The 57,671-nt window shown below is 64.1% G+C and carries 52 protein-coding genes and 1 pseudogene (2 of these 53 only partly in view); 33 read left to right on the top strand and 20 right to left on the bottom strand.

Annotated features, from left to right (window positions below; translation table 11 throughout):
• Positions 1-1,095: the 5' portion of an FAD-binding dehydrogenase gene (locus K414_RS0112055; RefSeq protein ID WP_027496180.1), read on the bottom strand. It extends 570 nt beyond the left edge of the window; 1,095 of the gene's 1,665 nt are visible here — the first part of the coding sequence; the start codon lies at positions 1,093-1,095; its stop codon lies off the left edge, out of view.
• 113 nt (positions 1,096-1,208) lie between these two features.
• Here K414_RS0112055 and K414_RS0112050 point away from each other — a divergent pair, with 113 nt between their 5' ends.
• Positions 1,209-2,426, top strand: a complete 1,218-nt coding sequence (locus K414_RS0112050; protein ID WP_027496179.1) for a PucR family transcriptional regulator — start codon at positions 1,209-1,211, stop codon at positions 2,424-2,426.
• Positions 2,427-2,539: 113 nt separating this feature from the next.
• Here the strand turns inward: K414_RS0112050 and K414_RS0112045 are convergent, their stop codons facing one another.
• Positions 2,540-3,439: a 3-hydroxyacyl-CoA dehydrogenase gene (locus K414_RS0112045; protein ID WP_080730098.1), complete on the bottom strand. Its 900-nt coding sequence runs from the start codon at positions 3,437-3,439 to the stop codon at positions 2,540-2,542.
• 159 nt (positions 3,440-3,598) lie between these two features.
• On the opposite strand from K414_RS0112045, the gene K414_RS0112040 reads away from it, so the two are divergent.
• Positions 3,599-3,964, top strand: a complete 366-nt coding sequence (locus tag K414_RS0112040) for a DUF1330 domain-containing protein (protein WP_027496177.1) — start codon at positions 3,599-3,601, stop codon at positions 3,962-3,964.
• 41 nt (positions 3,965-4,005) lie between these two features.
• Here the strand turns inward: K414_RS0112040 and K414_RS0112035 are convergent, their stop codons facing one another.
• The 4 genes from K414_RS0112035 to K414_RS26760 all read right to left on the bottom strand — a co-directional run bounded on the left by K414_RS0112035 (position 4,006) and on the right by K414_RS26760 (position 8,193).
• The gene (locus tag K414_RS0112035; RefSeq protein WP_027496176.1) at positions 4,006-4,830 is read right to left on the bottom strand and encodes a dienelactone hydrolase family protein; all 825 of its coding nucleotides are present in this window, start codon (positions 4,828-4,830) and stop codon (positions 4,006-4,008) included.
• A 30-nt stretch (positions 4,831-4,860) separates the two neighbouring features.
• Entirely contained in the window at positions 4,861-5,196 is a 336-nt protein-coding gene (locus tag K414_RS26765) for a DUF2834 domain-containing protein (protein ID WP_135046238.1), read from the bottom strand.
• Positions 5,197-5,266: 70 nt separating this feature from the next.
• Entirely contained in the window at positions 5,267-6,559 is a 1,293-nt protein-coding gene (locus K414_RS0112025) for an MFS transporter (RefSeq protein ID WP_027496175.1), read from the bottom strand.
• The gene (locus tag K414_RS26760) at positions 6,556-8,193 is read right to left on the bottom strand and encodes an AMP-binding protein (protein WP_051365352.1); all 1,638 of its coding nucleotides are present in this window, start codon (positions 8,191-8,193) and stop codon (positions 6,556-6,558) included. The genes K414_RS0112025 and K414_RS26760 overlap by 4 nt, the downstream gene beginning before the upstream one ends.
• Positions 8,194-8,346: 153 nt before the next feature.
• On the opposite strand from K414_RS26760, the gene K414_RS0112015 reads away from it, so the two are divergent.
• The 3 genes from K414_RS0112015 to K414_RS0112005 all read left to right on the top strand — a co-directional run bounded on the left by K414_RS0112015 (position 8,347) and on the right by K414_RS0112005 (position 11,283).
• Positions 8,347-8,976, top strand: a complete 630-nt coding sequence (locus K414_RS0112015; RefSeq protein WP_027496174.1) for a TetR/AcrR family transcriptional regulator — start codon at positions 8,347-8,349, stop codon at positions 8,974-8,976.
• A gap of 82 nt (positions 8,977-9,058) precedes the next feature.
• A complete protein-coding gene (locus K414_RS0112010) occupies positions 9,059-10,267 on the top strand; it encodes an acyl-CoA dehydrogenase family protein (protein ID WP_027496173.1) in 1,209 nt (402 codons plus the stop codon).
• Positions 10,264-11,283 carry a phosphotransferase family protein gene (locus tag K414_RS0112005; RefSeq protein ID WP_027496172.1) on the top strand — a complete coding sequence of 340 codons (1,020 nt, stop codon included), beginning with the start codon at positions 10,264-10,266 and terminating at the stop codon, positions 11,281-11,283. Before K414_RS0112010 ends, K414_RS0112005 begins: the two co-directional genes overlap by 4 nt.
• A 15-nt stretch (positions 11,284-11,298) precedes the next feature.
• Here the strand turns inward: K414_RS0112005 and K414_RS0112000 are convergent, their stop codons facing one another.
• Together K414_RS0112000 and K414_RS0111995 are read right to left on the bottom strand one after the other, a co-directional pair.
• Positions 11,299-12,201, bottom strand: a complete 903-nt coding sequence (locus tag K414_RS0112000) for an arabinofuranosidase (protein WP_037220078.1) — start codon at positions 12,199-12,201, stop codon at positions 11,299-11,301.
• Between the two features lie 112 nt (positions 12,202-12,313).
• Positions 12,314-13,921 (bottom strand): diguanylate cyclase, encoded by a 1,608-nt coding sequence (locus K414_RS0111995; RefSeq protein WP_027496170.1) that lies wholly within the window; start codon positions 13,919-13,921, stop codon positions 12,314-12,316.
• A 191-nt stretch (positions 13,922-14,112) separates the two neighbouring features.
• Between K414_RS0111995 and K414_RS0111990 the strand changes: the two genes are divergently transcribed.
• Positions 14,113-15,270 carry a beta-ketoacyl synthase N-terminal-like domain-containing protein gene (locus K414_RS0111990; RefSeq protein ID WP_037219168.1) on the top strand — a complete coding sequence of 386 codons (1,158 nt, stop codon included), beginning with the start codon at positions 14,113-14,115 and terminating at the stop codon, positions 15,268-15,270.
• A 56-nt stretch (positions 15,271-15,326) separates the two neighbouring features.
• On the opposite strand, the gene K414_RS0111985 is transcribed toward K414_RS0111990, so the two are convergent.
• Entirely contained in the window at positions 15,327-15,533 is a 207-nt protein-coding gene (locus K414_RS0111985; protein ID WP_032368853.1) for a zinc-ribbon domain-containing protein, read from the bottom strand.
• 105 nt (positions 15,534-15,638) lie between these two features.
• A complete protein-coding gene (gene fdhA, locus K414_RS0111980) occupies positions 15,639-16,856 on the bottom strand; it encodes a formaldehyde dehydrogenase, glutathione-independent (protein WP_027496167.1) in 1,218 nt (405 codons plus the stop codon).
• Between the two features lie 207 nt (positions 16,857-17,063).
• Here fdhA and K414_RS26755 point away from each other — a divergent pair, with 207 nt between their 5' ends.
• The 9 genes from K414_RS26755 (at position 17,064) to araA (ending at position 27,845) form a co-directional block, all read left to right on the top strand.
• Complete coding sequence (locus K414_RS26755; RefSeq protein WP_051365070.1) at positions 17,064-18,074, top strand: aldose epimerase family protein; 1,011 nt, start codon at positions 17,064-17,066, stop codon at positions 18,072-18,074.
• A 116-nt stretch (positions 18,075-18,190) separates the two neighbouring features.
• Complete coding sequence (locus tag K414_RS0111970) at positions 18,191-19,192, top strand: ABC transporter substrate-binding protein (protein ID WP_027496166.1); 1,002 nt, start codon at positions 18,191-18,193, stop codon at positions 19,190-19,192.
• A 10-nt stretch (positions 19,193-19,202) separates the two neighbouring features.
• Positions 19,203-20,834 (top strand): sugar ABC transporter ATP-binding protein, encoded by a 1,632-nt coding sequence (locus K414_RS0111965; RefSeq protein WP_051365069.1) that lies wholly within the window; start codon positions 19,203-19,205, stop codon positions 20,832-20,834.
• Positions 20,831-21,895 carry an ABC transporter permease gene (locus tag K414_RS0111960; protein WP_080729054.1) on the top strand — a complete coding sequence of 355 codons (1,065 nt, stop codon included), beginning with the start codon at positions 20,831-20,833 and terminating at the stop codon, positions 21,893-21,895. Before K414_RS0111965 ends, K414_RS0111960 begins: the two co-directional genes overlap by 4 nt.
• 8 nt (positions 21,896-21,903) lie before the next feature.
• A complete protein-coding gene (gene yjfF / locus K414_RS0111955) occupies positions 21,904-22,929 on the top strand; it encodes a galactofuranose ABC transporter, permease protein YjfF (RefSeq protein WP_080731055.1) in 1,026 nt (341 codons plus the stop codon).
• On the top strand, positions 22,926-23,987 hold the full coding sequence (locus tag K414_RS26750) for a LacI family DNA-binding transcriptional regulator (protein WP_237606170.1): 1,062 nt from the start codon (positions 22,926-22,928) through the stop codon (positions 23,985-23,987). The genes yjfF and K414_RS26750 overlap by 4 nt, the downstream gene beginning before the upstream one ends.
• Entirely contained in the window at positions 23,977-25,650 is a 1,674-nt protein-coding gene (gene araB, locus K414_RS0111945; RefSeq protein ID WP_027496162.1) for a ribulokinase, read from the top strand. The genes K414_RS26750 and araB overlap by 11 nt, the downstream gene beginning before the upstream one ends.
• On the top strand, positions 25,647-26,324 hold the full coding sequence (locus K414_RS0111940; RefSeq protein WP_027496161.1) for an L-ribulose-5-phosphate 4-epimerase: 678 nt from the start codon (positions 25,647-25,649) through the stop codon (positions 26,322-26,324). Before araB ends, K414_RS0111940 begins: the two co-directional genes overlap by 4 nt.
• A 36-nt stretch (positions 26,325-26,360) precedes the next feature.
• Entirely contained in the window at positions 26,361-27,845 is a 1,485-nt protein-coding gene (araA, locus tag K414_RS0111935; protein WP_027496160.1) for an L-arabinose isomerase, read from the top strand.
• A gap of 18 nt (positions 27,846-27,863) precedes the next feature.
• On the opposite strand, the gene K414_RS0111930 is transcribed toward araA, so the two are convergent.
• From K414_RS0111930 to K414_RS0111915, 4 genes are all read right to left on the bottom strand, one after another.
• On the bottom strand, positions 27,864-28,802 hold the full coding sequence (locus tag K414_RS0111930; RefSeq protein ID WP_027496159.1) for a TAXI family TRAP transporter solute-binding subunit: 939 nt from the start codon (positions 28,800-28,802) through the stop codon (positions 27,864-27,866).
• Positions 28,803-28,827: 25 nt separating this feature from the next.
• Positions 28,828-30,192: an MFS transporter gene (locus tag K414_RS0111925; RefSeq protein WP_027496158.1), complete on the bottom strand. Its 1,365-nt coding sequence runs from the start codon at positions 30,190-30,192 to the stop codon at positions 28,828-28,830.
• 123 nt (positions 30,193-30,315) lie between these two features.
• Positions 30,316-31,731 carry a HAMP domain-containing sensor histidine kinase gene (locus tag K414_RS0111920; RefSeq protein WP_027496157.1) on the bottom strand — a complete coding sequence of 472 codons (1,416 nt, stop codon included), beginning with the start codon at positions 31,729-31,731 and terminating at the stop codon, positions 30,316-30,318.
• Between the two features lies 1 nt (position 31,732).
• On the bottom strand, positions 31,733-32,392 hold the full coding sequence (locus tag K414_RS0111915) for a response regulator transcription factor (RefSeq protein ID WP_027496156.1): 660 nt from the start codon (positions 32,390-32,392) through the stop codon (positions 31,733-31,735).
• Between the two features lie 134 nt (positions 32,393-32,526).
• Between K414_RS0111915 and K414_RS26745 the strand changes: the two genes are divergently transcribed.
• From K414_RS26745 to K414_RS26735, 5 genes and pseudogenes are all read left to right on the top strand, one after another.
• Entirely contained in the window at positions 32,527-35,127 is a 2,601-nt protein-coding gene (locus tag K414_RS26745; RefSeq protein ID WP_081701697.1) for an AMP-binding protein, read from the top strand.
• A gap of 101 nt (positions 35,128-35,228) precedes the next feature.
• Positions 35,229-35,516, top strand: a complete 288-nt coding sequence (locus K414_RS26740) for a hypothetical protein (RefSeq protein WP_032408129.1) — start codon at positions 35,229-35,231, stop codon at positions 35,514-35,516.
• A gap of 69 nt (positions 35,517-35,585) precedes the next feature.
• Positions 35,586-36,983, top strand: a pseudogene (locus K414_RS0111900) (LLM class flavin-dependent oxidoreductase); the annotation flags it as partial.
• 407 nt (positions 36,984-37,390) lie between these two features.
• Positions 37,391-38,152, top strand: a complete 762-nt coding sequence (locus K414_RS0111895) for a hypothetical protein (RefSeq protein ID WP_237606486.1) — start codon at positions 37,391-37,393, stop codon at positions 38,150-38,152.
• Positions 38,153-38,193: 41 nt separating this feature from the next.
• Positions 38,194-38,667 (top strand): hypothetical protein, encoded by a 474-nt coding sequence (locus K414_RS26735; RefSeq protein WP_032408131.1) that lies wholly within the window; start codon positions 38,194-38,196, stop codon positions 38,665-38,667.
• A gap of 25 nt (positions 38,668-38,692) precedes the next feature.
• Here the strand turns inward: K414_RS26735 and K414_RS0111885 are convergent, their stop codons facing one another.
• A complete protein-coding gene (locus K414_RS0111885; protein ID WP_027496153.1) occupies positions 38,693-39,259 on the bottom strand; it encodes a TetR/AcrR family transcriptional regulator in 567 nt (188 codons plus the stop codon).
• 78 nt (positions 39,260-39,337) lie between these two features.
• On the opposite strand from K414_RS0111885, the gene K414_RS0111880 reads away from it, so the two are divergent.
• From K414_RS0111880 to K414_RS0111860, 5 genes are all read left to right on the top strand, one after another.
• Positions 39,338-40,132, top strand: coding sequence for an SDR family oxidoreductase (locus tag K414_RS0111880; protein ID WP_027496152.1), 795 nt, complete (start codon positions 39,338-39,340; stop codon positions 40,130-40,132).
• Between the two features lie 45 nt (positions 40,133-40,177).
• Positions 40,178-41,128: an alpha/beta fold hydrolase gene (locus K414_RS0111875; RefSeq protein ID WP_027496151.1), complete on the top strand. Its 951-nt coding sequence runs from the start codon at positions 40,178-40,180 to the stop codon at positions 41,126-41,128.
• Positions 41,129-41,170: 42 nt separating this feature from the next.
• Entirely contained in the window at positions 41,171-41,704 is a 534-nt protein-coding gene (locus tag K414_RS0111870) for a hypothetical protein (RefSeq protein WP_027496150.1), read from the top strand.
• A 49-nt stretch (positions 41,705-41,753) separates the two neighbouring features.
• The gene (locus K414_RS26730) at positions 41,754-42,812 is read left to right on the top strand and encodes a GGDEF domain-containing protein (protein ID WP_051365068.1); all 1,059 of its coding nucleotides are present in this window, start codon (positions 41,754-41,756) and stop codon (positions 42,810-42,812) included.
• A 63-nt stretch (positions 42,813-42,875) separates the two neighbouring features.
• A complete protein-coding gene (locus K414_RS0111860) occupies positions 42,876-44,363 on the top strand; it encodes an FAD-dependent oxidoreductase (protein WP_027496149.1) in 1,488 nt (495 codons plus the stop codon).
• A 30-nt stretch (positions 44,364-44,393) separates the two neighbouring features.
• On the opposite strand, the gene K414_RS0111855 is transcribed toward K414_RS0111860, so the two are convergent.
• The gene (locus K414_RS0111855) at positions 44,394-44,801 is read right to left on the bottom strand and encodes a DoxX family protein (protein ID WP_032385784.1); all 408 of its coding nucleotides are present in this window, start codon (positions 44,799-44,801) and stop codon (positions 44,394-44,396) included.
• Between the two features lie 140 nt (positions 44,802-44,941).
• Here K414_RS0111855 and K414_RS0111850 point away from each other — a divergent pair, with 140 nt between their 5' ends.
• Positions 44,942-46,228, top strand: a complete 1,287-nt coding sequence (locus K414_RS0111850) for a competence/damage-inducible protein A (protein ID WP_027496147.1) — start codon at positions 44,942-44,944, stop codon at positions 46,226-46,228.
• Between the two features lie 9 nt (positions 46,229-46,237).
• On the opposite strand, the gene K414_RS0111845 is transcribed toward K414_RS0111850, so the two are convergent.
• Positions 46,238-46,993, bottom strand: coding sequence for an alpha/beta hydrolase (locus tag K414_RS0111845; protein WP_027496146.1), 756 nt, complete (start codon positions 46,991-46,993; stop codon positions 46,238-46,240).
• Between the two features lie 172 nt (positions 46,994-47,165).
• Positions 47,166-47,861, bottom strand: a complete 696-nt coding sequence (locus K414_RS0111840) for an SDR family NAD(P)-dependent oxidoreductase (protein WP_027496145.1) — start codon at positions 47,859-47,861, stop codon at positions 47,166-47,168.
• A gap of 101 nt (positions 47,862-47,962) precedes the next feature.
• Here K414_RS0111840 and K414_RS0111835 point away from each other — a divergent pair, with 101 nt between their 5' ends.
• Positions 47,963-48,838 carry a helix-turn-helix transcriptional regulator gene (locus K414_RS0111835; protein ID WP_027496144.1) on the top strand — a complete coding sequence of 292 codons (876 nt, stop codon included), beginning with the start codon at positions 47,963-47,965 and terminating at the stop codon, positions 48,836-48,838.
• Positions 48,839-48,869: 31 nt separating this feature from the next.
• Here K414_RS0111835 and K414_RS0111830 read toward each other — a convergent pair whose 3' ends face one another.
• Both K414_RS0111830 and K414_RS0111825 read right to left on the bottom strand, forming a co-directional pair.
• Positions 48,870-50,249, bottom strand: a complete 1,380-nt coding sequence (locus tag K414_RS0111830; protein ID WP_152530407.1) for an alpha/beta hydrolase — start codon at positions 50,247-50,249, stop codon at positions 48,870-48,872.
• Positions 50,250-50,255: 6 nt separating this feature from the next.
• A complete protein-coding gene (locus tag K414_RS0111825; protein WP_027496142.1) occupies positions 50,256-50,744 on the bottom strand; it encodes a nucleoside deaminase in 489 nt (162 codons plus the stop codon).
• Positions 50,745-50,911: 167 nt separating this feature from the next.
• Here K414_RS0111825 and K414_RS0111820 point away from each other — a divergent pair, with 167 nt between their 5' ends.
• The 6 genes from K414_RS0111820 to K414_RS0111795 form a co-directional block, all read left to right on the top strand.
• Positions 50,912-51,511: a sulfite oxidase-like oxidoreductase gene (locus tag K414_RS0111820; RefSeq protein ID WP_027496141.1), complete on the top strand. Its 600-nt coding sequence runs from the start codon at positions 50,912-50,914 to the stop codon at positions 51,509-51,511.
• A gap of 1 nt (position 51,512) precedes the next feature.
• On the top strand, positions 51,513-52,265 hold the full coding sequence (locus K414_RS0111815) for a ferredoxin reductase (RefSeq protein ID WP_027496140.1): 753 nt from the start codon (positions 51,513-51,515) through the stop codon (positions 52,263-52,265).
• Positions 52,266-52,382: 117 nt separating this feature from the next.
• Positions 52,383-53,219 carry an alpha/beta hydrolase gene (locus K414_RS0111810; RefSeq protein ID WP_027496139.1) on the top strand — a complete coding sequence of 279 codons (837 nt, stop codon included), beginning with the start codon at positions 52,383-52,385 and terminating at the stop codon, positions 53,217-53,219.
• A gap of 142 nt (positions 53,220-53,361) precedes the next feature.
• Positions 53,362-56,472 carry an NAD-glutamate dehydrogenase domain-containing protein gene (locus K414_RS26725; RefSeq protein ID WP_051365067.1) on the top strand — a complete coding sequence of 1,037 codons (3,111 nt, stop codon included), beginning with the start codon at positions 53,362-53,364 and terminating at the stop codon, positions 56,470-56,472.
• Between the two features lie 46 nt (positions 56,473-56,518).
• The gene (locus K414_RS0111800; RefSeq protein ID WP_027496138.1) at positions 56,519-57,403 is read left to right on the top strand and encodes a universal stress protein; all 885 of its coding nucleotides are present in this window, start codon (positions 56,519-56,521) and stop codon (positions 57,401-57,403) included.
• A 23-nt stretch (positions 57,404-57,426) separates the two neighbouring features.
• Positions 57,427-57,671, top strand: the 5' end (the start) of a protein-coding gene (locus tag K414_RS0111795) for an APC family permease (RefSeq protein WP_027496137.1). Its footprint extends 1,309 nt past the window's final position; the window shows 245 of its 1,554 coding nt (coding positions 1-245); it begins with the start codon at positions 57,427-57,429; the stop codon falls past the right edge of the window.

The raw sequence follows: 57,671 nt of genomic DNA, 5'->3' as shown, positions 1-57,671 counted from the left end.
CGGGTTCTGTTCCGACCCGGACAACGCGAATTCCTTCTCGATGATCTTCTGGGTCAATACGAACCACGAGTACTCGAAACCGCTGTCCTGGATCGCTTTCAGCGTTCCCAGCGTATCGAATCCGGGGAAGTTCGGAACCGGAAACCGTTGCCCGCGGGCATCGAACCACATCGACGACGGGCCCGGAATGATTCTGATGCCGTGGTTCTTCCAGATCGGATTCCAGTTCTTGATGCCTTCGGTGTAGTGCCACATTCGGTCCTTGTTGACCAGGCGGCCGCCGGCCTTCTCGGTGATGCCGAGCATTCGGCCGTCGACGTGTTCGGGCACTCCGGAGATCAACGACTTCGGCGGCGTCCCGAGCCGCGCCGGCCAATTCTCGCGCACCAGATCGTGATTGGCCCCGATTCCACCTGCCGTCACCAGCACGGCACCGGCGCGGAGCTCGAACTCACCCACTTCGACGCGGGTACTTCCTGCCCCTCGCTCCGCTGCACTGGCTTCGAGCATCGCACCGCGAACTCCGACCACCGCTCCCCCGTCGACGACGAATCCGTCGACCCGATGCCGAAAACCGAAGCGCACCAGTCCTTTGTCGGCAGCCTCACGTACGCGACGCTCGAACGGCGCGACGACACCCGGCCCGGTGCCCCACGTCAGGTGGAATCGCGGAACCGAATTTCCGTGCCCCTCGGCCAGGTAGCCGCCGCGCTCGGCCCATCCGACGATGGGGACCCATCGCATTCCCTGAGCGTGGAGCCACGACCGCTTCTCACCTGCCGCGAAATCGAGGTATGCCCTGGCCCACCGATGACCCCAGTAGTCTTCCCCTGCAGGGTCGTCGATGCCGCGATCGAACGTCGCTGTGCCGAGCCAGTCCTGCCACGCCAGATCCGCCGAATCCTTGATGCCCATTCGACGCTGTTCGGGCGTGTCGACCATGAACAGTCCGCCGAGGGACCAGAAGGCCTGACCACCCAGGTTCTGCTCGGGTTCCTGGTCGAGGAGCAGCACGCGCTTTCCCGCGTCGGCCAGTTCGGCGGTTGCCACCAGTCCGGCCAAGCCGGCCCCCACCACGATCACGTCTGCGTCCATTGCCCCACTCTTCTGCTCGACCCGGGTGTCTCCCTCGACTGTGCTGTCGTCGGCGTCGGAACTCAAGGAAATCGAGTCGAATGAGTATACTCTTTATCAGGTGCTGATAAAGAGTGCGAGGTAGATCGATGTACCCGGCGCGGGTCGCCGTGGTCGCGAAGATCGAATCGGATCTGGGCCCCGTCGTCGCATCCGCAGTACACGCGATTCGCGACGCGATCCCGGTCTACCAGTCACTGCAGGGTCCACAATTGGCCGATGTCGAGGCCATCGCGTATTGGTCACTGAGGCGGCTGATGGCCCTGTGGGCGCACGGCGATCGGACGATCGACGACCGCGACCACAAGAGATTCCGAGCCATAGGTTCCGCACGCGCGGCAGACGGGCGGCCGCTGGCCGATGTGCTGCGCGCGTATCGAGTCGCGTCGAGCGTGTTCGTTCGGCACGTGACGACGGAGTATCTGGAAGTACTCGACCCGCCGGACATCGCCGAACTCGGCCTGGGCGTGCTCGACGCGATCGACGCCATATCCGAGGAGATCATCGGTGCGTATGTCATTGCGCGCGAACAGCTCACGTCCAACCGTGCGCAGGCGCACGCCGCGTTGCTCGACGACTTGCTGGCTGCCAGACACAACTCACCAGGGACGGTGTCGGACCGTACTCGCGAACTCGACCTGAAGCTGCCCACGCACCCGAACCTGCTCGTGGTGCAGTCCACCGATCCGGGCCGACCCATGTCCGACGACACCGTCGAGTCTCTGGTGCTTGCGATGGGCCTCGTCCCTCCGGACCGCACCACAACGGCGGATCAACGAACACACTTGTGCACTCGGCGCGAACAACGCGCGATCGCGCTGCTGCCGCCGTCGATCCATCGCGCCGAGGTCGACCTCGCGTGTCGGGATCTGCGGCTGCGCGGATGCCTCGTGGAGAGATCGACCGTTACCGATATCAGCAGTTCGTGGCGACTCGCCTCGGAAGCGCTCGAGACCGCACCGGATCACGCGTTCGACGGCCGGGCACTGCTCGATCAGGGCGACGGTCAGCTGTTGGCACTGTTGACAGCGCGCCCGACCGCCGACACGAGCGAGGTGGTGCGTAGCGTGCTCGGCCCGCTGACCGAGGCAGCGAACGAGCATATCCTGCTGGGTCTTTCGGCCTTCATCTCCACCGGCACAGCAACGGCTGCAGCCGCCCGACTGCAGGTGCACCCGCAGACTTTGCGCTATCGACTGCGCCGGGCTCAGGAACTGACCGGACGGGATCCGCGTTCGGCGTGGCATCGGTTGGCGCTGGACACCGCGATACAACTACGCCAACTCGGTTGACCCGGCTCGGCTGAATTCGGCGTCGCCGGTGGTCATGCGCACATGCGCCCATGACCGATTACTCGAGCCCGGGTCGTCGATCCCAGGATCACCGACAGGCGGGATCGAGTGATTCAGTTGATGTTCCACGACTCGACAGCATCGAGTCGCCGGCCGTCGGAGTCGTACGTGTAAAAGCCTTCACCGTCCCCGAGACCGGTCTTTCCCGCGTCGATACCCTTTTGCAGTATGTCGGCAAATTTGACCTGATCCTCGCCACCGTGTGCGCGCGCGATATGTGCTGCGACGTTGAAGCCGACAGTGTCGTATATCTGGAACGGACCGGCGGGTGCCCCGGTGGCTATGCGCCACACGTTGTCGATGTCCGCCGGATTGGCAACCCCGCCGACGTAGAGGTTGGCTCCCGCCTGCAGCAGCGGGATCAGAAGACTGTTCAGCACGTATCCAGGAATTTCCTTTCGGACCGGAACGGGAACGAGACCGATCTCCGAAGCAAAGCTCAGGACGACATCGAAGTAGACAGGATCTGTTGCAGCAGTTGCCATCACCTCACCGGTGTTGTATCGCCACACGAGGTTGGCGAAGTGCAATGCGAGGAACTTTTCCGGCCGCCCGGTGGCCTCGGCGAAACTGCTGGGCAGTAGCGACGACGAGTTGGTCACGAAGATAGTTTTCGGCGGGGCGGAAGCGCCGATATCCGACCAGACCTTCTTCTTCAGGTCGAGATCCTCCGGAACTGCTTCGATCACCAGGTCGGCGTCCGAAACAGCCTCCGCGACGCTGGTGGTGGTCGTGATGGATTCGATGGCCTTGTCGAAGCGCGCCTCGTCGAAAGTCTTCAGGTCACGCTTGTAGTATCCGCGCATCCATTCCCAGCGGTCCGGCAGCTTGGCCAGAAGTTCGTCGGAAATGTCGTATCCCACAACGGTTTTTCCGTGGTAGGCAGCCTGCATCATGATCTGTGAACCGAGCACTCCGGTTCCGAATACGGTCACGTTCTCAACATCGGACATGGACGACACACTTCCCTTTATCGAGTTACTGGTTTCCCGCTCCCCCAGTTCTACCGCTGAGCGCGGAGCCACCGTCTCGTGGGGGCCGACAGCGGATCGACTCGACCGACAACGGCGCTGTGCACTCCACAGGATCGACGGCTCACGCATACTCGAACTATGGCTGTCGATCCCCGCGGAAGAGACCTGAAGCGCTACCTCGAAGAAGATCCCGGCGGTCCGGTGGTGATGCTCAACCTGCTTCGGTTCGCCGAGGGTGGTCGCGACTCCTACGCAGAATATGCGAAAGCACTGGACGAGACTTTCCTCCCGCGCTACGGCGCGACGGTGCTGTACGCGGGCGACGGTTCGACCGCACTTGCCGCGGAGGACGGGCAGGCCTGGGATGCAGTACTCCTGGTCCAGTACCCGTCACGTAAGGCGTTCAGCGAGATGGTGGCCGATCCCGAATATCAGACGGTGACGGCGTTACGGACCGCCGCGTTGAAGGAGGCGGTTCTGCAGGCCACAATTCCGTGGTCGTGAATTCGACCTTCGGCTTCGCATCGTGTTCGCGCCGCGGGGCTTCACGGCGTTGCGAGTAACTTACTGCGGAACAGATCGAGTACCTGGTCCAGAGCCTGCCGTGTCGGCTGACCCGGCTCGTCGATGAGTCCTTCCGTCACGACGGAGTGCGGCGGTCCGAAGGCTTCCGGGTTGAACGAGGAGTCGGGCAATTCCACGGAGACGAATGCGTCGCCGAGTTGTTCCCTCAGAAACTCGAACCGTGCAGGGGGACACATCGTGTCGCCCTGGAACCGCATACCGAGAACAGTGAGATCTCCCGCAGCACAACGGCTTTTCACCTTCGAAAGGTCGCCGGCACTGATGTCGATGGAACGACTGCGTGACTTCGATGCCGCGAACGGAAGTGACGGTTGCGACAGCACCGGTGCGATCAATCGATCGTCGGCGGCCATTGCGAGGGCGAACCCGCCCGTGAAGCACATTCCGATGGCACCGACGCCCGGTCCGCCGCACCGCTCGTGTTCTTCGGCCGCGAGGGCCCGCAGCCACACGACGACTCGCGATGACTTGCCGGTGGCCAGGATGGTGAATTCTCGACTGATGCAGGCCGGCACCATGGCGCGCGACATGGTGGCAACGGTGCCGAGCACGCCCAGGGGCGCGGTCGAAGGATCTTTACCGTCGACGCCGAACAGGTGCGGCACGATCGCGGTGCATCCGATCCCGGCGACGGTGCGCGCGAAATCCGCCACTCTCGGCGTGATGCCCGGCATTTCGGACATCACGATGACCGCCGGCCCGGTGCCGATTCGATAGACAGGCGCCGTGCGCCCGTCTGCGGTGAACTCGGTTCGCTCGAAGTCGGCAAGGGCGTCATCTGTCATCGAAGCGGTCCTCTTTCTCGATCGGCGACATCACTGCGAATACTCACGCAGCAACAGGTACAGCGGAAGCGCGAAGCAGATTCCCACCGAGCCGGTACCGACGGGAACCAGCCACCAATGTTTGACGCCGTGATCTTTCGCATCCCCTCTGGACCAGATCCCGAAAGCGATACTGGTGATACCGAGATCGGCGGTCAAGGCTCGCGTCGGCGTGGACGCCACCCATTCGGAGAAGAACTTCGCTGCGCTGCCCGCGCTCACCCCGTGCTCGCGAAAGTAGCCGACGACGTAGGCATTGGGGACGACGAAGCCGATGACGGTCAGCAGCAGCAGGAGGCGTCGACGAGTGGCGTCTGCGGTTCTCATGACCTCAACGTAGAGCACCGCGCCACACCACCGGCGTGTCGTTCGATTCGACCGAGTCGGCCGGTCCGAGTCAGACGTCTTCGAGCCGGATGCCTTTGGTCTCCTTCATGTAGAAGCAAGCGACTCCGGTCAGGGCAGCGAGGAACATGATGTACACGCCGAAGACCCAGCCCAGATCCAACCCGAGGAACAGCTGGTTGAGATACGGTGCCGTTCCGCCGAACACCGCCACCGAGAACGAGTAGGCGAATCCGATTGCCTGCGTGCGGAGTCGGGTGGGAAAGCTCTCCGACAACGTCGACGACAGAATCGAGGCCGGGACGGCGATGACGAGCAGGGCCACCGTCGACGGCAGTAGCAATGACCACCACTGCGTCGAGATCAGCATCGTCAGCGGGATCTGCAGCACGAACATCAGCACTGCGAATGCCGCCAGCATCGGCCGCCGACCGATCGAATCCGAAAGGCGACCGAAGAACGGTAGCGACACCAGCGCTATCAACTGCGCGACGACGAGCATCCAGTACGCGGTGTCCGGGTTCATCCCTCGCTGCGTGATGGCGAACGTCGACACGTAGGAGGTCCAGGTGTAGTGCGCCGCCGTGATTCCCGACGTCATTCCGATCATCAATACGATCGCTTTGACGACGGTCTTACGCGCGATCGGTTCTTGTTCGACCTTGTTCTGCTCCGAGTCGAACACCTCGCTCTCGTCCATGTTCTTGCGCAAATAGAGAGCGAACAGCGCGAGGAGCGCGCCGAGGAGGAATGGTATGCGCCAACCCCATTGCCCGACAGCAGAATCCGACAGCGTGGAGGTGATGACGCCACCCACTGTGTATGCCAGAGCTGATCCACCGAAGATGGCGACGAACGCGACACTGCCCCACATGCCACGTCGGTTCGGTGGTGCGATCTCGCCGACGTAGGAGTACGCCGTCGCCGACTCGCCGCCGTGCGCGAAACCCTGCATGACGCGTGCGAGCAACAGCAGTACCGAGGCCCAGGCCCCGATCGCACCGTAGGTGGGCATGATGCCGATCAGCAAGCTGCCGGTTGCCATCATCAGCATCGTGGTGACAAGGACGAACTTACGGCCCTTCTTGTCCGCGATGCGTCCGAACACGATGCCGCCGAGAGGCCGCATCAGGAATCCGACGGCGAACACCGCAAGCGTGGACAGCAATGCCGAGACAGGATCGGCCTGGCTGAACATGGCCGCCGCGATGAACGGCGCGAACACTGCATAGGCACTCCACTCGTACCATTCGAGTACGTTGCCTATCGTGCTGGCGAACAACGATTTCTTCCGTGAGGAAATATCCGGTGCCGAGCGGGTGTCGTGCGATGATCCGACAGTCATGGAGTGCCACTTTCGATCGAATTATTTTTCACAGGAACAGGTTTGAGTGCTGCACGTCGAATCTTCCCGGTCTGGGTTTTGGGAAGTTCGTCGATGATGTGGATGGATTTCGGACGCTTGTACGCGGCCAGTCGTTCACGCGCGAAGGCCATCAGTTCATCCGGCGTCGTGGTGGCGTCGCGCCGGAGTGACACGTACGCCACCACCGATTCCCCTTGATAGTCATCCGGCCTGCCCACCACAGCGGCCTCGAACACCGCTGAATGTTCGTAGAGTGCATCTTCGACTTCCCTGGGCCACACTTTGTATCCCGACACGTTGATCTGGTCCTTGAGCCGGTCGACGAGATACACCCAGCCGTGTTCGTCGATGATCGCCACGTCGCCTGTGCGCAGACGTCCCTCTGGCATCGTCGACTCGGACGCGTCCGGATTGCGCCAGTAGCCCGAAACCACCTGCGGACCCGAGATCTCCAGTTCCCCTGCAAGTCCCGGGGGTGTCGGCCGGCCCGAAGGATCGAGCGTTCGTAACGTCACGCGAGGAAGAGGCAACCCGACGGACAGTGAACCGCTGGCCGCGTCCACCGGCGCGCGCACGCCGGGTGGCACGGCAATGACTCCCGCGGTGGTTTCGGTCATCCCGTATGCGTTGTGGATGTAGCAACCGAATTGGGACTCGAACGCGGCAACGGTGGCGGGCGGAATAGGTGCGCCTCCGGAATACAACGCCTTCACCGACTCGAAGTGGGCCCTCGTCGCACCCTCGGTTGCGGAGATCGCGTTGAACACCGTGATCGAACCGATGGTGTAGGTGACACGATGCTCGACGACAGCGTCGAGAGTGACTGCCGCGTCGAAACGATGCGCGAACACGAGCATGCAGTCGCGGATCAGGGCCACCGCCGCGTCGAGCATCGCGCCGGTGATGTGAAACAGCGGTGCGACGGCAAACACGACGTCGCCGTCGTCGAGACCGGCCCGTTCCCCGAAATCGAGGGCAGTCGCGAAGGCGTTCGCGTGCGAGATCTGCGCGCCTTTCGGCGGACCCGTGGTTCCTGACGTGTAGGCCAGTAGCGCGAGATCGTCCGGCTCGGGATCGATTTCGGGGAAAGATCGACCACGGTAGCGGTCGATCAGACCCATCAGATCGTCGTCGGGCCGGGGTGTCACGCGTGACGTCGACGCAAAGACTCGTGGGTCGTCGCGTGTCTGCAGGTCCAGTCCGCTGGTGCTCACGAGCAGTCGAATCGAACTGCCGCGCAACGTCGCCCCCACAGAATCGAGATCGTGTTCGTCGCAGACGAGCGCGACAGGTTCTGCATCGTCGATCAAGGTGCGAAGTTCACGGTTGCGGTACATCGGGTTGAGGATCAACGCGACCGCCCCGATCTTCCACAGCGCGAGGAACGTCAAGGCGTACTGCGGAATGTTCTGCAGATAGATGCCGACGCGATCGCCCTGTGACACTCCTCGATCGAACAGTGCGGCGGCAAGTGCATCGGACGCCTCGTCCACCTCGCGCACCGTGAGCACGGCGTCGAAGTACGCCAGCGCCGGCCGGTCCGGGGTGTCGGCGACTCGGCTACGCCAGGCGTCGAGAACAGTTGCAGGCCCGGTCGCGCTGTCGAGGGTCATGAACGGCCCTTCCGCTCGAGCAGACTTTCGGCCCACGTGGACCGACCGAACACTCGTTCGGTCTGCTGTCTCGATAGTGTTGCGGATCACAACTTTGGTGTCAACCCGGTGCGAACGCCCGGCCCAGTTCGCTGCGCCCTCTACGGTGATCGCATGACCTCGATCGGCGACTGGCGAACATACGAGGGAGCGGCACTGTCCCCAGCGCTGGCGTCGGCCTTGCGCATCTTCGTCGAGCAGGGCTACCACGGCACGTCGGTGCGGCAGATCGCCGCGGGTGCCGGCTTGTCGGTTCCCGGTCTGTATCACCACTTTCCGTCGAAGCAGGCCCTCCTGGTCGGCATCATGAATGCGTCGATGGACGAACTGTTGCACCGGACTCGATCGGCCATGGACGGGGCGGGTTCGTCGCCGAAGGACCGATTCGACGCGGTCGTGGAGTCCTTGCTGCTGTTCCATATCCATCGCCGCGGTGCCGCGTTCGTGTGCTCCACCGAGATTCGCAGTCTCGAGCCGGCCAACCGCGCCGCCTACATCGCCAAGCGCGACGAAGAGCAACGACTGCTCGACGCCATCGTCACCGACGGAGTCGAGTCCGGGGTCTTCGACACCCCGCACCCCGCGGATGCCGGCCGGGCCGTCACCACGATGTGCATCGGAGTGGCCACCTGGTACCGACCCGATGGCCCGCTGACGCCGGCCGAACTGGTCGAGGTGTACCTCGATATCGCACGCCGAACGGTCGGTGCTGCTACCGGCCGAGGCACTGCACACAGGACGTGAGTTCCTTGACCGAAACCTGCGTGTATGCCAGTCTTCAAGAGACCGAGCGAGTGTTCGGTCGGTATCGACCAGGGAGTGCAGAATGGCCATCGACCTCACCTTCGACGCAGACGTCGAGAAGCTGATCGACCGAACACGTACGTTCACTCGCGAATACGTGCTCCCGATCGAGGATCGGTTTCTGGGCAATATCGCCGACGCAGGCGGCGACGGCCTCCGGGTCGAGATGCAGTCCGCAGCCAAGGAAGCGGGCGTGTTCGCACCGCACGCACCCGTCGAATACGGCGGGCACGGTCTGTCGATGAGCGACCGCGCACCGGTGTTCGAGGAAGCGGGCTACTCCCTGTTCGGCCCCATCGCACTCAATCTCGGTGCACCCGACGAGGGCAACGTCCACATGCTGGCGCACATCGCATCGCCGGCACAGAAGGATCAATTCCTCGCCCCTCTCGCCCGCGGCGATCAACGATCTGCATTCGCGATGACCGAGCCGGCACCGGGTGCCGGCTCCGATCCCTCGGCCCTCACCACTGCGGCCGAACGGACCGACGGTGGATGGAAGATCAACGGACACAAGTGGTTCATCACCGGAGCCGACGGCGCAGGGTTCTTCATCATCATGGCCCGCACGTCCGGAAAGCCGGGTGACCGAGGCGGAGCCACGATGTTCCTGGCCCCGGCCGACACACCGGGCATCACGGTCGGCCGTCACATCGGCACCCTGGACAAAGCCATGATCGGCGGGCACTGCGAGGTGTTCTTCGAGAACGTCTTCGTGCCAGACGAGAACGTTCTCGGAGCCGTCGACGAGGGCTTCGCCTACGCCCAGGTGCGATTGGGGCCCGCCCGCATGACCCACGTGATGCGGTGGCTCGGAGCCTCGAGACGGGCGCACGACATCGCCGTCGCCCAGGTGGCCCAGCGCGAAGGGTTCGGCGGCAAGCTCGGCGACCTCGGCATGATCCAGAAGATGGTCGCCGACAACGAGATCGACATCGCCGCATCCCGTGCCCTCCTGATCAAGGCCTGCTTCGAGCTGGATCGCGGCGGCCACGCGAGCAACGAAACCTCCATCGCCAAGACGTTCGCAGCCGAGGCCATCTTTCGCATCGTGGACCGCAGCATCCAGATGTGCGGCGGGCTCGGGGTATCGGACGACCTGCCACTGGCACGGCTTTCGCGCGAAGTACGTCCGTTCCGGGTCTACGACGGACCGTCGGAAGTGCATCGCTGGGCTATCGCCAAACGAGCGGTCGGGGCAGCGAAGCGCGCCGCACAGGAGCAGTCATGAGCGACCTACCGGGCATGAACCGCGTTGCTATGGAACGTTTCCTGCGTGCCGAGGGCATCGTTGTCGACGGTGAGCTGACGGTCGAGATGATCAGCGGCGGTCGCTCCAATCTGACGTACAAGGTGTACGACGACACCTCGACGTGGGTGGTTCGTCGGCCCCCGACCAGTGGCCTGACCCCGTCGGCGCACGACATGGCCAGGGAGTGGGCAGTGACCGACGCGCTCGCGTCCACCGCGGTGCCGGTGGCCGAGACCGTGGCCTTCGACCGAGAAGGTGCCGTACTCGGTGCTCCGATGACGGTGGTCCGTTTCGTTCCCGGGCGCGTCGTGCGCACACGCGAGGATCTGCGCGATCTGACCGACGAGCAGGTCGCAGACAACGCCGCCGAATTGGTGCGAGTGCTCGCTGAGCTGCATGCCGTCGATCCTGCGGCCGTGGGTCTCGAAAAGTTCGGTCGCCCCGACGGTTTCGTAGCTCGACAGGTAGCCACGTGGGCGCGTCAGTGGCAGACGGTGAAGACACGGGAACTACCCGACGTCGACCGACTTCACCGGGCCCTCGAAGCTGCGGTGCCCACCGGATCGGCGGCGTCCATCGTGCACGGCGATTTCCGGGTCGACAACACGATTCTCGATGTCGAGGACGTAAGTTCTGTTGCAGCCGTGGTGGACTGGGAGATGTCCACACTCGGCGATCCGTTGACCGATGTCGCGCTGATGTGCGTGTACCGGCAACCCGTGTTCGATGCCGTTCTCGGTGCCGACGCAGCCTGGACGAGCGACCGCTACCCATCGGCGGCGGATCTGGTGCAGCAGTACGCCGTTCGATCGGGCCGTGAGGTGGACAACTGGGGCTTCTACGTGGCGTTGGCCAACTTCAAGCTCGGTGTGATCGGTGAGGGCATCACCCACCGCGCATTGTCGGGCTCCGATACCGGTGCCGGAGCACGCAACGCCGCCGAAGCAACTGGAGAATTCATCGCGGCCGGCCTCCGAGCATTGTCGGCGGGCTGACCGCAGAAGCTGTTGCTACGCAGCTTCTCTCATGATGCCGATGTGGCGAACGATTCCGGACAGCGCCGGAAGCTCCTGAGGTGCGGACCAGCCGTTCAGGTCGGCGCTGTCGGAGTAGAAGTACTTCTGGTTCGTGTAGTCGTCGTAGTACAACCGCCAGGTACCGTCGGGCAACTCGACGACGGCGGGCCCTTCCTTCAACGGGCCGAAATCGCGGAAGGTGAGGTCCCGAACGTAGGGACCACCCAGAGCGGGCGCGATCCAGTGTTCGATGACCTTGTTGCTCTCACCTTTGGTGAAGGCGTGGTAGGTCGACCCGGCCTTCACCACCGTGGTGTCGATGTGGTCGTTGATGATTCCCACCAACGGAACCGGCGAGCTCCACGTCGTCAGGCCGGGATCGGTCGCCGTCATGAGATACGGCACGAACCCTCCGCCGGCAGACAACGACACGATGATGCTGACGCGGTCGCCCTCGACGAACCACTCCGGTGCCCACGCCTTGGTGGTGAACGGGGACAGAGACGGGAGTTCCGAGGACCCCGCCGAGCCGGTACCCGCCCCGGTCCCGGGCAGCAGCAGGCAGCAGAACGGGATCGGGAGGTTCTGCAAGAATTCCCAATCCACCCGATTTGCGCTGCGCGCAAAGCCGATTTCCGCGCCGCCGCCCGTCGTATATGTCACGTAGTACATACCGTCGGCGGCTCGAAAGATGCTGGAGTCACGAACCACACCGGAGGGCGGCGTGTACGCGGCGGTCTCGACCGTGGTGAAGTCCGTTCCGTTGCTGGACTGGTACACGTCCATGTTGCGATCGCTGTCGTTACTGAAGGCCACCATGGTGTACGTGACCGCAGGCGCAGCGCTACCCGTCCCTGCTGCGCCGAACAGCAGTCCGACGGCGGCGACGAGCGTCATGGGAATGGCGAGGGCGTGCTTACGCAGGGTCCTGATCACCGCTGAAGTATGTACGACGCACGAGCCCCACGAGTAACAACAGTGCACAGTCGTGCCTGTTCGTTACCGAACGCTACGACTGCGCCGAGTATTGCGACACCGGCTTGGCCTGATACATCTCGTGGTCGGCATCGTCGAGAATGTCCAAGGCAGTGCGAGAATCACCACTGTCGACGGTCACGCAGCCGATACTGGCGGTCACCGTCAGCTCTCGGTCTGCCGTCGTGATCGGGGTTGCGAGTTCCGCCCGGACGTCGTCCGCCTCCGACCCCACACAGCACGGCACCACAGCCACGAATTCGTCACCGCCGATGCGTCCGACGAATGCGTCGTCGGGCAGAGCCCGCGTCAACCGCGCGGCCACGATACCGAGTACGGCATCACCGACCGTATGTCCGTGCAGGTCGTTGATGGTCTTGAAGTTGTCGAGGTCGATGAACAACACCGCCATGGCATCCTCCCGACTCGACCGGGACAGCTCCTGGTCGAGCCGCGCCAGAATCAGCGGGCGATTGGGAAGCCCGGTGAGGTCGTCGTGTGTTGCCGCGTGTTCGAGCTTCATGCTCGTCCGATAGGCATCGGTGACGTCGACGAACGTTGCCACGATCGAGGGTGACGGGCCGCCGAAGTTGAGCATGGTCGCAGTCAGAGACAGCCAGAAATGTCGTCCGTCCCGACGACGTTCGACTCCGATCACCGACTGGCTCGGCTTCCCGGTTCTGCCGGTGACGGCCACGGGGTGCTCGAGTCGCCGAATGGGTTGCTGATCGGTGCCGTACACCCGGAACGGCAGCACAGCGGACTGTCCCGTCGTCGCCGATCCCACCTGGATGTCGAGGATCGTCTTCGCCGCGAGGTTCGCCGACGTGATGCGACCGGCGTGGTCGAGTACGACGACACCTGCCTCCAGCGATTCCACCACGGCGGTGTAATGCTCCTCGGCCCGGCGGACGGCACTCTGGTCGGCGCAGACCAACACCCACCCGTCGGGCATCTGGGCCGCGGAGACCACCATCGCCAACGCCGTCCCGTCCGCGCGCAGATGCGAGTCCCACAGCCGGCCGCCGGCCGCGAGAATGGCTACCGGGTCGCAGGGCACCCCCACTGCATTCGATACGGAGAGGCCGAGCACATCTGCTGCGCGTCGTCCGTAGACCGACTCCGCGGCAGGGTTCCAACTGGACACGACCCCGTCGGAGGACACCCCCACGATGGCGTCGCTGACGTGCTCGACCAACGCGGCTTGATAGTGCAGCGCCTTCTGTGCGGCCTTGTGTTCGGTGAGGTCGCGAAGGATGACCTGAAATGCAGGTTCTCCGTTCCACACCGTACGGACCGAGACCGCCTCCATGGTCAGAGTCGATCCATCGAGGGCGAGTACCTCCGCCTCGGAGGCCGAACTGGCGGTTCCGTGCACGTCCAGGGCGGCAATGCGCTCGAGCATCGGACCGATCGACTCGGCCGCGATGAAGTCGGTGATCGGACGGCCCACCACCGCACCGAGACTGTCGGCGCGCAGATACCGGAGCCCCGCAGGGTTGACGTAGACAAGGTTGCCTCGCCGGTGGACGACGATCGCGTCGGGCGAGTGTTCGATCAGAACCCGATAACGATCTGCGAGACCGGGCGACCCGGGATCGGCTTCGGGGTCGCCGACGACGTCGCGCTCCCCTGGGGCCATCTGCGGTCCTCGCGTTCGTAGGCGGTCTGTCGACACTCGATTCAACCACTTCTGTGGGCCGAGCCGGAATCTTCTGCACGGTTCGATGCTTATGTCCGTTTTCCGACTGGACCCAGTGCTTGTTTGCGGGGCTAAATCGAGGAACCAGCCGAAAACGGCTCGTACAACTCGAGAAGGAACGGGAATCGATCATGACATCTCACGGCATCGACATCAGTGGGATCGGCGCAGTGTCCGGCTACGGCTGGGGTACGGCCGCATTGTGGACCGGTCTGGCCAGCGGTAAGGCTGCCGCCACCTTGCACCACAACCGGTCACACCCGGGCCGCAACCCGGTGTGGCTTGCCAAAGTGCCCGACGGCGGACAGACCGACGACGGCACCAGCCGCTTCGGCCGCGCACTGCGCGGCGCCGCACGCGAGGCCATCGACGACGCACTCGCTCGGGGCTGGCGGCCCGGTCGGCGGGTCGGTCTGGTGCATGCGGTCGTCCTGGGTGAAGTGGACGAGTGGCGCAACTTCTATCTGGAGGACGGCGGTGTGCGGCGGGTGCGCGACTACCTGACGCTGATGCCGTCGACCCCGGTATCACTGCTCATGCAGGAGCACGGCTTTCACGGCCCGGCGATGAACGTCTCGGCCATGTGCGCGTCGGGCAACGCCGGCTTTCTCACCGCCAAGATGTGGCTCGACACCGGCTTCGTCGACGACGTCGTCTTCGTCGCCACCGACCTGTCTCTGACGCCGGAGAACATCGACCATTTCGTCGCGCTCGGCGTCGGGGTGGTCGACGTGGAACCGCAGGAGGGCTGCCGACCGTTCCAGGAAGGTAGTCGTGGGTTCGGAATGGGCGAAGCAGCAACAGCTTTCGTACTCACCAACCGTAGCGATGCTGCGTACGCGCGGGTACTGGGCGGTTCGATGACTCACGACGCGTTCCACGCGACGTCCATCGACCCGGCCCTGACACAGGTACGGGACTGCTTCGAAGCCGCCTTGACGGACGCCGGTGCCACGGCGTGCCAGGTGCGCTACCTCAATGCGCACGGGCCAGGCACCGCTCAGTGCGATGCCGCGGAAACGGAGATGCTGGAGACGGTGCTCGGCTCACACGCGCAGGTGTATTCGGTGAAGCCGCTCACCGGGCATTGCCAAGGCGCGGCGTCGGCCGTCGAAACCATCTCTGCCGTCATGGGATTCGATCGCGGACTGGTTCCTGCGGCCCCACAGGTCTCCGACGGACACCCGCTGTTGCTCGACGGATTCACCGCGGCCGAGCCAGGTCTGACGATGAAATCCTCACTGGGAATGGGAGGACACAATTCGGTGGTGGTGCTGGCTCCTGCGTGAGCGACGGTCTGCCGGATGGTTCGCGCGCCCGCACCGTCACGGGCGCGCGAGCCCGTTCAGATCGACACCCCGGCCCCACAGATTCCGCATTCCTCGAACTCGACGCGTTTCCACCGCGCAACCGGGACGAAGAACAGCGTGAATTGCTGGTATTGCTTCATTCTCGCCCACTGGGTCGTGTTGTGGCACCGCGGGCAGTTTCGCGTTGCGCCAGGGCCGACGTGTTTGCGCTTGCTGCCGAAGCCGAAGAGTAGGAACATCATCCAAGCATAGGTGGCTCGAACGGCTGCCGGACTCGGCGCAGCAGTCGTTCGAGCCACCCTCGCGTTCCGAGGCGGTGGCTCGAACGAGTGCTGGGCCGAAAACTGTCAGCTCGCGATCATGCCGTGCGGGTCGATGACGAATTTCTGTGCGACTCCGCTGTCGAATTCACGGTAGCCGCGCGGTGCGTCGTCGAGAGTGATGACCGTTGCGTTCACCGCCTTCGCAATCGACACTCGTTCTTTGAGAATGGCATTCATCAGTTCCCGGTGATAGCTCATCACCGGGCACTGCCCGGTGGCGAACGAGAGCGACTTCGCCCAACCGGTGCCGAGGCTGAGCGAGAGAGCGCCACGCTGTGCGGCCTCGTCCACGCCGCCCGGATCGCCGGTGACGTAGAGCCCGGGAATTCCGATGCCACCGCCCGCCGTGGTGATGTCCATGAGCGAATTGAGCACCGTGGCAGGTGCCTCGTGGGACGAGTCTCCGCCGTGCCCGCGGGCCTCGAATCCCACCGCGTCCACCGCAGCGTCGACCTCCGGGACACCGAGGATCTGTTCGATCTGATCCTGCGGCGCGCCCTTGCCCACGTCGACGGTCTCGCAACCGAACGTTCGCGCCTGTGCCAGCCTGTCGGCGTTCATGTCGCCGACGATCACCACCGATGCGCCCAGCAATTGTGCGCCGACTGCGGCCGCCAGACCGACCGGGCCCGCACCCGCGATGTACACCGTCGCACCGGGTTTCACGCCCGCGGTGACCGCGCCGTGATATCCGGTCGGGAAGATGTCGGAGAGCATGGTCAGGTCCAGGATCTTCTCCATCGCCTGATCCCGGTCCGGGAACTTCAGCAGATTGAAGTCCGCATACGGTGCCATGACGTATTCGGCCTGCCCACCCACCCAACCGCCCATGTCCACGTAACCGAACGCAGAGCCAGGTCGATCCGGGTTGACGTTGAGGCAGATACCGGTCTTGCGCTCCTTGCAGTTTCGGCACCGTCCGCAGGCGATGTTGAACGGAACGGAGCAGATGTCGCCGACCTTCAGAAATTCGACGTCTCGCCCGACCTCGACGATCTCGCCGGTGATCTCGTGCCCCAACACCAGACCCTCGGGTGCCGTCGTGCGTCCACGGACCATGTGCTGGTCGCTGCCGCAGATGTTGGTCGAGACGACCTTCAGGATCACGCCGTGTTCGCATTTACGGCCGACATTGGCCGGATTCACGCCGGGGCCATCGGTCAATTCCAGGCCCGGAAATGCGATGTCCTGAACCTCGACTTTGCCTGGTCCGGCGTACGTCACTGCTCTGTTGTCTGCCACGATTTCTCCTGTTCGACGGTGTCCGGCTGCGATCGACAGACCGAGCTCCCCTGCGCACCAACTGTTTTCATCTCATCGAGCCAGTCGATACGCAGTGAAGTGGCCTGCATCACACCATAGTATGCGCACCTGCGAATACACGGTGTGTCGCCCGCCGCACGAAGCAATCCGGGGGCCGATCTCACTCCACGGAGCTATCGTCGACCGGTGCCCACCGACGACGCTCACAACGAGACCATCACCATCGGACGTTCGCCCGGGGTGGAGGTGGAGGTACTCCCCTACGGCGCGACCATGCAACGAATGTCGGTGACCGGAGGAGACGGCGAGCGCCGCGACGTTCTCGTCGGCGTGGCGGGCGAGCGCGAGCTTCGTTCGTCCACCGCCTATTTCGGCTCCACCGTCGGCCGGTACGCCAACCGGATCAAGGACGGCCGGTTCGAGATCGACGGACAAGCGGTGCAACTGACGATCAACGACGGCACCAACCACCTGCACGGCGGAACCGACGGCTTCGACTCACGACCCTGGACGGTGATCGGGCGATCACCGGATTCGGTCGAGTTCGAGTTGATCAGCCCCGACGGTGATCAGGGCTACCCGGGTGAAGTCCGTGCGCGGGCCCATTTCTCCGTCACGACCGATCGCGTGCGGTTGGAGTCGACGGCGACGACCACCGCGCCGACGGTGGTGAACTTGACCTCGCACGCTTATTTCGATCTCTACGGACACGGCATCGACGATCACACCCTGCAGGTGTTCGCCTCGACGTACACCCCGGTCGACACCGAGGGAATCCCGACCGGTGCCGTCGATTCCGTCGACGGCACCGCGCTGGATCTGCGCAGGCCCGGACGGGTCGGAGACCTGGCCCGAGCCACTCATCCGCAGCTGCGGACCGCCCGCGGTGTCGACCACAACTTCGTCGTCGACGGTACGGGGCTTCGGCGTGCGGCAATCCTGAGCTCCGAGCGCAGTCGAACGACACTGGAATTGTGGACCGATCAGCCCGGCGTGCAGGTGTACACAGGCAACTTCCTGAACGGCAGCGATGTGTCCCGACGCGGCTCGATGCTGCGCCAAGGCGACGGCATCGCACTCGAACCCCAGCTGTTCCCCGATTCACCGAATCACCCGAACTTTCCCTCTGCGGTGCTGCGACCGGGCCAGACGTACCGGTCCGTGATCGAGTGGAGATTTTCTGCAGTTCACGCTTGAGTGAACGCTCACAAATTTTTGGAATTCAAACGTTTCAAGTCTTGACGCGGCCCGATGTTAACGCTCACACTGTGTTGCACACGTCACAGTGGAGTGGCGACATTGAGGAGATCACCATGGCGTCGAAGACAATTTTTGCGGCGAGCGCGCTCATTCTGAGTGGTGCGATCGTCCTGAGTGCGTGCAGTAGCGGAGGCGGCGGCGACGCGTCCGGCGGCGGTGACGGCGCAACGGTGCTGGGCTTTTCCCAGGTCGGTGCCGAGAGCGGATGGCGCACGGCCAACACCATCTCCATCCAGGACGCGGCCAGCGCTGCCGGCATGGAGTTGAAGTTCTCCGACGCGCAGCAGAAGCAGGAAAACCAGATCAAGGCGATTCGCACCTACATCCAGCAGAAGGTCGACGTCATCGCTTTCAGCCCCGTCGTCGAGACGGGATGGGAGCCGGTCCTCCAGGAAGCCAAGCGCGCGAACATCCCGGTGATCCTCACCGACCGCTCCGTCGACACCACCGACGATTCGCTGTATGCCACGTTCCTCGGCTCCGATTTCGTCGAGGAGGGCAAGAAGGCAGGCGATTGGCTGGTGCAGAACAGCGCCACTGCGGACACCACCGGCGACGGCAAGATCAACGTGGTCGAGCTGCAGGGAACCACCGGAGCCGCTCCCGCCATCGACCGGGCCGAGGGATTCCGCGACGCCATCGGCGGCCAGTCGAACATCGCGATCACCGCGTCACAGACCGGCGATTTCACCCGTGACGGCGGCAAGCAGGTGATGGAGTCGTTCCTCAACTCCAATCGAGGCCAGATCGACGTCGTCTTCGCCCAGAACGACGACATGGGCCTGGGCGCAATCCAAGCCATCGAAGCAGCCGGGCTGGTACCCGGAAAAGACATCAAGATCATCACCGTCGACGCCGTCAAGGACGGAATGCAAGCACTGGCGGACAAGAAGATCGACTTCATCGTCGAGTGCAACCCACTTCTCGGACCGCAGCTGATGGAGCTCACGGACAAGGTAGTCAAGGGCGAGGACGTTCCCAAGAGGGTCGTCACCGAGGAGACCACCTTCACGCCCGACCAGGCGGCAGCAGTACTCGCCGACCGCCAGTACTGAAAGTCGACGCATGCATACCGACACCGTTCCCACCGCGGAGCCGATCACCAGCACAGAGCCGACTCCGCTCGTGGAGATGAAAGACATCTCGATCACCTTCGGTGCCGTCCGAGCCCTCGACGGGGTGTCGTTGCGGCTCTTCCCCGGCGAGGTGCATTCGCTGATGGGTGAGAACGGTGCCGGTAAATCGACGTTGATCAAGGCACTGACCGGGGTCTACTCGATCGACAGCGGAACGGTCACGATCGACGGAACCGAACACGAGTTCGCGACGCCGAGCGCGGCCCAGGCTGCAGGTATCAGCACCGTCTACCAGGAAGTGAACCTACTTCCGAATCTGACTGTCGCAGAGAACATGCTCCTGGGCCGCGAGCCCCGACGCCTACCCGGAAAACTGTTGGGGGCCATCGGCGGTATCGACACGCGAGCGATGAACCGCCGTGCCAGAACGACTCTCGACCGGCTGGGCCTCGACATCGAGCCGTCGTCGGTCCTCGGGGACCATCCGATCGCCGTGCAACAGCTCGTCGCCATCGCCCGCGCAGTCGATGTCGACGCCCGCGTCCTCATCCTGGACGAGCCGACCTCGAGCCTGGACAAGGACGAGGTCGAAACCCTGTACTCCGTCATCGAACGGCTGAGGGAAGACGGAACCTCGATCGTCTTCGTGTCGCACTTCCTCGACCAGATCTACCGGATCTCCGACCGAATGACGATCCTGCGCAACGGAAAGCTCGTCTCCGAGCGCCTGGTCGCCGACACTCCGCAGTTCGAGCTGGTCGAGTTGATGATCGGTCGGGAACTGGACACCTTGCGCGAACTCGACAGCCGCGAGCCGGTGATGGTTTCCGACGAACAGACGCCCGTCGTGGAAGTGTTGGGCATCGGACGCAAGGGCGCACTGGAAGCAACCGATCTGCGTCTTCATGCGGGACAGGTCGTCGGCATCGCCGGTCTGCTCGGGTCCGGCCGTACCGAGCTTGCTCGCCTGCTCGGTGGAGCCGATCGATCGGACTCGGGATCGATCGAAGTGCATGCGACCAAGCACCGCATTCGCAGTCCACGCCAGGCCGCCGATCAGCGCATCGCCCTCACCAGCGAGGATCGCAAGGCCGACGGTGTGGTGGCCGATCTGACGGTGGCCGACAACATGCTGCTCGCTCTGCAGGCCAAGCGTGGATGGCTTCGTCCCATCCCCCGTGCCACCCGCACCAGGCTCGTCAAGGAATACATCTCTGCACTCGACATCAGGCCCGCCGATCCGAACGCGTTGATGCGCAACCTGTCCGGCGGCAACCAACAGAAGGTGCTCCTCGCCCGCTGGCTCATCACCGAACCCGAACTTCTGATTCTGGACGAACCGACACGCGGAATCGACATCGGTGCCAAAGCGCAGATCCAAACCCTGGTGGCCGACCTGGCCGCGCGCGGAATGTCGGTGGTGTTCATCTCCGCCGAGCTCGAAGAGATCCTGCGCCTCAGTGACCGCATCGTGGTCATGCGAGATCACCGCAAGATCGACGAACGAATCAACGACGGTGTGTCGGTCGGCGACGTGCTCGCCACCATCGCAGCCGGGGTGCGCACCGACGAACCCGTCGCGGCCGCCACTTCGACCACCGACAGGAATGTCGCATCATGACCGAAACCCTCGAACCATCGGCCGGCGCGCCCGCTCGCGCACGTGCCGCCCTCGCCCAGCCGGTCGTCTGGCCGCTGCTGGCTCTGATAGCTCTGATCGTCGTCAATGTCGTTGTGACACCGGACTTCCTCGACATTCGAATCGAGAACGGTGGCCTGTTCGGAAACATCGTCGATATCGCACGCAACTCCGCACCGCTCATTCTGGTGGCCGTCGGCATGACGCTGGTGGTGGCGACCCGCGGCATCGACCTCTCCGTCGGCGCGGTGGCAGTCATCGCTGCCGCCGTGGCGTGTACTCGCATCGTCGCGGCCCCGGACGAGGGTGCCACCACGACGATGATCATGGCTGTTGTCTGGGCACTGGGAGCATGTCTGTTGCTGGGTCTGTGGAACGGCCTTCTGGTGTCGGTCTTCGGGATTCAACCCATCATCGCGACGCTCATTCTGATGGTCGCCGGTCGTGGCCTGGCCATGTTGATCACCGACGGAAACATCACGACCGTCAACAACCCGGCTTTCAGCACGCTCGCGTCGGGGACGCTTCTCGGACTTCCACTGGCCCTGATCATCGCTCTCGTGGTCGTGGCAGCAACCGCACTGTTGACCCGGCGGACCGCACTGGGGATGCTCGTCGAAGCCGTCGGAATCAACCCGGAGGCAAGCAGATTGGCCGGTGTCCAGTCGCGGACGATTGTTTGGACGGTCTACGTGTTCGCCGCGGTGTGCTCGGGAATGGCCGGTCTGATCATCGCTGCGAACACCAACTCGGTGAACGCGAACAGTCTGGGCCAGTGGATCGAGCTCGACGCCATCCTCGCTGTCGTCATCGGCGGTACTGCTCTGACCGGTGGTCGATTCTCCATCGCCGGCACCGTCGTCGGTGCCCTGCTCATCGGCACACTCACGCGCACCATCACCAATGTCGGTATCCCCTCCGAGGCCAACTACCTGTTCAAAGCGGTCGTCATCATCGTGGTCTGCCTGTTGCAATCACCACGAGCCCGCGCATCACTGCGGACGTGGTTCCGCACCGACTCCACCAAGGCGGTACGACCGTGAGCGACCTCATGACTGCTCCCCCCACGACTACCGCGGCAGCACCGGGCCCCGCGCCCTCGACCTGGGACCGCGTGAAGCGGTACTCCCCACCGTCTCGGTTTCTGCCGGTCATCGCCACGTTCGCGCTGTTCGTCGGTCTGTTCGGACTCGGCGAATTCCGCTACAGCGGCTTCGCCGATCCACAGGTGTTCCTGTCACTGCTGATCGACAACTCGTTCCTCATCGTCCTCGCGGTAGGGATGACCTTCGTCATCCTCACCGGCGGAATCGATCTCTCCGTCGGGTCCGTCGTCGCACTCTCGACGATGATCGCCGCGCGCACACTGCAATTGGGCTGGCCACCGCTGCTGGTCATGGCCGTGGTGTTGCTGTGCGGTGCCGTGCTCGGCACCGTCATGGGTGCCCTCATCCACTATCTGCAGATTCAGCCGTTCGTCGCCACACTCGCGGGGATGTTCCTCGCCCGGGGCCTGTGCTACATGATCGGTGTCGAGTCGATCCCGATCACCGACGACACGTTCTCCTCGATCGCATTCGCCGTCATCGAACTTCCCGGCGGCTACACCATCACCTGGAGCGTGGTGATCGCGCTGGCCACGGTGGCGATTGCTGCATACGTGTTGGCCTGCACTCGTTTCGGACGTTCGGTCTACGGCATCGGTGGCAACGAGGCGTCCGCGCTGCTGATGGGGCTCAAGGTGGCGGCCGTGAAAGTCGGCGTCTACACGATCAGCGGATTCTGCGCGGCGCTCGCCGGCCTACTGTTCTCCTTCTACGCACTGTCGGGCTACAGCCTCAACGCCGTCGGCATGGAGCTCGACGCCATCGCCGCGGTGGTGATCGGCGGAACGCTGCTCACCGGCGGGCGCGGGTACGTCCTCGGCTCGCTGGTGGGAGTCCTGATCCTCGGTGCCATACAGACTTTCATCGCCTTCGACGGAACCCTGAGCTCGTGGTGGACGCGAATCACGATCGGAGTGCTGCTCCTGGTGTTCGTTCTCGCCCAACGTCTGCTGACGGCGAGAAAGAGGTGACCAACACAGGGATCGACGGTAAGGCACCGGTCATGACCGACGTCGCCCGATTGGCCGGGGTATCCCATCAGACGGTCTCGCGGGTCATCAACGGTCAGAACAACTTACGCCCCGAAACCCGCGACCGGGTACAGAATGCCATCGACCAACTGGGCTATCGTCCCAATCGTGCCGCCAGGGCACTGGTCACCAAACGGTCCGCCTCGATCGGAATCATCGGCTCCAAAGGCGGGTTCTGGGGGCCGAGCACCACGCATCGCACCGTGCAGAGCGCGGCACGTGATGCCGGATTCTCCGTCAGCGCAGTCAGTCTCGCAACGCTGACACACGACGAACTCGTCGGCGCACTGCATCACCTGCACGACCAGGGCGTCGAGGGCATCGTGTTGATCGCCGCCACCGACGACGCTGTGGCAGCGGCTCGATCCGAGGAGTCCGTCGTTCCCGTCGTGGTCGTCGAAGGTGACCCCACCACCTCGACCTGGACCGTGGGCATCGATCAGGTCGGCGGCGCTCGATTGGCCACCCGACACCTGATCGAGGCAGGTCACGAACGCATCGTGCATCTGTCCGGACCGCAGGGATGGACCGAATCCCGCGGCCGTGAACAAGGGTGGCAGGATGCGCTCGACGAGGCCGGGCTGGCGTGGACACCGGTCCTGCGCGGCGACTGGTCCGCACGCAGCGGCTACGAGAACGGGCTCCGCCTCGCCGAGGACCACACCGTCACGGCCGCGTTCTGCGCCAACGACCAGATGGCCCTCGGCTTGCTGCGCGCCTTCCACGAGAGCGGCCGCCGTGTGCCCGAGGACTTCGCCGTCGTCGGATTCGACGACATCCCCGAGGCTGCTTTCCTGATCCCACCACTGACGACGGTCCGCCAGGACTTCACCGAAGTCGGCAGACGCGCGATCGACGTCCTGCGCGCGGCACTGGACAACACTGCCGCACCCGAGGCGCTCATCGATCCTGAACTCGTCGTTCGATCGTCCAGCACCACTGCACCCAAACCGACCACAACCGTTGCACCGCAACAAGGAGAATCGCATGTCCAATGACCGCTACACGGTAGGAGTGGACTACGGCACTCTCTCCGGCCGTGCCGTAGTCGTCCGTGTGTCCGATGGTGCCGAAATTGCATCTGCCGTACACGAATACAGCCACGCCGTACTCGAGGAGACCCTGCCCGGCAGTACCGTGCGACTTCCCGACGCGTGGGCTCTGCAGGTGCCGGACGACTATCGCGACGTCCTACGCCGCGCCGTCCCCGCTGCGATGGCCGCCGCGGGCATCGCGCCGGAGCAGGTGGTGGGCATCGGGACCGACTTCACCGCATGCACCATGGTGCCGACCTACGCGGACGGCACGCCGCTCAGCGAAGACCCGCGGTTCGTCGATCGCCCACACGCATACGTCAAACTGTGGAAACACCATGCGGCGCAGGGACAGGCCGACCGGATCAACGAACTGGCCGCCCGTCGCGGTGAGAGCTGGCTCCCCCGCTACGGCGGCTTGATCTCCTCGGAATGGGAATTCGCCAAGGCGCTGCAGATTCACGAGGAGGACGCCGAGATCTACGAGGCCATGGACCGGTGGGTCGAGGCGGCCGACTGGATCGTCTGGCAACTGTGCGGAAACTACGTGCGTAATGCCTGCACCGCGGGATACAAGGGCATCTATCAGGACGGCAAGTACCCTTCCGTCGATTTCCTCACCGAGCTCGCGCCCGGGTTCGGTGGGTTCGTAGCCGAGAAGCTCGACCAACCACTGGGCGAATTGGGCTCGCGTGCAGGCACGTTGACCGCCGAGGCCGCGGCATGGACGGGATTGCCCGAGGGCATAGCCGTCGCGGTCGGAAACGTGGATGCGCACGTCACGGCCCCGGCTGCGGGTGCCGTCGAATCGGGCCGCATGGTCGCCATCATGGGAACATCCACCTGCCACGTCATGAGTTCGACCGTGTTGAACGACGTTCCGGGTATGTGCGGCGTCGTCGACGGCGGCATCGTCGCGGGGTCGTACGGGTACGAGGCGGGCCAGAGCGGGGTCGGCGACATCTTCGGGTGGTTCACCCGCACCGGAGTTCCCGCGTCCTACAGTGAAGCGGCAACTGCCGCAGGCGAGTCCGTGCACGAATACCTGACGCGGCTCGCGTCGGCCCAAGAGGTGGGCGAGCACGGTCTGGTCGCGCTCGACTGGCACAGCGGCAATCGGTCGATCCTGGTCGATCACGAACTGTCCGGTCTGGTCATCGGATCGACGCTTGCGACGCGGCCCGAGGACACGTACCGCGCACTGCTCGAGGCCACGGCATTCGGCACCCGCGTCATCGTCGAGACGTTCCGCGACAGCGGCGTTCCCGTCGACGAATTCGTCGTGGCGGGAGGGCTGGCCCGCAACCCACTGCTGATGCAGATCTACGCCGACGTGCTACGAATGCCGTTGTCCGTCATCGCGTCCGCGCAGGGCCCCGCCTTGGGCTCCGCCATCCACGCGGCAGTGGCCGCAGGCTGCTACCCGGACGTGCCGGTGGCGTCGAAGTCGATGGGCAAGGTCCGCCGCGGTGCATTCGTTCCGGACGAGTCCCGCTCGGAGGCATACGACTCGCTGTACGAGATCTACCTGGAACTGCACGATCGCTTCGGTCGGGACGTACCGACGATGCGCCGGCTGCGATCACTGCGTCGCGCAGCCCTGACGAGGAAGCTGGAAGCGAAATGACAGTTGTCGACGATGTTCGCGAGGTCGTCGAGGAGATTCGCAAGGACGTGTGCGCACTGCATGCGGAACTGGTGCGCTACGGACTGGTCGTGTGGACGGCGGGCAACGTGTCCGCGCGCGTTCCCGGTCGAGACCTCATGGTCATCAAGCCGAGCGGCGTCTCCTACGACGACCTGACACCGGGCAACATGGTGGTGTGCGATCTGCACGGCCGAGTGGTCGAAGGAGACCACGCGCCGTCCTCGGACACCGAGGCGCAGGCATACGTCTATCGGCACCTCGACCATATCAACGGTGTGGTGCACACTCATTCGCCCTACGCGGTGGCGTGGGCCGCACGAGGAGAACCCATTCCGGTCGTGACCACGATGTGCGCCGACGAATTCGGCGGCGACATTCCGGTGGGTCCGTTCGCCGTGATCGGCGACGACTCGATCGGGCGCGGCATCGTCGACACCCTCGCAGACAGCCGCTCTCCGGCAGTACTCATGCAGAACCACGGCGTCTTCGCGGTTGGCTCGTCGGCCCGATCTGCGGTGAAAGCGGCGGTCATGTGCGAGGACGTGGCCCGATCGGTGCACCTGTCATATCAACTGGGACAACCGCTTCCCATCCCCCGCACGTCGGTCGACGCACTCTACGACCGCTACCAGAACGTCTACGGCCAGCGCTGATCAGCGCCACATTTTTCCACGGAAGGTACATTCTCCATGTCCGAAGTATGGTTTCTCACCGGCAGTCAAGGCCTCTACGGTCCCGAGACGCTCGAGCAGGTGGCAGTCCAATCACGGGAGATCGCAGACAAACTCGACGGCGCACTGCCGGTATCCGTCGTCTGGAAGCCGGTGCTGCTCGACGCGTCCGCGATCCTGCGGTGCATGCGGGAGGCCAACGCCGCCGAGGACTGCATCGGCGTCGTCACCTGGATGCACACTTTCTCGCCGGCCAAGATGTGGATCGCAGGCCTGGACGCGCTCGATGTTCCACTGCTGCACCTGCACACGCAGGCCGGAATGTCGTTGCCCTGGTCCACGATCGACATGGAGTTCATGAATCTGAACCAGGCTGCGCACGGTGATCGCGAGTTCGGGCACATCGAGTCCAGGGTCGGCGTACTGCGCACCACCATCGCGGGCCACGTCGACAATCCGTCGGTACGGACGCGGGCGGAACAGTGGGCGCGCGCGGCACTCGGCCGGGCCGAATTGCGTTCGCTGAAACTGGCCCGCTTCGGCGACAACATGCGCGACGTCGCAGTGACCGAAGGCGACAAGGTGGAGGCACAGCTGCGCTTCGGCGTCTCCGTGAACACTTACGGCGTCAATGATCTCGTGGACGTTGTCGACAGCGTCAGCGAGTCGGCCGTCTCGGAACTAGTCGACGAGTATCGGTCGCTCTACGACCTCTCACCGAGCCTCGACAAGGACGGGGATCGTCACGACTCCCTCCGCTACGGCGCACGCGTCGAAGCGGGAATGCGGCAGTTCCTCACCGACGGCGGGTTCAAGGCGTTCACCACCAATTTCGAGGACCTCGGCGGCCTGCGTCAGTTGCCAGGATTGGCGGTGCAGCGACTGATGGCCGACGGTTACGGCTTCGGCGGCGAGGGCGACTGGAAGACGTCGATGTTGTTGCGCGGCATGAAGGTCATGGCCGAGGGACTGGAGGGCGGTACGTCCTTCATGGAGGACTACACCTACCACCTCGTCCCCGGTGAGGAGAAGATCCTCGGTGCACACATGCTGGAGGTGTGCCCGTCCATCACGACGTCTCGTCCGACACTGGAAATTCATCCACTCTCGATCGGCGGCCGCGAGGATCCGGTGCGGCTGCGATTCACGGCCGATCCGGGGCATGGCGTCGTCGTCGGACTGTCCGACGTCGGTGAGCGATTCCGATTGACGGCCAACGTGATCGACGTGGTCGAGCCCGACGAGGCGCTGCCGAAACTACCCGTGGCATGCGCAGTGTGGGAACCGCAGCCCTCACTGTCGGTGTCGGCCGAATCGTGGTTGACCGCAGGCGCACCCCACCACACGGTGTTGAGTACCGCCATCGGTCTGCCTGTGCTGGAGGCATTCTCGGACATGATCGGTGTCGAGCTGCTCGCCATCGATTCCGGCACCACGACGCGTGGGTTCCAGCAGACTCTCCGATGGAACGCGGCGTACCACCGACTCGCAGCGAGGTTGTGAGCTGGTAGTGCCCGCCGTCTAACCGTGTCGAGCGCGGTATTCCTCTTCGGCCCCGGGGTGCAGAGGAATACCGCCCGTCATGACCAGTGAGCGTGCGTCGAGAAATTGGCTGCCGATCGCTTGCCCGGGGACCAGGGCCGACGATCGGTCGAGCAGAACGCTCACCAGTGCGGCGACAACTCGGTTCGGCACATCGGGGTGGGCCAACAGCAGATTCGGGATTCCGACGGTCGTCACCCCCGGGTGCGAGCCGTACACGTTCGCCGGAACCGGGACCGCCTCGTACGCGGTGCCGAACGCCCGACGCAGGTTCGGAACTAGACTGCCCAATTCGAGCAACCGGATCTCGCTACTCGGGTCGGCGAAAGCCGGGGTCGGCAATCCACCCGCCCACATCACCGCGTCGATCTCGTTGTCGGACAACGCGGTCGCTGCCGCCTTCATCGACAATTGAACTTCACGAACTGCATCCGGTCCCGAGACGCCGGCCGCGTCGAGGATCCGATGCGAGAGAACCGTCGCCCCCGATCCGGGCGCGCCGGTACTCACTCGTCGTCCCCGTAGATCGCTCGCTGCGAGGATGGTCGAATCGGCCCGCACAGCGACCTGAAAGTAGTTCTCGTAGACACATCCGACCGCGGCCAGGTCGGTACTCGGGTGGCTGTATGCGGCGTCGATCAGCGTCATCGCCAGTTCGGCACGACCGGACATCAAGGCGTCGAGGTTGTCGAGAGAACCGGATGTCGTGAGCGGCACTACCTCGACCTCCGACATTCCGGCAGCCGCGTCGGACAGCAGGCCGGAGAACTCCCAGAAGAAGCCGCCCACCTCGCCCGCCGCCAGGCGCAGTTGCATCGGCGGGTCCGTGGCACAGGCTCCTATGGCCACTGCGGTCAGCGACACGACACCGGCCCGCAGAGCTGTTCTTCGAGAGAACAACGCAGCGGGCCGGAGCATGTCACTCACTGTAAGTCGTCACAGGTCACGCGAAGGCCTTGCCCTGCTCCCTGTCGAGGACGGTCTCGGTCTTGTTCCGCAGCACGAAGATGTACACCAGGAGCGAAATACCGATGACGACGGTCACGTACAGAATGAACCACCCGACGTGCCCACCGTTCTTCGCGGCCTGGTAGATCAACGGAGCGGTACCACCGAACGCGGAGTTCGCCAGCGCGTAACCGAGGCCGACTCCCAAGGCGCGGATGTGTGAGGGGAACAATTCGGCTTTGACGATCGCGTTGATCGAGGTGTAGCCGGTGAGGATGACGTAGCCGACGCAGACCAGCGCCAGTGACTGCACCACCGACGTCGCCGACGGCAGATACGTGATGAGCACGTAGGTGTAGAGCACGCCACCGACGCCGAAGAAGACCAGCAGAGGCTTGCGTCCCACCTTGTCGCTGATCAAGCCGCCGATGGGCTGCAGCAACATCAGGAAGATCAGCCCGAACAGGTTGATCCAGGTCCCGGTCATTCCGCGGTCCTCGTACGCTGCCTTGATCATCGAGGGTGCGTTGACGCTGTAGGTGTAGAACGCGATGGTGCCACCGGCGGTCACCATGAAACAGATCAGCAGAGCGCGCCAATGCTTTCCGACCAATTCCTTGAGAGATCCGGACGCCTGATCGGCACCGCTACGAACTGCCTCGAGCTGATCCTTCGTCAGGGACTCGTCCATGCTGCGGCGCAGCCAGAAGACGACCACTGCGGCGACGCCACCGATGAAGAACGCTATGCGCCAACCGAAGTCCTCGATCTGCTCCCGCTCGAAGAAGACCTGCATGAGCAGCAGCGTGATCTGCGCCAGAACGTGGCCACCGATCAGCGTGACGTACTGGAACGAGGAGAAGAATCCGCGACGCTCACGAGTGGCGGCCTCGGACATGTATGTCGCCGACGCTCCGTACTCACCACCGGTGGCGAAGCCCTGCACCAGACGGCACAGAATCAGAATGACCGCGGCCCACACACCGATGCTCTCCCGGCCGGGGGTGAACGCGATGACCATCGAGCAGGCCGCCATCAGCGAGACACTGAATGTCAGTGCAGCTCGGCGACCGTTCCGGTCTGCGTAGCGTCCGAAGAACCACGAACCGACCGGACGCATCAGGAACGTGACCGCGAAGATCCCGTAAACGTAGATGGTCGAATTCTTGTCCGCCGAATCGAAGAACTGATTTTCGAAATACGTCGCGAAGACGGTGTAGACGTACACGTCGTACCACTCGACGAGGTTGCCCGACGACCCACGCAGTGTGTTGTAGACGGCGCGGCGGGTGGCTGCGGGAGACGAGACCGGCGGGTTCGCACGAGACGAACCAGCGGTCGAAGTGGCCTCGTTGGCCATGGGCAGGTCCTTCCACAGATAGCTTGCGGGTGGGTCGCCGAACGCGTGACGGCAACCGAAGTCCTTCTACTGTGACCCCCAGCACAGCGAGAACCAAGCTGTTTCGCGTTTCCTAACACTCCCTTAGGACAAGGACCCGCTCGAGCCGTGACGCGGGAGCAGCATTCGGACGATCAAACCGGACGGTCGATGAGCGTCGACCTCGAGGCGTCCTCCCACTCGTTCGATCAGGGCCGCGACTATTGCCAGGCCGAGCCCCGTTCCGGTCCCGTGAGCACTCGATGCCCGAAAGAACCGGTCCGCGATCATCGGCAATTCGGCAGCGGATACACCCGGGCCGGTGTCGGTGATCGACACCACGACGTGATCGTCGCCGGCTCGGCAGTCGATGTCGACATCCGCTCCCGAACCGGCGTACTTGGTCGCGTTGCTCAGGATCGCGTCGAGCATGCGCACCAGGTCTTCCTCCGGTACCGCAGCAGTGTGATCGGCTCCCGGGTCGGGATCCGCGACACGGACGGTCAACCCGGCCACTGTCAGTGCGTTCGACCAGAATCGGACTCTGTCGGTGAGCACGAACAGTACGTCGCACGCGGTCTCGCGATGCAGAACCGGCGTCTCGGCAGCAGCGAGAACCAGAAGATCCTCGACGACGGAGTCGAGCCGATCGACCTCCAGTGTCGTTCGCTGGTGCGCTTCGGCGACCGATTCGGGCACCCGCATTCCCAACACGTCCAGTCGAATTCGTAATGCCGCCAACGGGTTACGCAATGCATGGGCGGTGTCGGCCACCAGACGACGCTGCGCAGCGGTCGCGTTCTCCACATCGTCTGCCATCGCGTCGAACGCACGCGAGAGCGCTCGAACCTCGGGCGGACCGACGTGTGCGTCCGACTCGAGACGTGGCGAGTCGTCGAGAGGCCGGCGATCGTGAAAGGCGTCGCCGAACGATTGGACTCGCATCGACAACGACGTCAGTGGACGAACGACCCAGCGCGACAACGCAGCAGCGATCAGCGCCACCGTGGCCAAGATCAGCAGCGCACCGACAGCGATCACCGCCCACCCGATCGCCACATCCCGGCGGGCCGCGTCGGTGGAGGCTGCAATCACCACGGCACCGTCGACCTGCGTTCCCCCACCGATCGGTGCTGCCACCAGTACCGACGACGGCGACCACGGCGTCACACTCGACGGAAGGCCACCGCGTTGATTGCGCAGGGCACCGGCCACCGCCTGTTGAACGTCCGTGCGCGTCGTATCCAGACCCGATGCAGCACGGACCGCTCCGGTGCGGTCGACCACCACGATCCCCTCGCCGTACAGATCGTTGTAGCGCTGCACCGACTCTCGGATTCGAGAATCACCCGACTCGTCCTCCCGGGAGCTCAGTTCCGCGAAGTACGTTGCAGCGGCAGCTCGATTCTCACCGAATCGTTGGGCGCGTTCGCGCCCCAGCAACAATCCCAGCGGAACCGACAGCGCGAGAACGACGACGGCCGAGTAGACCATCAGCACCACGAGAACCCGGCGCCGCACGTCAGCCGTCCCAGCGGTAGCCGAAGCCGCGGATCGTGGCGATGGTCCCGGGTCGGCCGAGCTTGGCACGCAACGTCGTCATGTGCACGTCGAGCGATCGCGAGATCGCCACGTACGCATCGCCCCAGATCGCATCCATCAGCTGTTCGCGGCTCACCGCTTCACCACTTCGGGTCGCCAGGTGCGCAAGCAGGTCGAACTCTTTGGTGGTCAGCCCGATGTCTCGCCCGTCGACTTCGACACTGCGCCCGACGAGATCGACGACCACGTCGCCCAACTCGAGCCGATCCACCGCCGCATCACTCGTTGCGCTCCGACGCCGCGCCGCCACTTCCAGCCTCGCGTGCAACTCCCCCAATCGAGCGGGCTTGACGACGTAGTCGTCCGCGCCCGCGCGCAGAGCTCGGACCACCGACCGCTCGTCGTCCCGCGCGGTCAGCACCACCACGGGCACCGAACTCAAGGTCCGCAGCTTACGAAGCGCCTCGAGGCCGTCCATGTCGGGTAAGCCGAGATCGAGGAGAACGACACCCATGCCGTGGTACCCGAGCAGCAGGTCGGCACCGCGGCGCATCCGGACAGGGTCGTGCCCCACCTCGGTCAGCGCATCCACCAACGCGTCGCCGACGCCGTCGTCGTCCTCCACCACCGCTATTCGCATCGCCTCGAGATTAGGCCACGATCTGCCGCCTCGCCCCCGTGGAGCGACCATGACAATGCCGAGCGATGTAAACACTACAGGACCTCTAGTTAGGTTCGGCATTCCTTATATAGACTCCGTCGGTGCTCAGCGAGATGACGTACCTCGACCGCCCCGGTGTGCGCTTCGCGCGCGACCTCGGCCGCTTCGGTGACGAAGCTGCCCTGATCGCGGCACACGAGACGCTTACCTACCGTGACCTCGACGAACGTGTCGAGCGTCGGGTATCGGAACTCGGGACGACGCGTTGTCTCGTGCTGATCGCCGGTTCCAACGACGTCGACGTGATCGTCACGTATCTGGCGGCGCTGCGGGCCGGGCATCCGGTACTGCTGGCTCCGGGCGACAGTTCCGGCCACTTCGACGGCCTGATCGACGCCTACCGGCCCGATGTGGTGGTTCGCACCGTCGACGGCCACAGCGTCATCGAGAAGGATGACCGACAACCTGGGCATCACCTGCACCCCGACCTCGCGTTGCTGCTCAGCACGTCCGGCTCGACCGGTTCGCCCAAGCTCGTCCGACTCTCGCACCGAAACGTGCAGTCCAACGCCGAGTCGATCGCGGAGTATCTCGGCATCCGCGCCACCGACCGAGCGGTGACGACGCTGCCCATGCACTACTGCTACGGGTTATCGGTCGTGCACAGCCACCTTCTACGCGGTGCCGCCTTGATTCTGACCGATTCTTCCGTCACCGATCCCAACTTCTGGAACCTCGTGCGGACTCAGCGCGGAACAACGTTCGCCGGCGTGCCGTACACCTTCGATCTACTCGACCGGATGGGGTTCGAAGGGCTGGATCTGCCCGAGCTGCGCTACATCACGCAGGCCGGTGGCAAGATGCCGCCGGATCGCGTCCGGAAATATGCCGAGCTGGGTCGACGTCGGGGATGGGATCTGTTCGTCATGTACGGGCAGACCGAGGCAACCGCCCGAATGGCCTATCTGCCATCCGATCTCGCCGCCGCCCACCCGCACACAATCGGCCGTCCGATTCCCGGAGGTTCCTTCCGCCTGGAGACAGTCGACGACTCCCCGAGTGGGACAGGCGAACTCGTCTACTCCGGGCCGAATGTCATGCTCGGCTACGCAGAGGGTCCCGACGACCTTCGCCTCGGTGACACCCTCGCGGGCGAACTACACACCGGCGACCTCGCGCGGCTCACGGACGACGGGTTCTACGAGGTGGTGGGGCGACGAAGTCGATTCGCGAAGGTGTTCGGTCTGCGTATCGACCTGCAGCACGTCGAGTCCGCACTCGCACAGCACGGGCTGACGGCGTGCTGCACCGGTGGTGTCGACGAGCTGGTCGTCGTCGTGGAGGGCGGAAACGTCGACGAGGTCCGCCGCACGGCCGCTCGGACCAGCAGCCTCCCCGTTGCCGCGGTCCGAGTCTGCCTCGTCGACGAACTGCCGAGAACGCCCACCGGCAAACCCGATCTGCGAGCGGTCGCGGACATCGCGGACCGGCACGGGCTCGACCCGTCGTACGCCGTCTCGACCACCGCCGACGTGAAGGCGCTGTTCGCCGAGATCCTGCACTGCGCGCAGGTGGACGACGACAGTACGTTCGTGAGTTCGGGCGGCGACTCCCTGTCGTACGTCCGTATGTCCCTGCGACTCGAGGCCATGCTGGGCCATCTCCCCGAGAATTGGCACACCACACCGGTGCGAGAGTTGGATCGCGGCCCGCGCATGCGCCGCGGTTGGCGCCGAGTGGAGACGAACGTTCTGCTGCGCGCCCTGGCGATCGTTCTGATCGTAGGCTCACACATTCACCTGTTCGCGGTACTCGGCGGAGCGCACGTACTACTCGGAATTGCCGGCTACAACTTCGCCCGCTTTCACCTCGGCGCAGCCGACCGCAACGAGCGGTTGCGGCGTGTACTGAGGAGCGTCGCCCGAATAGCCGTTCCCAGCATGCTGTGGATCGGATCTGTCATCGCCCTCACCGGGGACTATCGAATCACCAGTGCATTTCTACTCAACGGAATCCTCGGCCCGGACGGGTGGTCTGCGGAATGGCGGTACTGGTTCGTCGAAGCGATCGTGTACATCGTTCTCGCCGTAGCTGCTCTGCTTTTCGTGCCGTTCGTCGATCGTCTCGAACGCTGTCACCCGTTCTGGTTCCCGATGGGACTCGTGGGCCTGGGACTCGTCGCCCGCTACGGCCTGATCGACATCGACGACAGCCCCAACCGCATTCTGACCGCGTCGGTGGTCTTCTGGTTGTTCGCCTTGGGTTGGGCTGCGGCGCAAGCGGACACTGTCCGGCAGCAGCTGTGGGTGACGGCGGCCATCGTTGGCACGGTGCCCGGATTCTTCTTCGGTGACACCCAACGAGAAGTCATCGTCACTGCCGGCCTGTGCATGTTGGTATGGCTGTCGTCGATTCCATTCCCCATGATGTTGAGCCGGGTGGCAGGAGTGTTGGCGAGCGCCTCGCTCTACATCTACCTGACCCACTTTCAGGTCTACCTGCCACTCCGCGACGACCACCCCGTGCTGGCATTCGTTCTGTCGATCATGGTCGGAATTCTGTACTGGCAGGCGGTCGACCTCGCACTCGCTCTGCACAGACGTGTCAGGAACCGCGCTCGACAGGCCAAGAGGAGCCCCACCGCGACATCGGCCGACTCGAGTCGCCGCTTTCGCACGCTCGGCGACCGCTGGCCAGGCTTCGAATCAGGGTGATTCGAACCGTCGCTGCACGGACTCGGACGGGTTAGCTTCGGTAACGATGCTCGAGCCGTGGTAGACGTCGGTCTGCCCAACAGTGAGGACAGTCGCACCGCATGGCGCTCAACAACGGAACTCTGATCCACCTGGTCGCACGAGAGGGAAAGCAGGACGAGGTCGCCGCGATCCTGGGCGAAGCACTCGGATCGGTGGCGCGGGATCCGCAGACCGCGACGTGGTACGCGTATCGAATCACCAACACCGAGTTCGGAATCTTCGGTTCGTCCGAAAGCAAGGTGCCCCTCGGCCAGGACGGCCATCGGGTGCTCACCCGACTGTCCGACGACCTGCTCGCGCACGCGCCGTCGGTGCAGTCGTTCGACGTGCTCGCCTCCAAGGTCTGATGTCGACCGACCTGCGATGAGCAGCAGGTTCACCCCAGTACTCCGACCCGCTGATCGAAAGAGCCGAACATGAACGCAGGGCCCGACACCGCACGCAAGCAGCTGGTACTGAGCGCTTTCGACATGGCGTGCGTGGTGCACCAGAACCCCGGCATGTGGACCGACGCCGATGACCAGACTCACCGCTACACCGACATCGAGTACTGGGTGGAATTGGCCCAGACGCTGGAAGCGGCGGGTTTCGACATCCTCTTCCTGGCCGACGTCCTGGGGTTCTACGACGTGTACGGCGGCAACCGAGACGCCGCACTGCGTACAGCTGCGCAGGCACCCGTAGCCGATCCGCTGTTGACGATCTCGGCCATGGCCGCGGCGACGAAGACGCTGAGTTACGGTGCGACGGTCTCGTCCACCTACGAACTGCCGTACAAGTTCGCCAAGACCATGACGACACTCGATCACCTCACCAAAGGCCGGGTGGCGTGGAACGTCGTGACGTCCTACCAGCAGAGCGCAGCAGTCAATCTCGGCCTGACGCAGCAGATCTCGCACGACGAGCGGTACGAGATCGCCGACGAGTTCATGGAGGTCTGCTACAAGCTGTGGGAGGGCTCGTGGGAAGAGGACGCGGTGGTGCGCGACCGCGCTCGTGGCGTCTACACCGAGCCGTCCAAGGTGCACGACATCGACCATGCCGGTAAGTACTTCACCGTTCCCGGTGCGCATCTGGGCGAACCGTCCCCGCAACGCACGCCGTTCCTGTTCCAGGCCGGGGCGTCGGCCCGGGGGCGCAAGTTCGCCGCCAAGCACGCCGAAGCGGTCTTCCTCGTCGGAGTCAACCCCCACGACGTTCGCCCCATCGTCGACCAGTACCGCATGTTGGCCGCCGAGCAGGGACGCGATCCGCGAAGCCTGAAGATCATCATGATGCTCACTCCCATCGTCGCCGCGACCGACGAGGCCGCGCACGAAAAGCTGCTGCAGGTTCAGAAGCACGCCCAGGTCGACGCCGCTCTGGCATTGTGGGGCGGATGGACCGGAGTCGATCTCTCGGGAGCCGACCCCGACAAGCCGTTGGACCAGTTCCGAGGCGACGGCATCCGTGCGTTCAGCGACATGCTCACTCGGGTCGACAGCGAATTGGTATGGACACCACGCAAACTGGCGGAGTGGCTGTGCGTGGGCGGCATGAGCGCGAGCATCGTGGGCTCACCGAAGACGATCGTCGATCACTTCGAGGAGTGGATCGAGATCGCCGATGTCGATGGCTTCAACATCGCTCGCGTCACCAACTTCGAAACGTTTCGCGACTTCGGAGAATTGATCACCCCCGAACTCCGTCGCCGTGGATTGATTCCCGACACCAACCGCACCGAACCCACCTCCCTGCGTGAACTGGTGCTGGGGCAGCCCCGTCTGCGCGACGACCATCCCGGCGCGGCCTTTCGGCCCGCCGCGACGACGGGTCCCCGTCCGGCCCCGCCGACGACCATTCGTGTCGCACCCCGCAATGTCGGACTCCTGGTCACCCTCACCGCCAAACCCGACACGGCAGACGCCCTGGAAAACTGGCTCACCGAGATGCACGCCCACGCACTCGACGAGCCGGGCACCACAACCTGGTATGCAATCAAGTTGAGCGAGAACACGTTCGCGATCTACGACACGTTCCCCGACGAGGACGGACGCCAGGACCACCTGCACGGCAGCATTGTGAAGTCCCTCCGCGAACGCCAGCAGGAGCTTCTGGCCGAGCCGCCGACCATCCGTCAGGTGGACCTGCTCGCAGTGAAATCCTTGTTGACGGTCTGATCGACGAACGTCAGCGGCTGGATTCTCCCGGCTGCTACCAGAAATGACTGGACGTGGCTGACATGATCGAAGACATGATCATCACCCCGTCCGTCGAGCAGTTCCGTCGATTGGCACAGTCGTCTCCGTGGCGTTGGAGAACTGTCGAGCTCGCATTCGTGCGCGCCGGTCACACAGCTCCGGTGCACGCATGGATTCGACGCCCGGGATACCTTCGCGTGGAGAACGCCGCTGGTGAAGTCGTCGAAGTATCCTCCGTGACAATCCCATTCGACGAGAGGGCAGCTGTGTACTCGAACGGAGCCGATGCCGACCGTCCCAGTGCACTGTGGGCATCGGATACGACACCGGTGTTCGACGCCGATGGGTTGGTGTCGGCGTTACCATCGGAAACGGATTCGTGGTTCGTGGACTGGGACGATCCGTTCTACGAGAACTACCAGTGGATCGCGATGCTCAACCCGATCGAACTCACTCGTTCACCGCACGACCATTCGTCCGCCGCGACAGGCACCGACGTATCCGAGGTCGAGGTAGTCGAGCACGGCGGGCGGCAAGCGTGGGAGGCCATCGTCTGCACCACTCCGGAGTACGACGCCCGATGCGAATGCTGCGCATTACTGAGCGGGTACTACGACTTCGATACCGGGCACTGGGTTCCCGGGCCGCCGGTATCCGTGAGACTCGACGTACAGACCGGAATCTGTGTCTACGTCGGTCCGACCACGGACGGTCCGACCGATGACTGCGACATCGACGTGACGATCCTCGCCGTCGACGAAGCTATGGACGACAGCATGTTCGTGCGGGGTGGCCGAACATAATTCGGTACCGCCCCAGCGCGCTCGTATGCCAGCCTGAAGCGATGGAATGGCAGGCTTTCGAATGCGTCGAGGAGTGGCGTCTTCCGTTCGTCCCGGACTCCGGTCACGGCGCACCCACTCGGATCGTCGACGCGTGCGGTGCCGTGGGGCGTGATCTGTACTGCCGCAAGCACGGCAGCGAACAGCACATCGAGCGGTCGGAATGGACGATCGCACTGATGGAGACCGGGCACTGCCATGTCGGGCTCGAACCCGTCCTGCATCACCGGACGCCCGCCCTCGAGCAGTTCCGGGGCTTCTCGTTCGGCGCGTTGCATATCGATCAAACGCTCGCCGAGGCCACGGTCGTCGTTGCCGACTCGGTGCAGGGCGAACTCGCAGGCTATTACCCGTTCATCCAGTGGCCGATCCAGGAGAAGCGACTGCTCCTGCCGGTGGTGCGCGACGGAACGGCCGTGTGGCGGGACCCGCGGACCGACCTGACTGTTGCCGAGATCGGGCTGCTGACCGACTGACCACGAGATCCGCAACGCACCAGAGTCATTCGGTAGAGCTGGTACGCGAAACAGGCGGTATGGTCGCGACCAATCGATCGATCACCGAACGGACGACCTCCGGAGCCGGGGCGTGCGTCAGCAATCCCTCCACGACGAACGTCCCGATGCGCAGCATCGCATCGGCCTCGGATCCGTAAAGGCCTGCCTTCTCGATATCGGAAGCGAACAACGATTCCGCGAAGTGGTGGAAACCGTTGTGCCAGTGCTCGATTGCTGCCGACTTGGTAACTCGGTCGTGCACCGTCGATACCAGAGGGCCCACCCTCTGCAGTTGCTCCACGAGCCAGACCAAACGGTCGGCCAGGGATCGATCCGCGACGGTCGCATAATCGGCCGCGTCCTCGGCCGCGATGGCGGTCAGCACTGCGACCAGGATGTCGTCCTTGTCGTCGAAGTACCAGTACACGGTGTTCGGGCTGATCCCGACAGCTTTCGCCAGACGGCTGATCGATGCGCGCTCGAATCCGTCGGACACGAACATCTCACGGGCGGCCGCGACGATGTCGTCGCGCTTGCTCTCCCTGTCGTGCAGTCCGCGATTCCTGGGCATGTGCTCAGTTTATCTTGAATGCCATTCAAGACACTGCTACCGTTCTTGATGACCGTTCAAGAGAAGGAGAACTGGCAGATGTCGAACACCGGACGTACAGCCCTGATCACCGGCGCATCCGCAGGCATCGGCACGGCCTTCGCCCGTCACCTCGCCGCCGAGGGACACAACCTCGTTCTGGTAGCCCGTCGCGAGGATCGGTTGACTGCACTGGCAGACGAGCTCACCACGCGCCACAGCGTGCGGTGCGACGTGGTGGCAGCCGACCTGGCCGATCGCGACGCTCCCCGCGCGATCATGGAGCGCACGCGAGCCCTGGGTGTCGACATCGACATACTCGTCAACAATGCTGGAATGTCCGGGAATTCGAAGTTCGCCGACGCTCCATTCGAGTCGCTGGCCGCGGAGATCCAGGTGATGATCACGGCGGTGACCGAACTTGCTCACCTCACTGTCCCTGGCATGAAAGAGCGGGGATACGGGCGCATCGTCAACCTCTCGTCGCTGGCGGCCCTACTTCCCCCCGCAGCCAGTCTGCTGTACACCGGCATCAAGTCCTACGTACTCGACATGTCGCAGTCACTCGACATGGAGCTGCGTCCCCACGGCATTCACGTCACCGCGCTCTGCCCGGGCTTCACCCACAGCGAGTTCCACGACGTCATGGGGACCAGGGAAGCTGCGGTTTCGAAACTTCCGGCGATGCTGTGGCAGAACCCCGAGGACGTCGTTCGCGAAGGATGGCGCGCGGTCGAGAACGGCACACCGGTGTGCGTGCCCGGACTGGTCAACAAAGTGACTGCTGTTGCGGCCAAGCCGATTCCAACTCGTATCGGGTACTACCTCGGCAGGACACTCAATCCCTTCAAGTAACGAGTTTCGATCCATACAGTCTTTGCTGAACAGAGGAACAATCGCATGATCACCGACGACCACACCGGTTTCACCCGTACCGAGACGTCATTCCACTCGAACGGAGTTCGTTGCGCTGCTACGGTTTTCCGGCCGAGCAGCCCGGCCTCCGACCGTCTGCCGGTGATTGTCATGGCCCACGGGTTCGGCAGTCCCCGAGCCATGCGCCTGTACGCCTACGCGGAGCGTTTCGTCGCGGCCGGTTACGTGGTGTGCGTCTTCGACTACCGGTTCTTCGGGGACAGCGAGGGCGAACCGCGCCAGCTGTTGGACGTGAACGAACAGCTCACCGACTGGCGAAACGCAGTCGACTTCGCTCGCTCATTGGACGGAGTCGACGACAATCGGGTCGTCGGCTGGGGGACGTCGTTCGCCGGTGGCCACGTACTGACGTTGGCGGGCAACGGGGTTCGATTCGCGGCCGTCATCGCCCAGGTACCCCACATCGACGGCATTGCTGCCGTTCGCGCAACCGGATTGCGACAGGCTGTGCGGCTGGCACCGGCCGCCATGTCCGACGCTGTGCGCGCTGCCCTCGGCCGATCGCCGCGCTACGTCGACAGCGTCGGACTACCCGGCCAACGAGCCGTGATGGTCTCGCCCGACGCGATGAAGGGGCGTGACCGTCTCGTCCTCGAGTCCGGACTGTCCGACGGCGACTACCCCGAAACCGTCGCTGCACGAATCCTTCTGAAGATCTGGCGCTACTCCCCCGGGAGAACGATGTCACGTATCGACTGCCCCACTTTGGTGCAGATTGCGTCCGAAGACACAGTGACCCCGGCATCCGTCGCACAACGCGCCGCGGCGAAAGTTCGCGGTGCGACGGTTCGAACCTACGAAGGCGGTCATTTCGACCCGTACGTGGAGCCGCTGTTCTCCTCGGTGATCGGAGATCAGCTGACCTTCCTCGCCGATACTGTGCCCGTGCAACTCCGGGCTGTCCCCTCCGCCTGACCGCACGTTCGGTGCACCCCACAGTTCTCGGATTGGATCACCATGCCCGACGGCGCGAGCAGCTCCGAACTCTGGCTGTTGCGAACATATTTCGGTGAGGACGACGACGCAATCTGGACGTCCTTGACGGAGTCGGCGCGCAGCACACGATCTTCCGTCCCGGGTGCCGAGCTGGTCGTGTCGTCGGACCGAACACAGTGCCAGCAGCGCATTCGACGGGTCGTCGCACGACTGGCGACGCGCGCCGAGGCGAACGACGGACTGTATGTCGCGCTTGCCGACAAGCAGACGTTCGCGCGCCCGGATCGAACGCTGCTCACCATCGACTGTTCGGCGGTTCCGCGCAACGCCGAACGCATACCCTCGACTCGGATGGCTCCGGACAGTGCCTTCCGGTTGGGCATCGACGGGCATGCACCGAAGCTCGAACCGGCCCGGTTGCCGAAACCGAAACAGGCGCCTACGTTTCACCACTCCGAGCCACTCGCCGCCGACCTCGCCGACCGTGTCGGGGAGGCAGTCCGAGCCAGTCTGCGCTGGCGATCGGACATGACACGAGACGGTTTCGGTGGGTAGACATCGGGACTCACCGGCAAGACGTGCGCCCACCGAGCGACCGGCCGGCATGCGGGCGAACGACGAGACACCCGACCCGCTGCTGCGGACGGGGGTCGTCGTTCAGACTCTGCTGTTCGGGTTGCTCGGCATCGGCACCACGTTCACGCAGGACGGCCCCACGGAAGGGCTCGGCACCGTACTGACCTACGCCGTGTGCATCAGCACGATTCCCGTCGCCCGGATCATGAGCAAGGCCGAATTCGGGATGGACTGGTGGTCTCGCCGCGCACCCGTCAACAACTGGTTCGTCGTGTATTGCGAACTCGGTGTCACCGTGGTGACGGCAACCTACGCTGATCCTCTTGCAGCGCTTCAGGGTGCGATGCTTCTCGCACTGGTCGGTGCGTACGCCGCGCACTTCGCTCGACCGAAAGTGATCTGGTTCCACGTCGTGTGGAGCACGGTGTACGTGCTCGTACTCGGAGCATCAGCATTGGCGACAACCCCTACCGACACCGTATCGGTCGTCCTCCGAGTCGTCGTGGCCATCACGGTGATCAACGGCGCTGTCACGCTGCTGTCGGCGTTCTCACGAGCAGTACTGCACTCCTCTCGGGTTCATCTGTCCGACGCGATGACCGACCCACTGACCGGAGTGCTCAACCGGCGAGGCCTGGAAGCCAGAGCAGTCGGTGCCGGCAACGACCCCGTTCGCCCGGCCTTGTTGCTGATCGACATCGACCACTTCAAAGCCGTCAACGACCACCACGGCCACTCCGCGGGCGATGTCGCGTTGAGGCTGACGGCGATGCGATTGACCATGAGCGCCGGCCGACACGCGACGGTCTCACGACTGGGCGGCGACGAATTCGTCGTCCTCGTACCGGATCCGACACCGACGCTCGGCGAATTCGCCGAGCGCCTTCGACAGGCCGTCCATAACGTCGCAGACGACATACCGATCACCGTCAGCGTCGGTGCCGCACTGCCACAGGTGGATCCACGCTCCACCCGCACCGTGTTCGACCGAACACTCGCCGCCGCCGACGAGGCTTTGTATCGCGCGAAAAGCAACGGCCGCAATTGCGTCGCTCTTGCGCGTCCGCCCGGCGATATCGTTCACTGACGACGGCGTACGGCGATCTGGTTTTTCCGGGTTTCGCGACGACGAAGGCGGGAACTCGGTTGTATGCCGCCCAACTCGCTCTGGCTCGACCGACCCGACCGCACGCCCTACCGCGCGATCGATTTCACCCAGAAGTACGACACCGTGGTCATCGGGGCCGGACTCACAGGTTTGGTCACCGCCCTGCTGTTCGCACGAGCCGGAGAACGCGTCGCGGTGCTCGAAGCCCGCACGATCGGTGCCGTCGCGACAGGAAACACGACAGCCAAGATCAGCGTTCTGCAGGGCACGAAGCTGTCGTCGATAGCGTCGAAACATTCGCAACAGCAGGTGCGGCGTTACGTGCAGGGCAACACTGCTGGGCAGCAATGGCTGCTCGAATACTGCGCGGAGCGGGGTATAGCGGTCCAACGCGAGACGGCGTACACGTACGCCACGACCAGCTCCGGTCTCACCGCCGTTCGCGATGAATTGCGCGTCGCTCTCGGTGCCGGACTGAACGCCTCCTACGGCACCGACACCGAACTTCCCTTCGATGTCGCCGGTGCCGTGTCTGTTCCGGACCAAGCTCAATTCGATCCGATGGACGCCCTCATTGCCTTGGCCGAGGACGCCTCGAGCGCGGGTGCGGACATCACCGAGGGCACCCGAGCTCTCGGTGTGAGACGAAGGCTTCGTCACGTCGACGTCAAGACGGATCAGGGCCCACTCCGCGGGTCGCGGGTCGTCTTGGCCACTGGCACACCCATTCTCGATCGCGGTGCATTCTTCGCTCGAATGGAACCGATGCGGTCGTATGCCGCCGCGTACGAGATCGACGGCGACGTTCCACGCGGAATGTACCTCTCCGCCGACTCCCCCAGCCGATCGATCCGGTACGCGCCCACCCCGGCCGGCGATCTACTCCTCATCGGTGGAAACGATCACGTCGTCGGGCGCGAGTCTTCTCCGCAGGCCCAGGTGAACGACCTCGACGAATGGACCGCAGAGAACTTCCCCGGGGCCCGACGACGATACAGATGGTCCGCGCAGGATTACGGGTCGATCGACGCGCTGCCGTACGCCGGACCACTGCTGCCCGGCGACGATCGCATCTGGGTCGCTACCGGGTACGACAAATGGGGAATGACGAACGCCGCGGCGTCCGCGCTCGTTCTTGCACAGCGGGCGTTCGGCGGTCGAACCGACTGGGCCGGCGCGTACGACAGCTGGAATCTGCGCCAACTCACCGGCATCGTCGACGCGATCCGTATCAATGCCAACGTGGGACTGAACATGACGAAAGGATGGGCGAAGCCGATCACCGGGGGCTCGAAAACCCCACTGGTCGAGGGTCAGGGCCACGTCGAGCCCGGCATCGCACCGAAGGCTGTCTGCACCGTCGACGGCGTCACCCACCGCGTGTCTGCGGTGTGCCCACACCTCGGCGGCATCGTGGCGTGGAACGATGCCGAGAAGTCCTGGGACTGCCCGCTGCACGGTTCGCGTTTCGCTGCCGACGGCTCCGTGTTGGAGGGTCCCGTGACGTCGGGTCTGAATCCCTTGTCCTGACCCTTACATGTGTCGACAGGCGGCGTCTCACTACCGCACTATCGGCATGACCTGACGCACCTTCGGATCCCGTAGGTACAGCGCACCCCATGCAAGAATCCCGACGTAGACCGCGAACAGGACCGTGCTGAAGAGCGGCTTGTCGACCCGCCAGTTGGTGAGAACGGCACCACCGAGATAGCCGGTCAGGAGAACGGCACCCAGAAATGCGGTGCGCGGCACCAAGTACAGCACCAAGCACACCAGTAGCACGACGCCGATGACGGGCGTCATCTCGTCGCGCAGCCCCAATTCCACCGTCGCGTCTTTCACCTGCTGCACATTCAGCAGTTTGCCGACGATATCGAAGATCAGAAACAGCGCCAGCAGGCCGGTGAGGACCCAACCGACGCGCGCAGCGGTACGTGACGTGGTTGCAGGAGTGGTCGTCGTGGTCATGATGTTCTCCGATGTTCGAGATGCACGATGTCGCCGGTATCGACTGCCGTCGGTACGGAAACTCACCGCGGCCCCGCATTCGGTGTCGATCGAACCACCGTCGCGAGTCCACTCGAACCCGGTGACAGTAAAGTCGAAGAATGTCAGTGCGAGCAGGTGTTGTGGTCACGGGAACCGAGGTTCTTTCGGGTCGGGTGTCCGACAGGAACGGCCCATGGGTCGCCCAGCGACTGTTGGAACTGGGCGTCGACGTCGCCCACATCACTGTGTGCGGGGACAGGCCCGATGATCTCACCGCACAACTTCGCTTCCTCGCCGATCAGCGTATGGACCTCATCGTCACCACTGGCGGGTTGGGGCCGACCGCCGACGATCTCACGGTCGCGACCGTTGCCGCGCTCTACGGTCGAGAACTTCGGCTCGACGTCGAACTGGAGCAGCGCATCCAGCAGATCGTGCAGCGTTGGCGGAGTCGCCTGAGTTCCTCGACCGATTCGGAGCCCCTTCTCGCGGGCATCCGCAAGCAAGCCATGGTTCCGCAAGGCGCGCTGTCCATTTCGCCGACCGGCACTGCTCCCGGCGTCGCGATACCAGCGAGTGACTCCGGGATGCTGCCTGCGGTTCTGATTCTGCCGGGCCCACCGCGCGAACTACAGGCTATGTGGCCCGAAGCTGTCCAGACAGCGCCGGTCTCGCGAGTGTTGGCCAGGAGTACCGCGGTTCGCCAGGACACCATCCGTGCGTACGGTCTGTCGGAGGCCGACCTCGCGGCGACCTTACGAACAGCGGAGCGCGAGGTAGCGGGATTCGGCGACCTCGAGATCACCACCTGCCTGCGTCTCGGTGAACTCGAAATGGTGACGCGCTATCCAGAATCAGCGGCGGCCGCATACTCCGACGTCGCAGCACTTATCGAGAAAAACTATGGCTCACAGGTCTTTTCGACCGACGGATCCACTATCGACGACATCGTGGCGAGTCGCTTGACGGGCCGTCGCATCGCAACGGCAGAATCGTGCACGGGCGGCATGATCGCCGCGCGTCTCACCGACCGTGCCGGGTCGTCGGCATATGTGATCGGCGCGGTGGTGTCGTACGCAAACGAAGCGAAGACCGAGCTTCTCGGTGTTCCAGCCGAGGTCATCGACCAGCACGGAGCCGTGAGCGAACCGGTGGCTGCACTGATGGCGGAGGGCGCGCTGAACCGGGTGGGTGTCGACATCGCTGTCTCGACCAGTGGCATCGCAGGCCCCGGCGGTGGCACCGAACTCAAGCCCGTCGGCACCGTGTGCTTCGCGATTGCCGTCCGCGATCAGCCGACCGTCACCCGGACACTTCGACTGCCCGGTGACAGGGCAAGTGTGCGTTCGCTTTCCACCACCGCAGCGATGCACATGCTCGCCGACGCCCTGGAGCCGACGATCTGATTCTTGTGGTCAACGACCGACGATGGACTCCTCGATCGTCTTCGCCACCAGTGCCGCATCGTCGATCATCGGCACGTGGCCGACGTTTGCCAGCGTGACGAAATGCGCCCCGGGTAGCCGCTGACGGGCCGCAGGGACGAAATGTTCGGGCGGGAAGATGCGGTCTCCACTCGACCACGCCACAGTGAGGGGGCACGGCATTTCGGTGAACGGTGCCACGCTCTCGCGGGTGTTCAACAGGTCGTGAGCCGCATCGCATCCGACGAGGTCTTCGAATGATTCGGTAGCCTGCTGGTGCGTCATCTGCTTGCCGCGCAACGCAATATCACGCATGGCGAGCTGGCGAACGAACCCGAACCGCATCAGCGGCGGCATCAGTGAGCTGGTGGCGTCGGCCAGCTTCTTGGTTCGGATCAACGTCGCTCGACTCTTACCGGGATCGGCGTCGGGCTCCCAGAAACCGGCGGGCGAGAGCGCGCACACCGAACGGGCCCGGCCTCTGCGAGCGAGCTCGATACCCATCCACCCTCCCATCGAATTGCCCGCGATGTGCACGGTGTCGAGACCACGATCATCGAGCAGCTGCTCTGTCACATCGGTCAGAGCACCGATACTCGCATGATCGAGACGACGTCCACCGCGGTGCCCCGCTGCGGTCGGGACGAGGAGGTCGTAGTTCCTCGCGAGCAGTGGTGCGACGGTGTCCCACGCTCGAGCCGACATCGTCACTCCGTGCAGCAACAGAAGTGGAGGTTTGGTGCTCATCGTTCTTCTCATTTCCTTTTTCTGAGGTGGCACGTCTGTCGGCGCAGTCGTCCGAACACCGGTGAACTGCCTGAGCCCGACAGGCTACGTCACCCGGGTACCGGATTCCGTGCACTCGAAGCGATCGCGGCACGGGAGAACCGCCCAGACGGTGCAATCACCGATAACCGGCTCACCAGCTGACGGTTCCGTGGCGGTCGATGAACCGCCCGGATCCGTGGCCGGGCCCTTCGGTGGCGAACTGCACGATGGCGTCGGTCCCCTCGGTGACGGTCTGCGGCCCGCTGTTTCCGTTGAATTCGGTTGCGGTGTAGCCCGGATCGGCGGCATTGATGCGAATGTCGCTCAGGCCCTTGGCATACTGCGTCGTCAACATCGTGACAGCCGACTTCGACGCGGTGTAGGCCGGAGCAATCACGCTGGATTCGACGCGAGACGGATCGTGTGTCGCCGCGAACGAACCCATTCCACTGCTGACGTTGACGATGACGGGATCGGTGGAGCGGCGTAGCAGTGGAAGGAATGCTGTTGTGGTGCGGACAATTCCGAGAACGTTGACGTCGAGTACCGACTGCACATCGTCGGCGGTCAACTCTTCGATGTCGCTGTGCGGTCCGGGAATGCCCGCGTTGTTGATCAGTACGTCGACAACCCCCTCCCACCGTTCCACGTCCGCCGCTGCAGATGCGACGGATTCGGCATCGGTGACGTCGATCCGAACGAACCGAGCGCCCAACGCTGCTGCAGCATTCCTACCCCGCTCGGCGTCACGTGCTCCGAGGATCACGGTGTGGCCCTGATCGATCAGTCGGCGCGCGGTTTCGTAACCGAGGCCCTTGTTTGCTCCGGTGATGAATGTGATGGTCATGGCCCCAGTGTTCAGGTCGACCGGCGTGTGTTCCAGGCACGCCTGGACGGTAGGACAATCGGTACCACCCTCACATCCGCCCGAAGAGTGACAATGGAGTCGTGACCTCGACAACGGACGGACTCGGCGCGACGATCAGATCGTGGCGTGATCGACTCTCACCCGATGCTGTCGGACTGACGACCGGACGATCTCGCCGGGCCACGGGGCTCCGACGCGAGGACCTCGCCGATCTCGCGGGCATCTCCGTGGACTACGTCGTGCGGCTCGAACAGGGACGAGCGACGACACCGTCGGTGCAAGTGGTGTCGTCCTTGGCGCGGGCTCTCCAGCTGACTCTTCCCGAGCGAGACCATCTCTACCGCTTGGCCGGCCACATTCCGCCGGTCGACGGGACTATCTCCGACCACATCCCGCCTGGGGTCAGGCGGGTTGTCGGCCGACTCGACGAGGGTGCGGTTGCCGTCTTCGCCGCCGATTGGCAACTGCTCTGGTGGAACCGGAGTTGGGCTGCGCTGGTCGGTGATCCGTCGTCCGTCTCACCCTCGAAGCGCAACTTCGCTCGTGACTGTTTCCCTGTCGGCGCGGACACGCCCGGAATGTCCGCCTGGCCGGTGACGCCGTCCGGCGGCGACGCAGCAGTCCGAGCTGCCGTGGTGTCCGACCTTCGGCGAGCCACCGGGCGGTTTCCCCGAGACTCGAGACTGAGGGGCCTGATCGAAGAATTACGCACCGGCAGTGCAGAATTCGAGTCTCTGTGGTCGGTCGGTGCCGTCGGTTCACATCGCGAGGATCACAAAGTGGTCCACCATCCGACCGTCGGACCGATCACCGTCGACTGCGACGTACTCACCGACGGAGACGCGGAGCTGAAAATCGTCATCATGACAGCCGCCCCCGGATCGGAAGACGAAACGAAACTCCGGTTGGCCGCCGTTTCCGGTTCGGTCGGCCGGATACGGGTGCCAGTGCAGTAGCGGCCAGGCGAGTGCGTCAGCGACTGCTCTGCTATCCGACGATGCCGCGGAGGAACTCGATCCTGAGCCGGTTGTACTCGTCGGTCCACTGCGAGCCTGTGGTCATGAATGCATGCTCGAGGGTCCCCTCGTTCTTGCTGTACAGATTCAAGCGATTGGCGACGCCCATTCTGTCCAGCTTCGCGCTCAGTTCGGCCGCCTGATCGGGGAAGGTGCCGGTGTTGCCGTCGGTGATGAAGCTCGGCGGGAAGTCGGAAGTGGCGTTCTTCGTGACGTTTGCGCGCGCAAGCCAATCGGAATCGGTGGTGTCGAGGTAGCTGCGTGCACCGATGTCGTACAGAAAGCCGTTCGACGGACTCGGAGATAGCGGCGAGCCGGCCCTCCCCACATCGAGGACCGCACTGTCGAACACCAAGGCCTTCAAAGCGCTTCGATCCATCGTGGGTTCGATGCCCAGCGCACGTGCGTAGTCGGGGTTGGTCCGAACATTGGCGTAGCTACCCACGATCTGACCACCCGCGCTGCTTCCGGCGAGCACGACGCGGCTCATGTCCAAGCCGTATCGGTCGGCGTTCGTTTCCAAGAACTGCAGAGCCTCACCCAGCTGGATCGTCTGTGTGGGAAAACGGTATTCCGGTGCGAACGCATAATTCACCGATACCAGGTTGAAACCGGCGTCGAGTACGGGGCCCGCCCCCGACGCGAAGTACGGGTTGTCCGTCCCGAGTTCGGAATCACCGTCGGCCTTGTCCCCCGCTATCCATCCACCGCCGTGCACCATGACGTACGTGGGACGGCTGACCGACGGATCGTTGTCGGCGATGTAGATGTCGAGAAACGAATTGGGAAGCGTCGAGCCGTATTCGATGTCACTGGTGCGACCTGCCCCGTTCACTACCGTCATCGCTGTCGGCGCGGCAGAAACGAAGGAATTGCTCTGCCCCAACGACTGCAGCGCTCGAACCAGCGGCGCCGGACTGGCGGCCGTAGTGATCGTCACTGCGGAAACCACCAACGCAATCGAGGCAGCGAGGCCGGCCGGTACGGCGAGAACCACCCGGCGAGTGCCATCCGAGGAGCCCGCCCACGCCGATCCGAGCAGAAAGAACCCGAGCGCAGTCCCCGCGGTTGCGCTCACGATCCACAGCGCGTGAAAGGGCGTCACCAACCAGGCGACCTGAGCGACCACGGTCACTGCACCGAGCGAAGTTCCTACGGCTACATGCTTTCTGGCATCGGACGCGACGAGACAGGTGGCCACGACGGCCACGACGATGACCCACAATCCCACCGCGAACTGCTGACGGATCAGAAGACACTGGAGCCACGCGAGTGCAACACCGATACCACCGGTCATCACCAGTGCCGTTGTCGACGTTCTCGTTCGGCGGCCTTCGAAAATTTCGCTCACCCTCAGCTACGCCGTGGACGTGTGACGTTGCCTGTGCAGGTCACGGACAGCGTCGATGAACTCGGCGACCGGCCCGTCGACCACTGCTCCCGGCACGACCTGCGTGATGGTGAGCGGCGTGATCGCGAGCGGCGCAGCACCGAATTCTTCCAGCCACGTGAGCAATTGGGCTGTCGAGGTGGCGTAAACGATACGTCCGAGCCCGACAATTCCGTGGCTCGCCGCGCACATCGCACAATGCTCACCGGAGGTGTACACCGTCGACGATCGTCGCTCACTGGGGTTCAGATTGGTCGCCGCCCACCGCGACAGTGCGATCTCGGGGTGCTGGGTGGGATCGTGTCGATCGCCGACGCGATTTCGGTCCTCCGCAAGCACTTCACCGCTGCCCGACACCAGCACCGAACCGAACGGATCGTTGCCCGTACTCACTGCGGCCGCCGCCAGATCCACAGCACGCGCCAGAAATGCACGGTCGTCGGCGGAAATACTCATGCCGCACCACATGGTGCGTCGACGATAGAAGTGTCCACACCTCGACCGTACCGGTACGAAGCACGGCGAACTCCGCATCGATCCCACGCGCTCCCGCCGAAGCGCAGGTAGCCGACACCGTCACCCGACTTGTCAGACTCGCGACAACGAGCGCACAATTCTTCACCATGGCACTGATCTCGAAGGGCTTCGTGGGCCGACGGCGCGGCGACGACGGGCGCACTCCCCCCGGTCAGTATCTGACCAAGGATTTTCCCGTCCTCGCGATCGGGCCTGCGCCCGTGGTCGCGACCGACGCCTGGTCGTTCTCGGTCACCACCGAACGGGGCGACACCCGCAGTTGGACCTGGGACGAATTCGCGGCACTTCCACACGAGACTCCGACCGTCGACATTCACTGCGTCACCAAGTGGTCGAAGCTCGACACCAGGTGGAAGGGCGTAAGCCTGGACGTTCTGCTGGACGGTCTCGACACCGATGCCGGGTACGTCGTGGCGCACGGCTTCGACGGTTACACCACCAATCTCCCCCTCGAAGACCTCCGGGACGGGAAGGCCTGGCTCGTCACCGAGTTCGACGGCGCTCCCCTGACTCGCGAACACGGCGGTCCGGCAAGGCTTCTCGTTCCGCATCTGTATTTCTGGAAATCGGCGAAGTGGATCTCACGCATCGAGCTCACCGTGGAGAACGAACAAGGTTTCTGGGAACGCGGTGGGTACCACGACTACGGAGACCCGTGGCGCGAGCAGCGCTACCAGGGCGATTGACGTGGCCGTGACGGCTGGAGCAAAATCCTGGCTCGTCGCCACGGCGGCGGCCGTGCGGCGTGAGACACCCACCGCGTCCACCCTTGTTCTCGACGTCGACGGTTGGCGCGGCCATCTCGCCGGGCAGCACGTGGACGTCAAGCTCACCGCCGAGGACGGCTACAGCGCACAGCGCAGCTACTCCTTGGCCTCGGCACCCGACGGCACGACGCGTATCGAGATCGCCGTACAGAACGTCGCGGACGGCGAGGTGTCGCCCTACTTGGTCGAGTCCGTCGAGGTCGGCGATCGCATCGAAATTCGGGGGCCGGTGGGCCGATGGTTCGTCTGGCGGCCGCCCCAACCGTCGGAGACCCCGTCTCCGCCGATTCTGTTGGTGGGTGGTGGTTCTGGCATCGTCCCGCTCCGCGCCATGGTTCGTGCGCAGGCGTCCGCGACGGGCGGACGGGTGCCCTTCCGGGTGCTGTACTCCGTGCGCGAACCCGCGGAGGTCTATTTCGCGGACGAGTGGGCTCACCCTCCGGCGGGAGTGGACGTCACGATGATCCACACGCGGCGTGCTCCTGCCGGTAGCACACGGCCACTCGGTCGAATCACGTTGGAAGACATCGACGCTCACGGGTGGCCGGCGGAGTTCGAGCCGAGATGTTACATCTGCGGGCCCACGAGTTTCGTCGACACGGTCGCGGACATGCTGGTAGCGCGCGGCCACTCAGCTGGGAACATTCGTACGGAGCGTTTCGGACCGAGCTGAGATCGGCCCTCGACTCAGCGCCGCTCACGCGGTAGAGATGAACCATCCACATCTCGCCGTTCTCAATGGGGTTCTTATCCATCCCCACTGGAGTCTGCTTCCCCTACTGTCGGCACCATGACCATCGATCGAGTACCTGTACCCGGCGGAGACATCGTCGTCGAAACACACACCGGCACCAGCGAGACCGTCCTCGTGGTGCACGGCGTGTCCAGCCAGCGCATGCTGTGGGGCTGGCTGCGGTCGGAATCGCCACACCTGACACTGGTCGCACCGGATCTGCGCGGCAGGGGCGACAGCGTCGAGGTCACGGGGCCGTCGTCGCTCGCTCGGCACGCAGACGACCTGGACGCCGTCATGGATGCCCTCGGACTCGACGCCGCGCACGTGTGCGGAATGTCCATGGGTGGATTCGTGGCGGTCGAGTTCGCGGCCCGGTATCCATCTCGAGTGAAGAGTCTCGTTCTCGTCGACGGAGGCGTTCCGGTGGCACCGCCCGCCGGTCTCACCCGCGAAACCGTAGGAGCTGTGTTCGCGGACAGAATTGCTCGAACTCAGAAGCATTTCGACGCCGTCGACGACTACGTCGACTTCTTGGTCTCGACGTCGCTGCCGCTTCTCGACCCAGCCGATCCACTCCTCCGGACGTACGCCGAACACGATCTGGTCGACGGGTCGGTGCGACTGTCGACCGATGCAGTCGTCTCCGACGCAGAGGATGTGTTCTTCGGCGAGTCACGGTTTCGAGAACTGACGATGCCGACTCGATTCCTGCACGCGCAGTGGAGCGTTGGGGAGAACTCGGCACCGATGTACTCGCCCGAAGACATCGATGCGCTCGACCTGACCTCGATAACGCCGATGATGGAACTCGACCATGCCGGCACGATCATGACCCCTGCCGGTGCCACCGCCGTGGGAGCACGAATCGACGAGGCGCTGCGGAACGGGTGATGAAGCAGCACAAGGACCGGAATGGAGCGGTCGGGGGACGTCGGCTGTCCATTTCGTCAGCTGTGTCGTGCGTCTCGTTCAGCCAGACTTAGCCGACAGTGAGCGTCGCCTCACCCTCGTCGAGCATGGTCAGGAGAAACAAATGAGCGGTGCCGGTGCAGTCCGGGAGGACAGCGGTGTGCGGCTGCGGTTCATCGCCACTGCGGACCAGCAGATGCCCGTTGCCATCCTGGAGTGGCAGCGTCGCGCTCCACTTCTCGCCGATCTCGTCGCACTGTTCGCCGATCTCGGGCTGCGCGTGGCGAACCACGAGTTGTTGCCCCCGGACGACGACGGCGACGCCCTCGTTCACAGATTCGGTTTCAGTACCGATGAAATCGATTGGTCCGCAGCAACTCCGAACCTGCTACGGGCTGCATTCGAAGCCGCTGCATCGGGCGATCTCGAGGTCGATGGCTTCACTCGCCTCATCGCATCGGCGTCCATCCCGTTCACCGACGCCGTTCTCGTTCGCGCCGCAGCCCGCTATCTCAGCCAGGTAGGGCTGGAGCTGTCCGAACCCACTGTGGTCTCGATACTGCTGCGGCACAGCGACTTCGTCCGAGGATTCTGCGCACTCTTTCATGCACGATTCGATCCCGACGTGACCGACCGTGACAGTCCGACGGCTGCTGCCGAGAAGATTCTCGACACCGCTGTCGAGCGCACCTCGGCACTCGACGAGGATCGCCTGTTACGCGGACTGCGGTCTTTCCTCTCGGCAGTGTTGCGTACCAATTGGTTTCGACGCGACCGCACGGTCGGTGCTCCGCCCGCAGCATTCAAGATCGATCCGGCACGATTGTCCCTCGCTGCGGCTGTCACCCCTTACCGCGAAATCTTCGTGCACTCGCCGATCGTCGAAGGAAGTCACGTTCGGAGCGGTGCGATATCTCGCGGGGGCCTACGTCATTCGGACCGACACGACGATTTCCGCACCGAAGTGCTCGATCTGATGAAGACGCAACACGTCAAGAATTCACCGATCGTGCCGATGGGCGCCAAGGGCGCTTTCGTGGTTCGAACGGAAGCGACGCCCGAAGGTGTCCGCAACGCCTACACCGATTTCATCGAGGCACTGCTCGATGTCACCGACAACGTCGTCGACGGCGCGGTGGTCCATCCGACGCGCACGGTGATCCGCGACGGCGAGGACCCGTATCTCGTTGTCGCCGCCGACAAGGGGACTGCCCGATTCTCCGACCTTGCCAACAGCATTGCACTCCGCCGAGGATTCTGGCTCGGGGATGCGTTCGCCTCAGGAGGCTCGGCGGGCTACGACCACAAGGCCATGGGAATCACCGCCCGCGGCGGGTGGCTGTCGGTACGACGCCATTTCGCCGAGAAGGGCGTCGATGTCGATACCGATGCGTTCACGGTGGTCGGTATCGGAGACATGTCGGGTGACGTGTTCGGCAATGGCATGCTCCTGAGCCACGCCATCCGACTCGTCGGGGCGTTCGATCACCGGCACATCTTTCTCGATCCGAACCCCGACCCCGAGGTCTCGTACCGCGAACGGGAACGGCTGGCATCGATCGCCGGAAGCAGCTGGGCAGATTACGACACCAGCGCGCTGTCGTCGGGTGGTGCGGTGTGGCCCCGTTCGGTCAAGTCCATCGAACTCTCACCGCAGATGCAGGCACGACTCGGAATCGAGGTGGGCACCCTCTCCCCCAACGCACTCGTCGAGGCGCTGCTCACCGCCCCGGTGGATCTACTGTGGAACGGAGGGATCGGCACCTACGTCAAGGCCTCGACCGAGGGACACTCCGACTCCGCCGATCCGGCCAACGATTCCGTTCGCGTCGACGCGTCCCAACTGCATGCCCGGGTCGTCGGCGAGGGCGGCAATCTCGGCCTCACGCAGCGTGCTCGAATCGAATTCGCCCTTGCCGGGGGTTGCGTCAACGCCGACTTCATCGACAACGCCACGGGCGTCGCCACCTCCGATCGAGAGGTGAATCTGAAAATCGCGGTGGACGCGGCCGTCGCGGACGGCGAACTGTCCGTCACCGAGCGCAACAGAGCGCTGTCCCAGGTTCAGGACGAGGTTGCCGAGTCGGTGCTTGCAGATGCTGCATCGCAGACCCTGGCGATCAGCCTCGCCGAGGCCCACGCGCCGTTCCTGCTGGGCCGGCACGAACGGTTGATCGACAACCTCGAACGCGACGCGGGAATCAGTCGAGTCGCTGCGGTTCTTCCCTCGCCTGCCGAGTTACGGGCTCGACATCGCTTGGGGCAGGGACTGGTTCGGCCCGAGATCGCGGTGCTGTTGGCGCAGTCGAAGAACCTGGTGGCCACCGAATTGCTCGCCTCTCCCCTACTGGACGACCCGGTGTTCGACGGGGTACTCGCCGGCTATTTTCCAGAATCGATCCGTGTCTTGGTTCCCCACCACATTCGCACGCATCCACTGGCCCGGGAGATCGTGGCGGTCGTCGTGACCGGACACATGATCGACCGCGTCGGGCCCGGCATGATTCACCGGCTGGAGGAGAGGCTGGGCGTGAGCACTGCCGATATCGCGGTCGCGTATGCCGTCGTGCGCCAGGTTTTCGACATCGACCACCTGTGGGACGTCGTTGCCGATCTACCTGGAATCCCGCAGAGCACCAGGCTGGTTTTGCAGTTCGGTGTTCAGGATCTGATCGAGCGGACCACGTCGTGGTTGTTGCGGAACCGCGACGAACATTCGACGCCTCTGGAGACGATCGAACGCTTCACGCGGCCGGTACGTGAACTCCGAGCATCGTTGCCGGAGTTGACCGGCGATCTTGTCGTCGATCAGAACACACTTCGACTCCTCTCCGAGGCATTCGCATTGGAGACGACAGCCCGGTCGCTCGCCCGACCGATAGCGCACGTGGCGCAGACGTATCTCGAATTCGGCCGCGCCGTGGGTCTCGACCGGTTGGTGGAACGCTCCTCTGTCGCCTCCGGTGGAGCCGACTACTGGGACGCCATGGCAAGCGCGATTCTGGTCGATGCGATTCGTGAGCATTGGCACAACATGACCGAACGGGTCCTGTCCGAGGCGGTACACACCGAATCTGCTACCGACGCCGTTGCAGCGTGGCAGTCTGTGCACACCAATTCCGTCGAACGATTGGCCCAGATGGTCGGTGAACTCCACAGCGTGGAAGGGCTGAGCAATTCGCAAGTGTGCGTGGTGAGCGCAGAGCTGTCGCTCGCCCTGTCTCGGTGCCGATGAATCGCACTACCTCTACCTGTTCGATCGAAACGAAGGAGCCGTCCCCATGCGCTTGATCGTCGGATATCTCGCCACCCCCAGCGGTAAGGACGGTCTTACCCTCGGGGTGCAGCTCGCCCGCAGCCTGGGTGCTCAACTCGACATCTGCATGGTCCTACCGCCGGACCGCACCGTTGCGTCCAGAGTCCCCGCCGAAACCGGTTACGAGGACGTCCTGGTCACACGAGCGCAAGGCTGGCTCGACGAGGCGAAATCGTTGGTGCCGTCCGACATCGAGGTCGCCGTGCACGCGAGTTTCAACGATTCGTTCGCCCAGGGACTGCTCGACGAGGTGGCTCGGCTGGGGGCCTCGGCCATCGTCGTGGGTGCGTCCGGAGACGGCCTGCTCGGACGGCATTCCGTCGGCTCGGTCTCGACCGAACTGCTGCATTCGGCACACGTGCCGCTTGCACTCGCGCCGCGCGGCACCCGGCACTCGTCTGCTCGGGAGATTCGTCAGGTGACCTGCGCACTCGGAACCAGGACGGGAGCGGATGTATTGCTGCGGACGGCGGTACGCACCTGCGAGAGGATGCACACTCCGCTCCGGCTCGTGTCGCTGGTTGCGCTCGACCCCCGCAACGATCTTCGCGATGCCCGGGACAGCTACGACAGCGCGCGTGACCGTGCCGTCGCGCACGCACGTGCCCTCGTGGACGAAGCGAAATCCACCTTGCCGGAGGATTTTCCGATATCGGTGACCATCGCGGACGGGTCGTCCGTCGAGTCTGCGGTGCGGACGCTCGACTGGCAGGACGGCGACCTCGTCATGGTCGGCTCCAGCCGCCTTGCCCAACCGCGCCGACTCTTTCTCGGTTCGACGGCAGCGAAGATGCTTCGCGTCCTGCCCGTTCCCATGGTGGTCGTCCCCAAGCAGGAGTTCGAATCATGAATTCGTCGACGGAAGGCTCGAATATGGGCAGGAACGCAAGCGGGCCCTCGCCCACTGCCGGTGAAGTCAGCGCCAAGGGGCTGGCGACAGGCACAGTCGGCACCTTCTCGGGTGCGATACTCGGAATCTCCTCTGTAGCACCGGGTTACACTCTGACCGCAAGCATCGGCCTGATCGTCGCGGCCGTAGGTCTGAAGATGCCGGCAATCCTGATCGCGGGCTTCGTTCCGATGTTTCTCACCGCTTATGCCTACCGCGAGCTGAACTC

The sequence above is a fragment of the Rhodococcus sp. JG-3 genome, from assembly GCF_000482405.1.
Lineage (GTDB): Bacteria > Actinomycetota > Actinomycetes > Mycobacteriales > Mycobacteriaceae > Rhodococcoides > Rhodococcoides fascians.
Note: the sequence above shows the minus strand (reverse complement) of the source record. Positions and strands in the feature narration are given on the sequence as shown.

Coding starts and splice junctions, on each gene's coding strand:
- K414_RS0112000 (WP_037220078.1), bottom strand. CDS start 12,201: ATGACGCTCGTCGCCGCCGTCGGACTGCTGTTCGGCGCAGCAGGGACG.
- K414_RS0111810 (WP_027496139.1), top strand. CDS start 52,383: ATGACCATCGATCGAGTACCTGTACCCGGCGGAGACATCGTCGTCGAA.
- K414_RS26765 (WP_135046238.1), bottom strand. CDS start 5,196: ATGAGAACCGCAGACGCCACTCGTCGACGCCTCCTGCTGCTGCTGACC.
- K414_RS0111850 (WP_027496147.1), top strand. CDS start 44,942: ATGTCAGTGCGAGCAGGTGTTGTGGTCACGGGAACCGAGGTTCTTTCG.
- yjfF (WP_080731055.1), top strand. CDS start 21,904: ATGACTGCTCCCCCCACGACTACCGCGGCAGCACCGGGCCCCGCGCCC.
- K414_RS0111940 (WP_027496161.1), top strand. CDS start 25,647: ATGACAGTTGTCGACGATGTTCGCGAGGTCGTCGAGGAGATTCGCAAG.
- K414_RS0111845 (WP_027496146.1), bottom strand. CDS start 46,993: ATGAGCACCAAACCTCCACTTCTGTTGCTGCACGGAGTGACGATGTCG.
- K414_RS0111825 (WP_027496142.1), bottom strand. CDS start 50,744: ATGAGTATTTCCGCCGACGACCGTGCATTTCTGGCGCGTGCTGTGGAT.
- K414_RS0111875 (WP_027496151.1), top strand. CDS start 40,178: ATGATCACCGACGACCACACCGGTTTCACCCGTACCGAGACGTCATTC.
- K414_RS0111925 (WP_027496158.1), bottom strand. CDS start 30,192: ATGGCCAACGAGGCCACTTCGACCGCTGGTTCGTCTCGTGCGAACCCG.
- K414_RS0111840 (WP_027496145.1), bottom strand. CDS start 47,861: ATGACCATCACATTCATCACCGGAGCAAACAAGGGCCTCGGTTACGAA.
- K414_RS26760 (WP_051365352.1), bottom strand. CDS start 8,193: ATGACCCTCGACAGCGCGACCGGGCCTGCAACTGTTCTCGACGCCTGG.
- K414_RS0111990 (WP_037219168.1), top strand. CDS start 14,113: ATGACATCTCACGGCATCGACATCAGTGGGATCGGCGCAGTGTCCGGC.
- K414_RS0111915 (WP_027496156.1), bottom strand. CDS start 32,392: ATGCGAATAGCGGTGGTGGAGGACGACGACGGCGTCGGCGACGCGTTG.
- K414_RS0111970 (WP_027496166.1), top strand. CDS start 18,191: ATGGCGTCGAAGACAATTTTTGCGGCGAGCGCGCTCATTCTGAGTGGT.
- K414_RS0111860 (WP_027496149.1), top strand. CDS start 42,876: ATGCCGCCCAACTCGCTCTGGCTCGACCGACCCGACCGCACGCCCTAC.
- K414_RS0112010 (WP_027496173.1), top strand. CDS start 9,059: ATGGCCATCGACCTCACCTTCGACGCAGACGTCGAGAAGCTGATCGAC.
- K414_RS0112025 (WP_027496175.1), bottom strand. CDS start 6,559: ATGACTGTCGGATCATCGCACGACACCCGCTCGGCACCGGATATTTCC.
- K414_RS0111870 (WP_027496150.1), top strand. CDS start 41,171: ATGCCCGACGGCGCGAGCAGCTCCGAACTCTGGCTGTTGCGAACATAT.
- K414_RS0111855 (WP_032385784.1), bottom strand. CDS start 44,801: ATGACCACGACGACCACTCCTGCAACCACGTCACGTACCGCTGCGCGC.
- K414_RS26745 (WP_081701697.1), top strand. CDS start 32,527: ATGACGTACCTCGACCGCCCCGGTGTGCGCTTCGCGCGCGACCTCGGC.
- K414_RS0112040 (WP_027496177.1), top strand. CDS start 3,599: ATGGCTGTCGATCCCCGCGGAAGAGACCTGAAGCGCTACCTCGAAGAA.
- K414_RS0111800 (WP_027496138.1), top strand. CDS start 56,519: ATGCGCTTGATCGTCGGATATCTCGCCACCCCCAGCGGTAAGGACGGT.
- K414_RS0112015 (WP_027496174.1), top strand. CDS start 8,347: ATGACCTCGATCGGCGACTGGCGAACATACGAGGGAGCGGCACTGTCC.
- K414_RS26740 (WP_032408129.1), top strand. CDS start 35,229: ATGGCGCTCAACAACGGAACTCTGATCCACCTGGTCGCACGAGAGGGA.
- K414_RS26725 (WP_051365067.1), top strand. CDS start 53,362: ATGAGCGGTGCCGGTGCAGTCCGGGAGGACAGCGGTGTGCGGCTGCGG.
- K414_RS0111985 (WP_032368853.1), bottom strand. CDS start 15,533: ATGATGTTCCTACTCTTCGGCTTCGGCAGCAAGCGCAAACACGTCGGC.
- araB (WP_027496162.1), top strand. CDS start 23,977: ATGTCCAATGACCGCTACACGGTAGGAGTGGACTACGGCACTCTCTCC.
- K414_RS0111960 (WP_080729054.1), top strand. CDS start 20,831: ATGACCGAAACCCTCGAACCATCGGCCGGCGCGCCCGCTCGCGCACGT.
- K414_RS0111895 (WP_237606486.1), top strand. CDS start 37,391: ATGATCGAAGACATGATCATCACCCCGTCCGTCGAGCAGTTCCGTCGA.
- K414_RS0111885 (WP_027496153.1), bottom strand. CDS start 39,259: ATGCCCAGGAATCGCGGACTGCACGACAGGGAGAGCAAGCGCGACGAC.
- K414_RS0111995 (WP_027496170.1), bottom strand. CDS start 13,921: ATGGCCCCAGGGGAGCGCGACGTCGTCGGCGACCCCGAAGCCGATCCC.
- K414_RS0111930 (WP_027496159.1), bottom strand. CDS start 28,802: ATGCTCCGGCCCGCTGCGTTGTTCTCTCGAAGAACAGCTCTGCGGGCC.
- K414_RS0112005 (WP_027496172.1), top strand. CDS start 10,264: ATGAGCGACCTACCGGGCATGAACCGCGTTGCTATGGAACGTTTCCTG.
- K414_RS0112035 (WP_027496176.1), bottom strand. CDS start 4,830: ATGACAGATGACGCCCTTGCCGACTTCGAGCGAACCGAGTTCACCGCA.
- K414_RS26735 (WP_032408131.1), top strand. CDS start 38,194: ATGGAATGGCAGGCTTTCGAATGCGTCGAGGAGTGGCGTCTTCCGTTC.
- araA (WP_027496160.1), top strand. CDS start 26,361: ATGTCCGAAGTATGGTTTCTCACCGGCAGTCAAGGCCTCTACGGTCCC.
- K414_RS0111965 (WP_051365069.1), top strand. CDS start 19,203: ATGCATACCGACACCGTTCCCACCGCGGAGCCGATCACCAGCACAGAG.
- K414_RS0112045 (WP_080730098.1), bottom strand. CDS start 3,439: ATGTCCGATGTTGAGAACGTGACCGTATTCGGAACCGGAGTGCTCGGT.
- K414_RS0111880 (WP_027496152.1), top strand. CDS start 39,338: ATGTCGAACACCGGACGTACAGCCCTGATCACCGGCGCATCCGCAGGC.
- K414_RS26730 (WP_051365068.1), top strand. CDS start 41,754: ATGCGGGCGAACGACGAGACACCCGACCCGCTGCTGCGGACGGGGGTC.
- K414_RS0111820 (WP_027496141.1), top strand. CDS start 50,912: ATGGCACTGATCTCGAAGGGCTTCGTGGGCCGACGGCGCGGCGACGAC.